This is a genomic window from Methylobacterium sp. 37f (genome assembly GCF_023093475.1).
GTDB lineage: Bacteria > Pseudomonadota > Alphaproteobacteria > Rhizobiales > Beijerinckiaceae > Methylobacterium.
The window spans coordinates 1-55,528 of the sequence record NZ_JAGHKN010000010.1 but is presented as its reverse complement, the minus strand read 5'-3'; the positions used below and the strand labels follow the sequence as shown (position 1 = coordinate 55,528).

Below are 55,528 nucleotides of genomic sequence, written 5' to 3'. Positions count from 1 at the left end.
CGGCACGCCTGACGGATGACGTCGAGGTGTCCGTTCGTGACCGGGTCGAACGAGCCGGCATAGAGGGCGGTGCGGATCATCGCGGCCCGGGGTAGAGCATTTCGTCTCGAAACGGAACCTCCGGCCCGGAGGGAACCCCTCAGTCGGGAAGGAAGCCCTCAGCCGCGAAGCAACCCCTCAGCCCGGAAACGACACGGGCGGGTCCTCCGCCGAAGGCCCGCCCGTGTCGTTCGTTCGTGGCCGTGCGCCGTGGCCTACGCGGCCTCGTCGCCGCCCTCGGTCTCGTCCTCGCCCTCGATGTGCTCCACCGACACGACCTTCTCGGTCTTCTCGGTGTTGAACACCGTCACGCCCTGCGAGGCGCGGCCGACGATGCGGATGTCGTCCACCGGCACCCGGATGAGCTGGCCGCCATCGGTGACCAGCATGATCTGGTCGGAGGGCTGGACCGGGAAGGAGGCCACGAGGTTGCCGTTGCGGGCATTGACCCGCATGGCCGTGATGCCTTTGCCGCCGCGGCCCGAGGTCCGGTACTCGTAGGACGACGTCCGCTTGCCGAATCCGCGCTCCGACAGCGTGAGCACGAACTGCTCGTTGGCGCCCATCTCGTTGTAGCGATCGAGCGAGATCGCGCTGGCCTCTGCGACGCCCTCCTCCGCCTCGGGGCTCGTCGTCTCCTCGCCCTCGACGCCGTCGCCGATCACAGCGCGCCGCATCTTCAGGTAGCCGGCGCGCTCCTCGGGGCTGGCGTCGAAGCTGTTGAGGATGGTCATCGAGATGACGCGGTCGTCCTTGGCCAGGTTGATGCCGCGCACGCCGGTGGAATCGCGGCCCTTGAAGACGCGGACATCTTCGACGGGGAAGCGGATGCACTGGCCCGCCTGCGTGGTGAGCAGCACGTTCTGGTCGGCGCGGCAGATCTCCACGTGGACGATGTGGTCGCCCTCATCGAGCTTCATGGCGATCTTGCCGGCGCGGTTCACCTGCACGAAGTCCGAGAGCTTGTTGCGCCGGACCCCGCCGCTGGCGGTGGCGAACATGACGTCCAGGGTCTCCCAGGAGGCCTCGTCCTCCGGCAGCGGCATGATGGTGGTGATGCGCTCGGTGCCAGCATCCATGGACAGGATGTTGACCAGCGCCTTGCCGCGCGCGTTCGGCGCCGCCATCGGCAGGCGCCAGACCTTCTCCTTGTAGACCTGGCCCTGGTTCGAGAAGAACAGGACCGGCGTGTGGGTGTTGGCCACGAACAGGCGGGTGACGAAATCCTCGTCGCGGGTCGCCATGCCGGAGCGGCCCTTGCCGCCGCGGCGCTGGGAGCGGTAGGTCGAGAGCGGCACGCGCTTGACGTAGCCCGCGTGGGATACGGTGACGACCATGTCCTCGCGTTGGATCAGGTCCTCGTCCTCGACGTTGGCGTCCCAGTCGAGGATCATGGTCCGGCGCGGGGTGGCGTAGGCCTCGCGGACCTCGGCGAACTCGTCCTTGACAATACCCATGATGCGCAGGCGCGAGCGCAGGATGTCGAGATAGTCGGCGATCTCGTCGGCGAGCTTCTTCAACTCGTCGCCGATCTCGTCGCGCCCGAGGGCGGTCAGGCGCTGCAGGCGCAGGTCGAGGATGGCGCGGGCCTGGACCTCGGACAGGCGATAGGTGCCGTCATCCGACACCCGGTGGCGCGGATCGTCCACGAGGGCGATCAGCGGCGCGATGTCGTGGGCCGGCCAGTCGCGCGCCATCAGCGCGTCGCGGGCGCTGTTGGGGTCGGGCGAGGTCCGGATCAGGCGGATCACCTCGTCGATGTTGGCGACCGCGATGGCGAGGCCGCACAACACGTGGGCGCGCTCGCGCGCCTTGTTGAGGAGGAACTTGGTCCGGCGGGACACCACCTCTTCGCGGAAATCGATGAAGGCCTGGAGCAGGTCCTTCAGGTTCATCAGCTCGGGGCGGCCGCCGTTCAGCGCCACCATGTTGCAGCCGAAGGACGATTGCAGCGGGGTGAAGCGGTAGAGCTGGTTGAGCACCACGTCCGCCATGGCGTCGCGCTTGATCTCGACCACGATGCGCATGCCGTCGCGGTCGGATTCGTCGCGCAGGTCGGAGATGCCCTCGATGCGCTTCTCCTTCACCAGCTCGGCGATCTTCTCCATCAGAGTCGCCTTGTTCACCTGATACGGGATCTCGGTGAAGATCAGCGCCTCGCGCTCCTTGCGCAGCTCCTCCACGTGGGACTTGGCCCGCATGATGACCGAGCCGCGCCCCGTGGCGTAGGCCTGGCGCGTGCCGGCCCGTCCCAGGATCGAAGCGCCGGTGGGGAAATCGGGGCCGGGCACGATCTCGGTGAGCTGCTCGATCGACAGGCCGGGTTCGTCGATGAGGGCGACGCAGGCGTCGATCAACTCGCCGAGATTGTGCGGCGGGATGTTGGTGGCCATGCCCACCGCGATGCCGCCGGCGCCGTTGACCAGCAGGTTGGGGAAGCGGGCCGGCAGGACGGTCGGCTCCTCGCGCGACTCGTCGTAGTTCGGCTGGAAGTCGACGGTGTTCTTGTCGATATCCGCCAGCAGCGCGTTGGCGGGCTTGGCGAGACGCGACTCGGTGTAGCGCATGGCCGCCGCCGGATCGCCGTCGACGGAGCCGAAATTGCCCTGCCCGTCGATGAGCATCAGGCGCATCGAGAAGTCCTGGGCCATGCGGACCAAGGCGTCGTAGATCGATTGGTCACCGTGCGGGTGGTAGAGACCGATCACGTCGCCGACGATGCGGGCCGACTTGACGTATTTGCGCTCGGGCAGGTGCCCGCTCTCGTAGGCCGCGTAGAGGATGCGCCGGTGCACCGGCTTCAGCCCGTCGCGCGCATCCGGCAGCGCCCGGCTCACGATCACGCTCATGGCGTAATCGAGGTAGGAGCGCTTCATCTCATCGGTGATGGAGACGGGCTTGATATCGGAGGCGGGCGGCGGCGTGCCGGCGCCCGGAAGTTCGTTGTCTGCCAAGGTCTTCGGTCTCTGCTGATACGAAGGCCCGGAGCGTCGGCAGCGCCGGTCAGGCGCGCCCGCTCACGGGATGTGTGTGCGCATCACCGGCGATCGGGCCGGGCCACGCATGGTCCTGCCCAAAGCCATAGCGCATTTCGATGGCGCAAGCCACCAAATCAGCCTTAACCCTCTGGCAACCAACGGTTTGCGCAGGCCTCGCCCAGGACGCTCTCGTGCGGGGGTGGCGAGCGACGGCCGTCCGCCGAACGCGAACGGGCGCGACACCCCCGGTGCCGCGCCCGTCAGCCGCCGCGAGGGCTCGGCCGATCCGTGAGGGACGATCTTCGGTACGGCGCGTGGCCTTGAAGACCTTGGCCCGGGAGTCTTCCGTTCTCGTGTGTCTGGTCGGGATCACCGGTTTCCCCTGATCCCTGACAAACTCTAGAACGGAATATCGTCGTCGAGGTCGAAGTTCGGCTTGGAGCCGCCGCTGCCCCCACCCGATGCGGGCCGGCGATCGCCGCCGCCACCGGACGAGCGGCCGCCGCCGGCACCGCCACCACCGCCGTAATCCCCGCCCCGGTCGCCGCCGCGTCCGCCACCGCCGCCGAAATCGCCGCCCCGGCTGATCTGGCCGCCGCCCTCTTCGTCCATGCCCATCTCGCCGCCGCCGCTGCGCCCGTCGAGGAGCGTCAGCTCACCCCGGAAGCGCTGCAACACCACCTCGGTGGTGTACTTCTCCGCGCCGGATTGGTCGGCCCATTTGCGGGTCTGGAGCTGGCCCTCGATATAGACCTTCGAGCCCTTGCGCAGGTACTGCTCCGCCACGCGGGCGAGGTTCTCGTTGTAGATCACCACCGAGTGCCACTCGGTCTTCTCCTTGCGCTCGCCCGACATCTTGTCCTTCCAGGACTCGGATGTGGCGATGCGCAGGTTCACCACCGGATCGCCGGAGGCGAGGCGCCGCGTCTCGGGATCGCGCCCGAGATTGCCCACCAGGATCACCTTATTCACGCTGCCGGCCATGCCGCTCTCTCCTACCGATCGATCTCACGATGCGCCGCAGCTCCGGGACCCGTCCTCCCGGCGGCCGCGATGTCGCCTTTCATGAGCTTCCGAACGGCTCCGGGCAATCGCGGCCAGCGAACTGTCCCCGTGACTCTCACGGGATTCGCGCAGGTTCACGTTCTATATTTGTTCTCATCTTTTGGCAAGGCGCATCGCGGGGATGCGCCTTGCCCTCGGCCTCACCCGAGGCGCACGAGGAGCTTGCCGAAGTTGCGCCCCTTCAGCAGGCCCGCGAAGGCGTCGGGGGCGTTCTCCAGGCCGTCGACGATGTCCTCACGGTGGACGATCAGCCCGTCGCGGAGCCAGCTGCCGACCTCGGCGAGGAAGTCCCGCTCCTGGGCGGCGAAATCCCAGACGATGAAGCCCTGGACGTGCAGGCGCTTCGACAGGATCGCCCGCATTAGCAGCGGGATCCGGTCCGGCCCGGGCGGCAGTTCGGTGGCGCTGTAGCCGGAGACGAGACCGCAGACCGGGATACGCGCGAAGGTGTTGAGGAGCGGCAGGACCGCATCGAACACCGCCCCGCCGACATTCTCGAAATAGACGTCGATGCCGTCCGGGCAGGCGGCCGCCAGGGCGTCGGGGAAATCCTCGGCCCGGTGATCGAGGGCGACGTCGAAACCGAGGGTCTCGCGCAGATAGGCGCATTTCTCGGGGCCGCCCGCGATGCCCACCGCCCGCGCGCCCTTGCGCTTGGCGATCTGCCCGACGAGGGAGCCGACCGGTCCAGCGGCGGCGGCCACCACCACGGTCTCGCCGGCCTTGGGCTGTCCGATGTTGAGGAGGCCCGTATAGGCGGTCATGCCGGGCATCCCGAGGACCCCGAGGGCGGTGGTCACGGGGGCCGCTTCGGGATCGAGCTTGCGCAGGCCCTCACCCGCCGCGGTATAGAAATCCTGCCAGCCGCCGAACCCCACCACCCATTCGCCGACGCGGTAATCGGGATGGTTCGAGGCCGCGACCTCAGCCACGGTGGCCCCCACCATGGTGTCGCCGATCGCGACGGGCTCGGCATAGGATTTCGCCGCGCTCATGCGGCCGCGCATGTAGGGATCGAGGGAGAGATAGCGGTTGGCGAGCAGCACCTCGCCGGCCTGCGGGGTCGGCATCCGTGCCTCTTCCAGGCGGAAGTGCGACGCGTTCGGTTCGCCGTGCGGGCGGGCGGCGAGGACGATGCGGCGATTGAGGGTGGTCGCAGGAACGGCGGTCATGGCGTCTCCGGGGATTCTCATGCCTGCGCGATGGCGGGCGAATCGACGAACGGGTGAGTGGGCCAGAAGGTGGGCACGGCCGGCCCGGCATGCAGTCAACAACGCGGATGGCAGACATGGCGGAAGAGCCGGCAACGCGGAAAAACGGGCAACGCGGAAAATGGGCAACGCGAAAGAACAGAAAACGTCGATGAATGCGCAACGCGGTTCCATGAACGAGAACGGGGGCCGGATTGCGAAAATGGATGCAGCGGGGCGAAGACGACGCGTCGAATCGACCGCACGAACCGGGCGCCGGGTTCCGCGCGGGGCGGTTGCGCGTTGTCCGATTGGAACGCTCAGGCGGGAGGACGCGGATGCGGCTGGGGTTGATGATCGGTGCGACGCTGCTGGGGATCGGCGCGGCGGAGGCCGCAGAGGATGCGCTGGCCCGGTATCGCTGGGTCTCGCGGGTTCTGGTGCTCTCGGCGCCCGACGCCGCCGATCCGAACCTCGCCGCGCAGCGCGCCATTCTGGCGAAGGCCGCGCCGGGTGTGAGGGAGCGGGACCTGGTAACCCTGGAGGCCATCGGCGACACCCCGGAGGCCCATCGGCTGCGCGGCGCACTCGGTTTGCCGGGCGGTACGTTCCGGGTCGTCCTGGTCGGTAAGGACGGCGGGGCGAAACGGACCGACTCATCTCCGCTGGCGGCCGGTGCGCTGTTCGACACCATCGACGCGATGCCCATGCGCCGCGACGAGCGGCGTCGCTGAGGTGATGCGCCGCGACGAGCGGCGTTGCTGAGGTCAAGCGCCGCGACGAGCGGCGTCGTTAAGATGGAGCGCCGCGACGAGCGGCGTCGCTGATCGGCCGGAAATCCGTCGCCCAACGAAAAAGGGCCGCACGCGGCGGCCCTTTCCGTATCGCCGGAACGGCTCAGTAGCAGCGCTCGACCAGCACCCGGCGATAGCCGTAAGGCGTCCAGCGCACGCGCGGGACTGTGTAGCAGCCGCCGCCGTAACCGTAATCGTAGGCCCCGTAGCCGACGGGGGCGTAGCCGTAGCCGTAGCCCGGGCCGTAGCCACCGTAGAGACCGCCGGCGGCGAGACCAAGGCCGACGCCGAGACCCAGGCCGCCGAGACCGTAGCCGAAACCGCGTCCATAGCCACGGCCGTAATAGCCGCCGCGATAACCCCCGAAGCCGCCGCGGTAGCCGCCGAATCCGGCATGGCGGTATCCCCCGAAGCCGCCGCGATAGCCCCCGAAGCCGCCGCGATAGCCGCCGCCGCCAAAGCCGCCCCGGAACCCACCGCCGCCGAATCCGCCGCCGTGGAAACCACCACCATGGAAGCCGCGGGCCTCGACCGTGGCCGGGATCATCGCGAGGGCGCCGATCATGGCCGCAGAGGCCAGAACCACTCGTTTCATCGCAGGATACTCCGAGAGAATCGAAAACAGTCCCCTTATGACTGAGAACGCCGTGGCACCGGAAACGGTTCAGGTGCGTTGCATCTCTCCCGCTTTCGTGAAACCCACCCCGCCCGTCGCCCGCGTGCGGGCGCACTTGACCCATTGCCCGCGTGCGGGCGCTCTTGAAATCAGCGTCGGTTTCGGGCGAGGAAGCGGGCCACCGCCGCGATCCCTCGGCGCGCGGTCGTCGGACATGCGGGATGATGATGGTTCAGGGTGTCGCGCGGGCTCGCCTTGGGACGAGCCGTTCTCCGGGTCAGGTCCGGACCCTGATCCGCGCCGCCTGCCTCGGCCTCGCGCTGACCGGCACGGCATTCGCCGCTCCGGCCTCCCCTCCCAAAGCGGCGTCGGTCCCTGCACCGGTCCCTGCCCCGGTGTCCTCCGCGGTGTCGGCACCTTGCCGCGCCGTCCTGGCGGAGGGCGAGACCTATACGGTGTGCACGGTCGACCTGCGGCGTGAGCGGGTGCGCCTGTTCTGGCTCGGGGCGGACGGCCTGCCCTATTCCTCGCTCTCGACTCTGGCGGAGAAGCAGGGCGCGTCCCTCCGCTTCGCCATGAATGCCGGCATGTACGACAAGGGTCAGGCCCCGGTCGGGCTCTACATCGAGGACGGGCGCGAGCTGAAGGGCGTCTCCACCGCCAACGGGCCGGGCAATTTCCATCTCAAACCGAATGGCATCTTCTGGGTGAAGGGCGACCGGGCCGGGGTGATGGAGACGGGCCGCTACCTGCGCAGCCCGCCCAAGCCCGATTTCGCCACGCAATCCGGCCCGATGCTGGTGGTGGACGGGCACATCCATCCCAAGATCTCCGCCGACGGCCCGAGCCAGAAGATCCGCAACGGCGTCGGGGTGCGCGACGACGGGCGCACCGCCGTGTTCGCGATCTCGGAGCGTCCGGTGAGCTTCGGCGCCTTCGCGCGCCTGTTCAAGGACGGCCTGGGCTGCCGCAACGCGCTGTTTCTCGACGGCAGCGTGTCGAGCCTCTACGCCCCGTCGATGAAGCGCCAGGACATTAGCCGCCCCCTCGGCCCGATGGTCGGGGCGGTGGCGCGCTGACCTCCGGCCTCAGGCATCGTCCTCGCGGCTGAAGACCTCGCCCTCCTCCGCCAGCCGCGCATCAGCCTCATCGCTGCGAAGGACTTGGTCGTCACGAAGAATCTGGAGGGCGCGGTACTGATGCAGCAGGCCGCGCAGGCGGATGTTGGCCTCGGTGCAGTCGGCCGGCTCCTGGCTGTCCGCCGCACAGCCCGCGATGGTCTCGTCGGTCTGCCGCTCGATGACCGCCCGATCGGCGGCGCTCGCGGCGTCGAGGTCGCCGAAGCCCAGCTCCAGCGCGATCAGTTCGGCGATCTCATGCCGCTTGTCCTCGATCTCGGACATGTCCCCTCCCGGGTTGCTCTCCGTCCTAGAGAACGGTCAGGGCGGTCAGGTCGATCCAGGCCTCCTGCTCGTCCCCATCGACGTCGCCGTCCACGAACCAGCGGCACAGGGCCCGGTCGCCGTCCAGGGCCACCACCGTCATGGTGGCCTCGTTGTCGTCGGATGCGACGTAGTCGCCGACCTTGATCGCCACGGCTCGGGTCTCCACGGAACGCCTCCTCGCCTCTGTGATGGATGAGTGTCAGGCCCGCCTGGCCCGTTTGCCGAAGGCGACCGAGAGGCGCGCGCGCACGCCCTCGGGGATCTCGGTGCGCGATTCGATCCGCACGCAGGGCATCTCGGCCCCGATGATGCTGCGCGGGTCGAAGTCGAAGCGCATGTGGCGCAGGCCGAGTTCGAGGCCGGTGACGCCGTCCGACTGGGTCAGGTCCTCGCCGAAGACCTCGATCAGCGGCCCGTCCGGATCGCCCTTCTCGATCTGGATGATGAAGTAGCCCGCCGGCTCCTCCTCGTCGTCGGCCCCCGAGATCAGGGTGATGCCATTCTCGATGTCGAGGCGGACCCGCTCCACCGCGAAGGTCGTGACGTCGTCGTCGTCCATGCCGTGTGTCTCTCGCGAAACGCCCGCCGCGGCGGGGTGACTGAAGGGAAGCGGCCGAGGGCCGGGAGGTTTCGGCGGGCTCGCTCAGCGCTGTCCGTGCCGGGTATCGGTGAAGAGGTCCTTGAACTGACGCGGCTGCGAACGCCAGTACTGCCGGGGCGCCCGCACCTGCGCGCCGAGCTCGGCCGCCGCGTGCCAGGGCCAGCGCGGGTTGTAGAGCAGGGCGCGCGCCAGCGAGACCGCGTCGGCTTTGCCCTCCTTGAGGATCGATTCGGCGTGGGCCGCCTCGGTGATGAGCCCGACCGCGATGGTGGTCAGGCCGGTCTCGGCCTTGATCCGCTCGGCGAAGGGCACCTGGTATCCCGCCGAGAGCGGGATCTGCTGGCGGGTGGAGAGGCCGCCGGTGGAGACGTGGATCGCCGCCGCGCCCCGGCGCTTCAGGGCGTGGGCGAATTCCACCGTCTCCTCCAGGGTCCAGCCGTCCTCGACCCAGTCGGTGGCCGAGACCCGCATCCAGACCGGCTTGCCGGCCGGCACGACCTCGCGCACCGCCTCGAAGCATTCCAGGGGAAACCGCATCCGGTTGGTCAGCGAGCCGCCATACTGGTCGGTGCGCTGGTTCGAGAGCGGCGACAGGAACTGGTGCAGGAGGTATCCGTGGGCGCCGTGCAGCTCGAACCCGTCGACGCCGAGGCGCAGGGCGCGCCGCGCGGTCTCGACGAAGCCGTCGCGGATGCGCTTCAGCCCCTCCGAATCGAGGGCGTGGGGCACGACCTCGCCGTCCCCGTGCGCCAGGGCCGAGGGGCCTTCCGTGCGCCAGCCGTCCGGAGCCTCCGGGTCGATCTGGGCGCCGCCGTCCCAGGGGGCGCGACTGGAAGCCTTGCGGCCCGCATGGTTGATCTGGATGGCGATCGGCACCGGCGCATAGCCCCGGACCGCATCGAGGACGCGGCCGAGCGCCCGCTCGGTCTCGTCGGAATAGAGCCCGAGGTCGGTGGGCGAGATGCGGGCCTCCGGCGAGATCGCGGTCGCCTCCAGGGTGAGGAGGCCGGCGCCCGACATCGCCATCTGGCCGAGATGCATCAGGTGCCAATCGCCGGCCTCGCCCGCATGGGCCGAGTACTGGCACATCGGCGCGACGATGATGCGGTTGTCGAGGGTGAGGTCGTCGAGGCGCAGGGGCTCGAACAGGCGGGCATTCATGCGGGGCTCCGGCTTGGATGCATGCTGGCTGGGCCACGGGCCTGGCTGCATGCGCGGCGGCGTCCCCGCATAGGTGGCGCGCCGGCGCGCGCTTGGCTACCCGCCCGATCGGTTCCCCTGCCCCGATCCGCCTCCTCCGATCCCCCGGCCCTTCAGGCTGGCGCCGATCTCGTCGAGCACGCCGGCATCGTCGATGGTCGGCGGCGTCGTCCAGGGCTCGCCGTCGGCGATGCGCTTCATGGTTCCGCGCAGGATCTTGCCCGAGCGCGTCTTCGGCAGCCGCTGCACGGTGAGCGCCAGCTTGAAGGCCGCGACAGGGCCGATCTGGTCGCGGACCAGGGCCACCAGTTCGGCCTCGATCGCCGCCGTCGACCGGTCCACGCCCGATTTCAGCACGACGAAGCCGCAGGGCTGCTCGCCCTTCAGGGCGTCGCGGATGCCGATCACGGCGCATTCGGCGACGTCCGGGTGGCTCGCCAGCACCGCCTCCATGCCGCCGGTGGAGAGCCGGTGCCCGGCGACGTTGATGATGTCGTCGGTGCGCCCCAGCACGGTGACGTAGCCGTCGGAATCGACGATGCCGGCATCCGAGGTGTCGTACCAGCCCGGGAAGGTGGCGAGGTAGCTCGACCGGAAGCGCGCCTCCGAACCCCAGAGGGTCGGCAGGCAGCCCGGCGGCAGGGGCAGCTTCAGCGCGATGGTACCCATGGTGCCGGCGGGCACCGGCTTGCCGGCCTCGTCGAGGACCTTGAGGTCGTAGCCGGGCATCGGCACGCAGGCGCTGCCGTGCTTGACCGGCAAGGCTTCGAGGCCGACCGGATTGCCCGCGATGGCCCAGCCGGTCTCGGTCTGCCACCAATGGTCGATGACCGGTCGGCCGAGGGTGCGTTCGGCCCAGGCCACCGAATCGGGGTCGGCCCGCTCGCCGGCGAGGAACAGGGTGCGGAAGGCCGAGAGGTCGTAGGCGCTGACCCGCTCGGCCCGCGGGTCCTCCTTCTTGATCGCCCGGAGCGCCGTCGGCGCGGTGAACAGGCAGGCGGCGCCGTAATCCGAGACCACCCGCCACAGGGCGCCGGCATCGGGCGTGCCGACCGGCTTGCCCTCGTACAGCACCGTCGTGCAGCCCTGCAGCAGGGGCGCGTAGACGATGTAGGAATGGCCCACCACCCAGCCGATGTCGGAGGCGCAGAAGTAGGTCTCGCCCGGCGCCACGGCGTAGAGGTTGGGCATCGACCAGGCCAGCGCCACGCAGTAGCCGCCGGTGTCCCGCACCACGCCCTTCGGCTTCCCCGTCGTGCCCGAGGTGTAGAGGATGTAGAGCGGGTCGGTGGCCGCCACGCTCACGCATGCGGCCTCCCGGCCCGCGGCGGCGGCCCGCGCCACCGTCTCGGCCCAGTCGTGGTCGCGCCCCGGCACCAGATCGGCCGGGCCCTGCGGGCGCTGGAGGATGAGGCAGGCGGCCGGTAGGTGGGTCGAGGCCGCCAGCGCCGCGTCGAGCAGCGGCTTGTAGGCGACGACGCGGCTCGGCTCGATGCCGCAGGAGGCGGCCAGCACCACCTTCGGGGCGGCGTCCTCGATGCGGATCGCCAGCTCGTTGGCGGCGAACCCGCCGAAAACCACGGAATGGACGGCTCCGAGCCGGGCGCAGGCAAGCATCCCGAACAGGGCCTCGGGCACCATCGGCATGTAGATCACCACGCGATCGCCCCGCCCGACCCCGAGATCGCGCAGCACGCCGGCCAGCACCGCCACCGAATCGCGCAGCTCCGCGTAGGTGATTCGGCGCTTCGTGCCGGTGACGGGCGAATCGTACAGGATCGCCGCCTGGTCGCCGCGCCCGGCGGCGACGTGGCGATCGACGGCGTTGTGGCAGGCGTTCAGGGTCGCGTCGGGAAACCAGCGGCCATAGGCGCCGAGCGTCGGATCGAAGGCGCGGGTCGGTGGGCTGGCCCAGTCGATCGCCCGTGCCGCGTCGAGCCAGAAGGCCTCCGGATCGGCCAGCGAGGCCGCGTGGGTCTCGGCATAGCGGCCGGGCCGCGGGTTCGGGGCGTGAGGCGTGGCGTCCATGGCGTATCCTGCGGGCGACCGGTCGTGCGCGCCGGTTTGCCCGGCACTCTACCGGACTTTTCGCCGCCGGACTGCACGGCCCTGACGAACAGCGGCGCAGAGTCTCTTCCCAAGGAAAGTCCCTTCTCAACGAAAACCGCCGCCCTGGAGACCAGCGGCGGCGGCGAACGCTCTAGAGACTACGAGGGAGGAACGGGACGGCCGCTAATGCAGCGCGTCGGTATCGGTTCGCAGGCGGTTCATCTCGTCCTTGAGGTGGAGCTTGCGTCTCTTGAGCTCTGCGATGCGCAGGTCGTTCGCCGAGGGTCGGACGGTGGCGTTGTGGATCTCCCGCTCGAGGGCTTCGTGCTTGCGGGCGAGCTGGGTCAGGTGCGTCTGCAGTGACATGAGCTGTGTCTCCTGTCTCGTTTCGACGGGGCCAGACTGGCATATGATCAGCCGGCTGTCGAAGGGTATCGACGGCCATGCTTGCGGGATTTTTGGCGTGATGAATTTTTGGCGTGATGGATCTTTGCGCAGGCCCAGGGTCGAGTCCGCGGATGGTTGTGCAGGAGCCCGGCCGGGTTCTTGCCGGGGCCGACCGGCTGTCGCATGGTCCCCCATGACGGTGGCCCGGGACATCAGGTGCGATGGCGGTTCAGTTCGATAACGATGCCTCGGTGGAACCGGCCGACGAGTTGGCGCGGCTGAAGCAGGAACATCGCGACCTCGACGGGGCGATCGATGCCCTCGAACTCGGCGTGATCGCCGATCAGCTCCAAATTCAGCGCCTGAAGAAGCGCAAGCTCTCCCTGCGCGACCGGATCTCCTATCTCGAGGACCAGATCACCCCCGACATCATCGCCTGACGACGGGGGTGCCTCGGCGTGCTGCCGCGATGGCCTGCTCCCTTGCGGGCGCGGCGTCGCTTTTGTATTCGGCGTTCCGGTAGCCTCGGCACGTCGCCCGGCTTGTCTCGCATGTGCGCGAAGGGATGTGACGACGATGGCGGGAGCCTCCCCGGTCGCGATCATCATGGGCAGTCAGTCGGACTGGGCGACCATGCGGCATGCGGCCGAGACGCTGGATGCGCTCGGCGTCGCCCATGACGACCGCATCGTCTCGGCCCATCGCACGCCCGACCGCCTCGTGGCCTTCGCCAAGGGCGCCAAGGCGGAAGGCTTCCAGGTTGTGATCGCGGGAGCCGGCGGCGCCGCCCACCTGCCGGGCATGACGGCGGCGATGACGTCCCTCCCCGTCCTCGGCGTGCCGGTCGAATCGAAGGCGTTGTCCGGCCAGGACAGCCTGCTCTCCATCGTGCAGATGCCGGCCGGCATCCCGGTGGGCACCCTCGCCATCGGGCGGGCGGGGGCGGTCAACGCCGCCCTGCTCGCTGCCGCCATCCTGGCTTTGACCGACGCGGACCTCGCCGCGCGGCTCGAATCCTGGCGTGCCGCGCAGACCGCCAGCGTCGCCGAGACGCCGCGCAGCGATCTCCCCTGAAGCCTCGTGACTCCTGAAAAGCAGCCTGTCTTGAGAAGTCCCCGTTCGTGACCGCACGCCCTCCCCTCCAGCCCGGCGCGACCCTCGGCATCGTGGGCGGCGGCCAACTCGGCCGCATGATCGCCCTCGCGGCCGCGCCTTACGGCCTCAAGGTCCACATCTTCGCCCCCGACGCCGACAGCCCGGCCTTCGACGTGTCGTCCGAGCGCACGGTCGCGGCCTATGACGACGTGGCCGCCCTGGCGCGCTTCGCGGCCAGCGTCGACGTGGTCACCTACGAGTTCGAGAATATCCCGGCCGAGGCCGCCGAAGCCCTGGCCGCCAAGGCGCCGCTGCATCCCAACGCCGCCGCCCTGGCGACGACCCAGGACCGGCTCACCGAAAAGCGCTTCATCAACGATCTCGGCATCGAGACCGCGCCGTTCCGGGCCGTCGACACGCCCGAGGACCTGACCCGGGCGCTGGCCGAGATCGGCCGTCCGGCGGTGCTGAAGACCCGCCGCTTCGGCTATGACGGCAAGGGTCAGCGCATGATCCGGGCCGAGGGTGACGCCGACGCGGCGGCGATTTTGGCCGACTTCAACGGCGCGCCCTGCATCCTGGAAGGCTTCGTGCCGTTCGAGGCGGAGGTCTCGGTGGTGGCCGCCCGCGGCGCCGACGGGGCGTTCGCGGCCTACGACCCCTGCGCCAACGAGCATCGCGACCACATCCTCGCGGTCACCCGCGTGCCCGCCCCCGGCATCGCGCCGCAGACGGAGGCCGCCGCCATCGGCATCGCCCGGCGCATCGCCGAGGCGCTCGACTATGTCGGCGTGCTGGCCGTCGAGATGTTCCTGGTGCCCCAGGCGGATGGCCCCGCTCGGGTCGTGGTCAACGAGATCGCCCCACGGGTTCACAATTCCGGTCACTGGACCATCGAGGGGGCGACCGCCTCTCAGTTCGACCAGCATGTCCGCGCGGTGTGCGGCTGGCCCCTCGGCGATCCGTCGCGGATCGGCGGCATGGCGGTCGCGATGCACAACCTGATCGGCGACGATGTCGATGCGTGGGCCACGATTCTGGCCCGCCCCGGCGCGCATCTCCACCTCTACGGCAAGGGCGAGGCCCGGCCCGGCCGCAAGATGGGGCACGTCACCGAGTTGCTGCCGAAGACCTGATTCCGGCCCGAAACCGCGGCCCGTTTGCTACACCCGACCCCGGCCTGACCGGTCCGCGATGCTTTCGGAAGCGCGGCTTCCGGCGGGACATACCTTCGCCACATCCGAACGCTTGAGCGGGACCTGTCGCCGATTTTAAGCGCGCATTCACCGCGATGCGGGAGGGTGCCGGCGCACCCGGTTCCGCCCAGGCGGATGCCGGGCGGGAATGCGATCGATTCGGGGGCGGCATCGCGCGCGATGCCGGGGGGAGCGAGGACCATGACGGTTTTGAAGCTGCGGGCGTCGAAGGCGGGGCTGATCGGGGCCACGGCGCTCGTGGCGGCCGCGTTGGCGGGCTGCGAGACCTATGGCGGCGGTGCCACCGCGTCGCGCCAGTTCGCCGTGCTCGAATCCGACCAGACGGGCGCCACCACGGTCAACATCGCCTCGCTCTCCGAGGTGATCCAGCGCAACCCGAACGACGCGGCCGCCTACGTGACGCGCGGCGCGGCCTATGCCCGGGCCGGCCAGTTCAACGACGCCATCGGCGACTTCACCAAGGCGGTGCAGATCGACCCGAACTCGGCCTCGGCCTACAACAACCGCGCGCTCGCCAACCGCCAGATCGGCCGCAATGACGCCGCGCTGCAGGATTTCTCGAAGTCGATCTCGGCCGATCCGAACTATGCTCCGGCCTATATCGGCCGCGCCAACGTGCTGCGCGCCCAGGGCGACCTGGACGGCGCCACCACCGACCTCAATCAGGCGATCCGCCTCGCGCCGGAATCGGCCGAGGCCTACCACGCCCGTGGGCTCGTCCGGCAGAAGCAGGGCCAGAACACCCAGGCCATCGCGGATTTCGACGCCGCCATCGACCGCAACCCCTTCGTGGCGGCGCCCTACGCCGCCCGGGGCCAGAGCCTGATCGCCACCAACCAGTACGACAAGGCGATCGAGGACTACAACGCGGCCCTCAACGTCAACAACAAGGACGCGACCTCCTGGGCCTATCGCGGCCTCGCCTACGAGAAGTCGAACCGCAAGAAGGAAGCGACGGAGAGCTACCAGCGCGCCGCGCAGATTGAGCCCGGCAACCCGATCGCCAAGCAGGGCCTCGGCCGCGTCCAGGGTGGCGTCGGGTCGCTGTTCAACTAAGGGCCGGCTGTTCAGTCCGGCGCTCGGTCGGCGGCCATCGCCCGCAGATAGGCCGCGATCCCGGCCGCCAGGGCCTCGTAGTCCTGCAGGTGCACGCCGTCCGGCGGCACCGCCCGGGTGGTGAGCCCCGGTTCCCCGTCGCGCAGGTCCGCGAACGGGTCGAAGACCCGGCATCCGTGCCGGGCGCAGAGCCGCTCCAGGATCGCCGTGTAGGCGGCCACCGCCGCCGGATCGCGCCCCGTTCGCGCCTCTGGTCCGATCGGCGGCACGGCGGCGACCAGCACGCGATCCGCCTGCGCCGCCAGCCCGGTGACGATGCGCGCCACCGCCGCTTCGAATCCGCCGGACGTGCGCGTCGACAGGGGATCGGCCCGGCGCAGGATGTCGTTCGTGCCGACGAACAGCACCGCGATTCCGGCCCGGACCGGGAAGACCAGCGCGTCGATCACGTCGGCATAGCGGCGGGCCGAGGTGCCGCCGATGCCGCCGTTGACCACGTCCGGCCGCCGCGCCAGCACGTCGCCGACAAGCTCGGCATGCGAGTTGCCCGCCAGGAACACGAAGCCTGGAGCCGCTTCCGCCAGCGCCGCGCGGATCGCCGGCAGGCGCTTGGCCAAGTGCGCGTCGGCGATCTCCCGGTTCCGCCGCCCCGCCTCCGATGGCTCGGACCGCGTCCCGACGCCGAACACCGAAACGCCGAATGTCAGGGCGCCGAGCGCTGCGGCCCCGAGACCGCCGGCGAGCAACCGGCGTCGCGTCCCCCATCCCGGCCGGCCGTCATGGGACCCGCTCATCCGTTCTCCCGATGCCACGCGCGCTCGCGATCACCGGCATCAGCCGCGAAAGACGGGCTCCCGGCAAGCCCAGCCAGCCTGTCTACGGTGTCAGGCCGCCTGGACCGTGGCGAGGAAGCCCGCGACCTCGGCCCCGAGCTGTTCGGACTGGCGCGACAGCTCGGAGGCGGCGGCCAGGACCTGGGACGACGCCGCACCGGTCTCGCCGGCGGCCTGGGTCACGCTGCCGATGCTGAGGGTGACCGAGTGCGTGCCCTGGGCGGCCTGGTTCACGTTGCGGACGATCTCCTGGGTGGCCGCCCCCTGCTCCTCCATCGCCGCCGCGACGCCCATCGCGATGCTGCGCAATTCGCCGATGGTCGCCCCGATGGTCCGAATCGACGCGACCGCCTGGCGGGTCTCACCCTGGATCGTGGTGATCTGATCGGAGATCGTCGCGGTGGCCCGGGCGGTCTGGGATGCGAGCTCCTTGACCTCGCCCGCCACCACGGCGAAGCCCCGGCCGGCCTCCCCGGCGCGGGCCGCCTCGATGGTGGCGTTGAGCGCCAGCAGGTTGGTCTGGGCCGCGATCCCGGAGATCAGGCCCACCACCGTGCCGATGCGCTCGGCGCCCTCGGCGAGGCCGAGCATGATCGTGTCGGTGGCGGCGGCGTTCTCGGCGGCCCGCTCGGCCATTGCCGTCGAGCGGGCGACCTGGGTGGCGATCTCACCGATCGAGGAGGCCATCTCCTCGCTCGCGGCCGCCACGGTCTGGACGTTGGCCGAGGTCTGCCCGGCGGCCGAGGCGGCACGCAAGGCCTGGTCGGCCGTCTGGTCGGCGGTGCGGCTCATGGCCCGCGCCGTCGCCTCCATCTCGGTGGCGGCGGAGGACAGACCATGGGTCAGCTGCGAGACCTGGGCCTGGAACGCCCGCGTGGCCGCGTCCAGGGTTTCGGCCCGGCGCATCTTCGCCGTGCCCTCGACGGCCGCGGCGGCATCGGCGTCGCGCTTGGCGATCATCGCGTCCTTGAAGACCTGGACGGCGAGGGCCATCGCGCCGATCTCGTCCCGGCGGTGCGCCCCCGCGACGGCGGCGTCGACATCGCCGCCCGCGAGCCGGGCCATGGTGCCGGTCATGCCGCCGAGCGGGCGCACCACCAGGGCCAGCACGGTGTAGAGGCCGACCCCGATCGCGGCGGTGGCCAGGGCCAGCAGGACGAGGAGCGCCAGGCGCGACCGGCCGGACGTGGTCTCGGCCCGCTCGAACTCGGCCTGCGCCTCGCGGACCTGCAGGGCGGTGAGCCGGCTGAGGACGCCGTTGGCCTCCTCCATGCCCTTCACCAGCGCCGTATGGGTCGCCTCGAAATCCGGTGTGCCCCCGGCGGCGAGGCGGCGCAGGATGTCGGCCGCGACCGCGCCGTTGTGGTCGATGCGCCGCTGCATCTCGGCGGCGAGGTCCTTCTCCTCGGGCGTCAGGTAGGTGGCGAGATAGGCCGACCACTGCGTCCCGATGCTGCCGAGATCCGCCGCGATCTTCGCCTCCGCGCGGCTGGCCTGCCCGTGCCGGTTCCGGAGTTCGCGCGAAGTCGCCAGCAGGTCGTCATAGGCATCGCGGATCAGGCTGAACTGGCGCAGCGGCACGATGCGGTCGCCGAACACCGCGTTGAAGCTCTGGTGGTTGGCCGACAGGGCGAGATTGCCGATCCCCGATGCGGCGAGCAGCAGAAGCCCCATCACGCCGAGGAGCGTGACGAGGCGGCCTTTGATGGTGGTGAGCATGGGATGGCCTGCCGAAACGAACGTCGGGTGTCCGAAGCCCCGCCGCGTCGGCACAGGCCCGGGGTTCATGGAAGAACCTTCTCAAGCCCAGGTATGCGCCAAGGTATGAAGATCGACGTCGGTCCTCACGAGCAGCGTTTCACGGCCCATAAAAATCTTCGTGAGAAACTTCTGCCGTGCTTTCTCTGACGGCGCCGAGCACTGACCGACGTTTGTCTTCGGCCCGCCGATCTTGATCTTTGATGGTTTGGGAGATCTTCGCGTTCGCCCGCCGTGCGGCGCCCGATCCCTACGACGCAGCGGTGTCGGCCTGGCGGTGCTCGCACAGCATGCGGCGCACCGTTCCGGTGGCCGAGCGGTAGACCACGGTCTCGGTCTCGATCATGCCGGGCTTGAAGCGCACGCCCCTGAGCAGGGCGCCGTCGGTGACGCCGGTGGCCGCCACGATGACGTCGCCGCGGGCCATGTCGCGCAGCTCGTATTTCCGGTTCGGATCGCTGATGCCCATCCGGGCGGCGCGCTCGCGCTTGTCGTGGCTGTCGAGGATCAGGCGACCCTGCATGTGGCCGCCGATGCAGCGGAGCACGCCGGCGGCGATGACGCCCTCCGGCGCGGCACCGGTGCCGAGATAGATGTCGGCCCCCGTCGCGTCGGCATTGGCGGTGTGGATGATGCCCGCGATATCGCCGTCCGAGATCAGGCGGATGCCCGCCCCCGTGGCCCGCACGGCGGCCACGAGCTGCATGTGGCGCGGCCGGTCGAGGATGATCGCGGTGATCTGGGCCGGATCGACGCCCTTGTGCCGGGCGAGTGCCGCGATGTTGTCGGCCGGGCTGGCATCGAGGTCGACGAGGCCGGCCGGGTAGCCGGGCCCGATGGCGATCTTCTGCATGTAGACGTCGGGCGCGGCCAGCAGGGAGCCGGCCTCCGCCAGGGCCGTCACCGCGATGGCGCCGGGCATGTCCTTGGCGCAGAGGGTGGTGCCCTCCAGGGGATCGACCGCGATGTCGACCTTGGGGCCGTGGCCGGTGCCGAGGCGTTCGCCGATGTAGAGCATCGGGGCGTTGTCGCGCTCGCCCTCGCCGATCACCACGGTGCCGTCGATGGGCAGGAGGTTGAGTTCGAGGCGCATGGCGTCGACGGCGGCTTGGTCGGCCTCCTTCTCGCGGCCCTGCCCCCGCAGGCGGGCCGCCGCGATGGCCGCGCGCTCGGTGACGCGCGCGAGTTCGAGCGTCAGCGAGCGGGCCACCGGCACGCGCGATTCCAAATTGCCACCGGACATGTGAGCCTCGCGCCCCTGCGCCTCTCTACGGGCGCTCCTTATGAACTAAAATGCGATCGAGGCACGAAGTTTCGCCGCGAGCACGCACTTTATCGTCGTGGGTCCACACACCGTACCAAACCGGACGGAACCGTCGCTACTCGCGCTCGATCCGGATCAGCTGGGGCGCCTCGGCCAGCAACCCGTCCTGCGCGATGGCATCGAGGGCCGCCCGGATGGTGCCCTCGGTGGCCGCGTAGGTGATCAGCACCAGGGGCACTGGCTGCCCCGAGCGGCCGTGCGGGTCCTTCGTGGCGGCGCTCTCGGAGCGGCGCTGCAGGATGCTCTCGATCGAGATGTCGCGCTCAGCCATGCGGGTGGCGACGCCGGCCGCGACGCCGGGGCGGTCGTGCACGGTGAGGCGGATGTAGTAGCCGCCTTCGTGCCGCTGCATGGCGACGCGCTGCGACGGACTCAAGGCGGCCGCGGCCCGCCCGAAGGTCGGGCGCCGGGTGCCGGCGGCGATGTCGGTGATATCCGCGACCACGGCCGAGGCGGTGGCCTCGCCCCCGGCGCCGGGGCCGATCAGGGTGAGCTCGCCCACCGCGTCGGCGTCGATGGTGACCGCGTTGGTCACGCCCATGACCTGCGCGATGGCGGAGGATTTCGGCACCATCGTCGGGTGGACCCGCTGCTCGATGCCGCCGGCCGCCGCCTGGGCCACGCCCAGGAGCTTGATCCGGTAGCCGAGTTCCTCCGCCATGGTCAGGTCGAGGGGCTGGATCGCCGAGATGCCCTCGACCGAGACGCCCTCGGCGTCGATTTCGGTGCCGAAGGCGAGGCTGGTCAGGATGGCGAGCTTGTGCGCGGTGTCGAAGCCCTCGACATCGAAGGTCGGGTCGGCTTCGGCATAGCCCAGGGCCTGGGCGTCCTTGAGGCAGGCCTCGAAGGTCAGGCCCTCGCGCTCCATCCGGGTCAGGATGTAGTTGCAGGTGCCGTTCATGATTCCGTAGACGCGCGACACGGCATTGCCGGTCAGGCCCTCGCGCAGGGCCTTGATCACCGGGATGCCGCCCGCGACGGAGGCCTCATAGGCCAGGGCCACGCCCGCCGCCTCGGCCTGCCGGGCCAGGGCCGCGCCGTGCTTGGCGAGCAGTGCCTTGTTGGCGGTGACCACGTGCTTGCCGGCCGCGAGGGCGGCCTCGACGGTGGCCCGGGCCGGGCCTTCGGCACCCCCGATCAGCTCCACCACGCAATCGACCTCGCCCGAGCGCGCCAAAGCCACCGGATCGTCGAACCAGGTCACGCCCGCGAGGTCGAGGCCCCGGTCGCGGCCCTTGTCGCGCGACGAGACGGCGGTGACGCGAATCGCCCGCCCGCTGGTCTGCCCGAGGGCTTCGGCCCGGCGGGCGACCATGCGGACGACGGCGGCGCCCACGGTGCCGAGGCCGGCAACGCCGAGGCGAAGGCTCTGTGTCATGGCTGTCTGTCCGTCACTCTGTCGCGCCGTGGACCTGCCGCGCCGGCGGTGAACCCGGCGGGGGTCTCGCGTCGATCGGCGGATGCGTGCGCCGCGCTCGACGCGGCCCGATCTTCTGCAACGAATTGTCGGGGGGCGCAACAAAACGGCGGTCCGCCGCCCGTGCGGGTCACGCACCGCGCCGGCGGTAGCGGACGGCGGTGAGGGTCAGCCCGAAGAGCACGCCCGCGTTCAGGACATGCCACAGGGCATGGGTGCCCAGCGGCCAGACCGGGCAGATTGCCCGGTCCAGGGTGCGGAGGGTCAGCGACAGGCAGAACAGGGCCGCGATCCACAGGAGCGCCCGCCCGGCCTCGGCGCGGGCCGGGCCGAGGGCACAAGCCTGGGGCCGCAGCAGGCCGGCGGCGACGCCCGCCAGCGCCAGGATGGCCGGAAGGTAGGCGACCGAACCGTTGGTGAGCACCTCCGTCGAGCGGCCGGTGAGCGCGTCGAGGGCCGGCTCCAGGCCGAAGCCGAAGGCCGCGAAGGCCAGGGTGGCCAGGAGCGCGGGCGCGAGGCCGAGGCCGAAGAAGCGCCGCAGGACGAGCAGGACGTAGCCGTGGATGAACAGCGCGATCGGGATCACGTCGGCCAGCAGCGACCAGCGCACCGCCAGGGTGTGAAACAGGAACGAGCCCAGGCCCACCACCGCCATCAGGGCGCCGAGGAGCAGCGCCGGTCCGTCGGAGCGTTCCGAGCGCCGAATCCGCCAGACCACGGCGGCGGAAGCGGCCAGGAAGGCCCCGTTCGACAGGGCGTTGACCGGCTCCGCCCAGAAGCCCGGATCGGACCGCTCGCAATAGGCGCAGATCGGTGCCCACCAGTCCCCGGCCATCCGGCCCTCCATCGCAGGCCTCGAGCCTTGCGCTCCGGGAGCCTTGCGCGCTTGAGTCTTGCCCGCCTCAAGCCTTGCCCGCTTCAAGCCTTGCCCGCTTCAAGCCTTGCCCGCTTCAAGCCTTGCCCGCTTCAAGCCTTGCCCGCTTCAAGCCTTGCCCGCTTCAAGCCTTGCCCGCTTCAAGCCTTGCCCGCTTCAAGCCTTGCCAGCCGGAAGCGAAGGCCCGATGACGGACCTTCGCGCGCAAACGCCCTCAGAGACCCCCTGCCCATGCGGATCGCCACCTGGAACGTCAACTCGATCAAGCAGCGCGTCGGGCACCTGGTCGGGTTCCTCGACGACGCCAAGCCGGACGTGGTCTGCCTGCAGGAGCTGAAATGTCAGGACGAGGGCTTTCCCCGGGCCGAGATCGAGGCGGCGGGTTACGCGGTCGAGACCCTCGGTCAGAAGGCCTATAACGGAGTCGCCCTGCTGGTCCGGGCACCGCTCGCCATGTCCGAGATCCGCCGCGGCCTGCCGGGCGACGACACCGACGAGCAGGCCCGCTACATCGAGGCGCTGATCTCCGGCGAGGGTGTGCGGCCGGTCCGCGTCGCCTCGATCTACCTGCCGAACGGCAACCCGGTCGACACCCCGAAATACCCCTACAAGCTCGGCTTTCTGGAGCGCTTGCGCGCCCACGCGCGGGCTCTGCGCGAGACCGAGGAGGCGCTGGTCCTGGCCGGTGACTACAACGTCATCCCGGAGCCCGAGGACGCCGCCGATCCCGAGGCCTGGCGCGCGGACGCGCTGTTCCTGCCACAGAGCCGGGCGGCGTTCCGCGCCCTCCTGGCCGAGGGCTTCACGGATGCGGTCCGCGCCTGCGATCCGCGGCCGGGCCTCTACAGCTTCTGGGACTACCAGGCCGGCGCCTGGAACCGGAATGCCGGCATCCGCATCGACCACCTGCTGCTCTCGCCTCAGGCCGCCGACCGGCTGGTCTCGGCCTCGGTGCAGAAGCACCTGCGCGGCCTGGAGAAGCCCTCCGACCACGTACCGGTGACGGTGGAACTCACCGACGCGTGAGCGAACGAACGGCTCCCCCGGGGGTTGGGCTACGCTGTCTCTATGCGCAGACGCTGCCCCATCCACCAGGAGAAACCCCCGCGTGAAACTCTACGGCACCGGTTATTCGCCCTACGTCCGCAAGGTCCTCGTCGCCCTGGCCGAGAAGCGCCAGGATTTCGAGCACATCCCGCTGTTCTTCCACGACACGGATCCGGCCTTCCAGGCGGCGAGTCCGCTCGGCAAGATCCCGGCTTTCGACGATGACGGCTTTCTGCTCGCCGATTCCTCGGCGATCCTGACTTATCTCGAAGCGAAGGTTCCGAGCCCGGCGCTGTACCCGACCGACGCCAAGGCGCTCGGCCGCGCGATCTGGTTCGACAAGTACGGCGACACCGAGATGTTCGACGTGATCATCAAGCCGTTCGCCAACCGGGTCGTGAAGCCGAAGATGCAGGGCAAGCCCGGCGACGAGGCCGCCGTCACCAAGGCGCTGACCGAGGAACTGCCGCCCATCTACGATTACCTGGAGGCGCAGATCGACGGGCCCTACCTCGTCGGTGATGCCTTCAGCATCGCGGACATCTCGGTGGTGACGGGTTTCCACAACCTGCATCTGGCGGGCGAGCGGGTCGATGCCGGGCGCTGGCCCAAGCTGGCGGCCTATGTCGACGCCATCCTGGCGCGGCCGTCCTTCGTCACCGCCCTGGCGGCGCGGACGAGCGCGAACTGACGGTTCCGCTCGAATTCGCTGCGGGATCCATCCGATCCCGCGCGGGTCAGCGGCGGCGGCGGGCCGAGCCGGTGACCTGCGCGCTGGCCTGGGAGGCCTGCTCCATCGCGGCGGCGCGGTCCTCCTCGCTCGCCGAGGCCCAGACCTTCTCGTAGAGGGCGACGATCCAGTCGTCCTTGCGCCCCTGTGCGGCGTCGCGGGCCATCGACAGCCACATCAGCCCGCGGGCGCGCTGGGCCGGTACGCCCTGGCCGTTGACCAGGAGTTGGCCCAGCAGGGCCTGGGCCGGGGCATGACCCTTCTCGGCGGCGAGGTTGAACCAGCGCGCGGCCTGGCGCGCATCGGTGTCGACGCCGGTGCCGTCGAGGTAGAGGCGGCCGAGATTGTACTGCGCGTTCGGGTCGCCGAAATACGAGGCGGCATAGTTGAACATGTCGTAGGCGCGCTCGGGATTCGGGCGCACGTAGGTGCCCTTGATCCCGTCGAGGAAGTAGGCCCCGAGCGCCGTGAAGGCGCTCGCGACCACGCCCGAGTTCTGGGCATCCGGCCCCTCGTCGGTCGGATCGTCGGCGATGCGCGAGAAGAACTCGAACGCCTTGAGGTCGTCGTGGGGCACGCCGTCGCCCTCCGCATACATGCGGCCGAGCTTCCACAGCGCCAGGGCATGGCCCTGGTCGGCGGCATATTCCAGGGCGCGGGCGGCGCCGACCTTGTCGCCGGCATTGTAGTCGCGCACGCCCGTGCGCAGGGCCTCGCGGGCGCTGCGATAGTTGCCGGTCGGCACGGGTGTCCGCACGGTGGCGTCGAGCGCCATCGCCGGACCGGCGCCGAGGAACACGAGCCCCGCCGCCGCCGCGAGCCGACGGACGCGCAGCGCCAGCGGCCGATCCCGGGCGGCCCGGACCGGCCGCAGGGCGCGGCCGTGGGCTGTCCTAGATGTCCGCATAGGTGTGCGTCTCCTCGGCGCCGCCCGGATGGGTCACCGCGCCGTTCACCGCCGGACCGACGGTCTGCTGGTACTTCCACAGGTAGCCGGAGGTGGCCGAGTTGGTGCGCGGGGTCCAGGCGGCCCGGCGCTTGGCGAATTCCTCGTCGGTCACGGCCACGTCGAGCGTGCCCTTGATGGCGTCGAGGGTGATGACGTCGCCGTCCTGGATCAGGCCGATCGGGCCGCCGATCGCCGCCTCGGGACCGACATGGCCGACGCAGAAGCCGCGGGTGGCGCCCGAGAAGCGTCCGTCGGTGATCAGCGCGACCTTGTCGCCCATCCCCTGCCCGTAGAGGGCGGCGGTGGTGGACAGCATCTCGCGCATGCCGGGGCCGCCCTTCGGACCCTCGTAGCGGATGACCAGCACCTCGCCTTCCCGGTAGGTGCGCTTCTGGACCGCCTCGAAGCAGGCCTCCTCGCCGTCGAAGACGCGGGCCGGGCCGGTGAAGACCTGCTTGTCCTCCGACATGCCCGCCACCTTCACGATGGCGCCCTCGGGGGCGAGGTTGCCGCGCAGGCCGACGACGCCGCCGGTCGGCGTCAGGGGCGTGGCGGCGGAGCGGACCACGTCCTGGTCCGGGTTCCAATGCACCTTCTCCATGTTCTCCGCCATGGTGCGGCCGGTCACGGTCATGCAGTCGCCGTGCAGGAAGCCGTGATCCAGCAGCGTCTTGAGCAGGAGCGGAATGCCGCCGACCTCGAACATGTCCTTGGCGACGTAGCGCCCGCCCGGCTTCAGGTCGGCGATGTAGGGCGTCCGCTTGAACACCTCGGCGACGTCGAACAGGTCGAACTTGATGCCGCATTCGTGGGCGATCGCCGGGAGGTGCAGGGCGGCGTTGGTGGAGCCGCCCGAGGCCGCGACGGCGGCCGCCGCGTTCTCCAGGCTCTTGCGGGTGACGATGTCGCGCGGGCGGATGTTCTTGGCGATGAGCTCCATCACCTTCTCGCCCGCGGTCATGCAGAATCTGTCGCGGATCTCGTAGGGCGCCGGGGCGCCGGCCGAATAGGGCAGCGCCAGGCCGATGGCCTCGGAGACGGTCGCCATGGTGTTGGCGGTGAACTGCGCGCCGCAGGCTCCGGCCGAGGGACAGGCGACCTGCTCCAGCTCGTCGAGATCGTCGAGGGACATGTCGCCGACCGCGACCTTGCCGACGGCCTCGAACAGGTCCTGCACCGTCACCGGGCGACCCCGGAAGGAGCCGGGCAGGATCGAGCCGCCATAGATGAAGATCGCCGGCACGTTGAGGCGCACCATCGACATCATCATGCCGGGCAGGGACTTGTCGCAGCCGGCCAGCCCCACGAGGGCGTCGTAGGCGTGGCCCCGCATGGTCAGCTCGACCGAATCGGCGATGACCTCGCGGGAGGGCAGCGAGGCGCGCATGCCGGCATGGCCCATGGCGATGCCGTCCGTCACCGTGATGGTGCAGAACTCGCGCGGGGTGCCGTTGGCGGCCGAGACGCCCTTCTTGACCGCCTGCGCCTGGCGCATCAGCGAGATGTTGCAGGGCGCGGCCTCGTTCCAGCACGAGGCGACGCCCACCAGCGGCTGGTGAATCTGCTCGCGGGTGAGGCCCATGGCGTAGAGGTACGAGCGGTGGGGGGCGCGCTCGGGCCCCTCCGTGACATGGCGGCTCGGAAGCTTCGACTTGTCGGTTTTACGCGCGTCCATCGTGGTGTCTCGCCGCCCCGGCCTGATCCGCATGGGTGAGCTCGGGGCGACCGCGGACAGGTGGGTGCGTTCCGGGGAAACCCACGGCGCGCGGTCCCACCGGACCGTTTCTCGGAAAGCGTCTGAACTCCGCGGTAAAGCGTTGGGGGGACTATCGTTTACCGCGCTTGCTGAGGTGGTCCCGGTTTATGGCGGGATCGCGGCGGCGAAAGGGGTCTCCCAAGGCAAAGTCGGGATGCTTTCAGGGTGTTGCGACCCCGCCACAGCCACGCTTTGGTGCGGAAAACCTTCCGAACAACCTGCGCCCGCAGCGGTTTTCGCGCTCCGGCGTCTTGGCGGAGCTTGGCCGGGCCTTCAGGCGGGCGGCTGCCCCGTCGGGCCGGGCCCGAGCTTCGTCGGGTCCGGCGCCGCCTCCAGGGCCGGCCCGCTGCCGTCCTTCAGGGACACGCCCGAGATCCCCAGGGCGAAGGCCTGGGTCAGCAGCCAGTCGAGCTTGAACGCGGCCAGTTCGTGCGAGAGCCCGGCCGGGCGCACGTTCGAGATGCAGTTGCGCTCGGCATCCGAGCGCCCCACCCGCGGGTCGAAGGTGAGGTAGAGCCCGAGGCTGTCCGGCGAGGACAGGCCGGGCCGTTCGCCGATGATCACCACCACGGCGCGGGCTTTCAGCGCGGCGCCGATGCCGTCGCCGAGGGCGACCCGGGCTTGCGTCGCCACCACGACGGGGGCGAGGCGCCAGCCGGCGCGCGCGATGTGCAACTGGAAGGCGGCGAGGAAGCTGGCCGCGCCCTCGTGCACCGCCCGCGCCGAGAGCCCGTCCGCGACCACCAGGGCGAGGTCGACCGGCCCGTCGCCCCGGGCCGCGAGAGCGGCCTGCGCCTCGTCCCCGAGGGCACGGCCGAGGTCGGGGCGGCGCAGGTAGGTCGCCCGGTCCGGCGCGGCGGAGGCCAGCGCCAGGGTGTCGTAGCCGAGCGCCGCGATGCCGGCCCTGACCGTCTCCCCGTCGAGGGGCGTGTGCACGGCGTCGCGGGCCTGGGCGTGGGCGAGGCCGAAGCGCAGCACCTCGCGGGTCGGCAGGCCGGAGCCGACCCGTCCGAGACCGATGCGGGCTGGGGTAAGCCGCGCGAGGCGGGCCCAGGGATCGGCGTCCGTCGTGGTGTGATCGTCGCTCATGCGGCCATCCCCCGATCGCCCAGGCCGGGGGCGGCGGCGATGAGGCGGGCGCTCGGCCCCTCCGGCAGCAGGGTGCCGTCCGCGTCGGTGAGCCCGATCTGCGCGAGCCAGGCCTCGAATTCCGGGGCGCGCTTCAGGCCCAGCACCTCGCGCAGGTAGAGCGAGTCGTGGAACGAGGTCGACTGGTAGTTCAGCATGACGTCGTCGGCCCCCGGAATGCCCATGACGAAGTTGCAGCCCGCCGTCCCCAGCAGGGTCAGCAGGGTGTCCATGTCGTTCTGGTCGGCCTCGGCGTGGTTGGTGTAGCAGACGTCCACTCCCAGCGGCACGCCCATGAGCTTGCCGCAGAAATGGTCCTCCAGCCCGGCCCGGATGATCTCCTTGCCGTCGTAGAGGTATTCCGGCCCGATGAAGCCCACCACGGTGTTGACGAGCAGCGGCCGGAACGGGCGCGCCACCGCGTAGGCCCGCGCCTCCAGGGTCTGCTGATCGATGCCGTGGTGCTGGCCGGCCGAGAGGGCCGAGCCCTGCCCGGTCTCGAAATACATGCAGTTGTCGCCGATTGTGCCGCGCTTGAGGGCCAGCGCCGCCTCGTGCGCCTCCCGGAGGATCGGCAGGGTCACGCCGAAGCTGGCATTGGCCCCTTGCGTGCCGGCGATCGACTGGAACACCAGATCGACCGGCAGGCCCCGGTTCATCGCCTCGATCGTGGTGGTGACGTGGGTGAGGATGCAGCCCTGCGTCGGGATCTCCAGGCGGCGGATCAGGTCGTCGAAGAGGTGGAGCAGCCCGCTCAAGGTCGAGACCGAATCGGAGGCCGGGTTGAGGCCGATCACCGCGTCGCCGCAGCCGTAGGACAGGCCGTCGAGGATCGAGGCGGTGATGCCGGCGGCATCGTCGGTGGGGTGGTTCGGCTGCAGCCGCACCGCGAGGCGCCCCGGCAGCCCGATGGTGTTGCGAAAGCGCGTGACCACCCGGCACTTGCGCGCCACCAGGATCAGGTCCTGATTGCGCATGATCTTGCTGACCGCCGCCGCGATTTCCGGGGTGATGCCCGGCGCGATCCGCGCCAGGGTCTCGGACGTGGCCGTGAGCAGGAATTCGCGAAAGTCGCCGACCGTGAGATGGGCGATGTCCGCGAAGGCCGGCACGTCGTGGGTGTCGAGGATGAGCCGGGTGACGTCGTCGTCCTCGTAGGGAATCAGCGGCCGGGCCAGGATCTCGCGCAGGGGCACGTCGGCGAGGCACCAGCGCGCCGCCATCTCCTCCTCGGCCGATTCCGCCGCCACGCCGGCGAGCCGGTCGCCGGAGCGCACCGGCGTCGCCTTGGCCATCAGGGTCGCGAGATCGGCGAAGACGTGGGTGCGTGGACCGACGATGTGACGATAGGCCATGGCTCGACCCTCTCCTGAAGGACAGACATTCGCATCCTCGAACGCAGCCGCGAATGCGCCGCGCCGCGCCGCTCGCCACAAGGGGTACGGTACGCCCGCCGGCAGGGGAACCGGGGATCACCGCATCCTGTGACGCCTCAGGCCGCGCCCGCGTGCGGGGCCGGCTCCTCCGTGGAGATTGCGTCGACGGTGCGCTGGGGCGGGCTGCCCTGCCCGTCCGAGCGGCTGATCCGGATCTGCTGGTTGACCGGCTGCATGTTGCCCCAGGGGGTCGAGAACGCGATCTCGGCGGCATCGCGGCCGACGCCGATGCGCACCAGCCCGTCGAGGTCGGCCTGCCGTGTGGCGTCGAACAGCCACCAGCGCCCGTCGAGATAGGCCTCGAACACCGCGTGGAAATCGCTCGGCACGAGGCCGTGGGCGTAGCAGCTGACGAAGCGGGCCGGGATGCCGAGCGCCCGGCAGAAGGCGGCGCCGATATGCGCGAAGTCGCGGCAGACGCCGGCCCGCTTCAGCAGGCTCTCATGCGCCGTGGTCTCGCCGTCGCTGGAACCCGGCTGATAGGTCAGGTGGTCGTGAATCCAGTTGCAGATCGCGTTGACGCGCTGGTGGCCCTTCGGCAGCGCGCCGAACTCGGCCAGCGCGAACGGCGTCAGCCGGTCGGACGAGACGAAGCGGCTCGGCAGCAGGAACGGCAGGATGTCGAGGGGCAGTTGCGCGATCGGGGTCTCGTTCACCGTCGCCGGGTCGGCCCGGTGCACGGTCAGATCGACCTCGGCGTTGTATTCCAGCGCGAACTGCCCGACCGGGACGTTGACGCCGAGATAGCGGTTCTGAAGGTCGGGCGTGATGTAGATGTCGCGCTTGAGGTCGGGGCTCAGCGTCAAGCTTTCACTGAGAATCTCGACGCTGCGCAGGCGCGCCACTTCAAGATTGAAGATGAAGGTCGTGTCCGAGAGGATGTTGTAGGATAAATTGCAGCCCAGTTGATAGCGCACCATCCGCTCCTTCGGCGACGTTTCCTATCTCTCAGCATAGCAAGGTTCGGGCCTGCGGGAGCGCCCGAGCGGGTTGGATTCTGAGATCGGACCGGGAGCGAGTGCCGATATCTCGATCGTTTCTTGGACATTTTTTAAAAACTGTAAATCTCAAGTTGCGAAATAGCGCGAATCAAGACAACTTAAGGTGTCCTCCAATGCATTCGCGGGAATCTCCCTTCCTGGCTGACACGAATGAGGAAACGTCGTGCTGCACCGGCAGTGGCCTGACGCCGATCACTGCTGCCGCGAGGAATCGTCTATGAGCGTTTCATTCAGTGTCGTCGGTGTTTTCTACCGCACCGAAGTCGATTTTGCGAACACGAAGGGAAACACTGTCGCCAACATCATGCAGTACCTGTATCAAGCCGATCCGAATTTTTTTTATACCCAGATCACGTTCGATCAGAACGAGATCGTCAATTCGATCGCCCAATACCACCCTGCCCCATTCACGGGCCGGACCGGAATTCCCTATCCGGCGGGGTTCTATCGCCTCGCCCAGAGCTTCACTGAGCCGACGCCGAATCCCTACTCGGTTTGGCAGTACTATCTCAGCGACCAGAACGGCGTCCGCCAGCCGACGCAGGCGAATTTCTCCTTCACCAAGGCGACGGTCGAGGACGGATGGTCGATTGTCTGGCGTCTGGTTACGATCTGCAACGCGCCAACCAATCTGGCCAAGCGGATGCGGAAGCTCGTTCCGTCCCCATTGCAGACGGCGATGGCGATGGCCTGACGCGACAAATCGAGCCTCGCCGCACGCAAAGCGACGAGGCTTCAGTCCCGGCGCGGCACCAGGATCACCGTGAGCGAGCGCACGCCCTGCGCGCCGTGGATCAGCACGCCCTCGATGTCGGCGGTGGCCGAGGGGCCGGTGTGGAGCACGGCGTAATCGGCGCGGGCGAAATCCGGGCGGCGGTAGGCCGCCTGGATGTTCACCAGGATGTCGGCGGGGTCGAGGAGCACGATCAGGTGCTGGGCGAGGTAGGCGACCGCATTCACCTGCAGCTCGGCTTGCGTGAACAGCACCGAGCCGGTCTCGGCGACCCCGAACACCGCCCGCACGATGGCGACGTCGACGTCGGCGAGGTCCTGCGGCCGGGCCACGGCGCGCAGGTCCCGGTTGCCCGCGATCTCCGGGACGGCCGAGGCGATGACCGCCGCGCCGTCGAGGCGCTCGCGCACGCTGGCGAAGGGATCGGCGCCCGGGACCACCTCGGCCAGCCGGCCGCCCATGCGCTTCAGGCGCTCGCCGAACTCGGCCACGTGGTCGTCGCCGACGAGCGGCGCGAACAGCGGCACGTCCGGCAGCGGATAGTCGCCCGCCGGCCGGTTCTGGCGGATGCGCGCGAGGGTGGCTTCGCGGACGCTCATTTCACACCGTCCGAAATTTTGCTGCCCGAACTCCTGCTGCCCGAACTCCTGCTGCCCGCGCTCTTGTTGCCGGCGCTCTTGAGATCGGCGCTCTTGGGGTCGGCCTTGCCCATGCGGTTCTGCTTGTACCAGGCATGGAAGGTCTGGCGCGGGGCCTCGGGCATCTCGCGGCCCTTCCCCCAGGTGTTGAGCGGGTTGTAGACGGCGAAGCGCGGCAGCACCTTGAGGGCGGAATCGGCGGCGCCGATGGCGGCCCGGTAGATGGCGGGGCGGCTCAGCACCTGGCCCGCCGCCTTCATCATGCCCTGCTTCAGGAGCGGGATCTGATGTTCTTCCGCCAGGACCTTCCGCCAGGCGAAGATCTGCTCGTGGATGTTGATCTTCACCGGGCAGACATTGGTGCAGCTGCCGTTCATCGTCGAGGAGAACGGCAGGGTCGAGTATTTCCGCTTGTTGAAGGTCGGGTCGATGATCAGCCCGATCGGCCCCGAATAGGTGGCGCCGTAGGAAAGGCCGCCCGAGCGCCGGTAGACCGGGCAGGTGTTCATGCAGGCGCCGCAGCGGATGCATTTCAGCGAGGTCCAGAACTCCTCCATGCCGAGGCGCTCGGAGCGGCCGTTATCGACCAGCACCATGTGCATCTCGGTGCCCTTGCGGGGCGCGCGGAAATGCGAGGTGTACTGGGTGATCGGCGAGCCCAGAGCCGAGCGCGAGAGCAGGCGCAGGAACACCCCGAGATGCTCGATGCGCGGGATCAGCTTCTCGATGCCGATGGAGTGGATCTGAAGCTTCGGGACGTTGCCCGAGAGATCGGCATTGCCCTCGTTGGTGCAGGTCACCACCGTGCCGGTCTCCGCGATGGCGAAGTTGCAGCCGGTCAGCCCCGCATCCGCCTCCAGGATGAGCGGGCGCGTGTGCATGCGCTGGCTCTCGGCGAGGTAGTGGGCGTCGTCGTTCTCGGGGTCGGTCCCCATGGTGCGGGAGAAGACCTCGGCCACGTCGAAGCGGGTCTTGTGCACGGCCGGCACCACCACGTGACTCGGCTCCTCGTTGTCGAGCTGCTGGATGCGCTCGCCGAGGTCGGTCTCGATCACCTCGATGCCGGTGCCGGCCATGTAGTGCCGGAAGCCGCATTCCTCGGTGAGCATCGACTTCGACTTGATCAGCGATTTCGCGCCGTGATCCTTGAGGATGCCGTGGACGATGCGGTTGTGCTCGGCCCCGTCGGCGGCCCAGTGCACGTGAACGCCGTTGGCCTTGGCCTGGGCCTCGAACTGCTCGAGGTAGCGGTCGAGGTTCGCCAGGGTGTGCGTCTTGATCTGCGAGGCCAGCTCGCGCAGCTCCTCCCATTCGGGGATGCCGAAGGCGGCGGTGTCGCGCTTGGTGCGCAAATCCCAGAGCCGGGCGTCGTGCGCCTTCTGGTGCAGCGGTGCGGCGAGGAAGCGCTCGGCCGCCTCGGCCTGGTCGATCGGCCGGTCGCCCCGGATCTTGGCGCCGCGGGGCTGGGGCTCGCGGGGGGCCTTCGGGGAGATGGCCTTGGCCGAGATCGGCCGCGAGGCGCCCTCGGCGTGCTGGAGGCGCTGGCCGTCCTGGCCCCGCTCGCTCTCGTCGCTGCCGGCCAGCACCTCGGGATGGATCACGCCGTCGCGGCGCGCATCGTCACGGGGACGGAGTTCGTCTGACGCGCTCATGCGGTCGCTCCATTCAGGATGCGGGCGATGTGGATGTACTTGAGCGGCACGCCGAGGCGTTCGGCGCAGCCCTTCTGGTGCATCATGCAGGAGGAATCGGCCGAGACCACGTATTCGGCCCCGGCCTGGGCGTGGTCCGCCACCTTGTCGTAGCCCATCTTGGCCGAGACGGCGGGCTCGAACACCGAGAAGGTGCCGCCGAAGCCGCAGCATTCATCGGGCCGGGCCGGGGCCACGATCTCGATGCCCTTGACCTTCTTGAGGAGGTCGAGGGGCTTGGAAAAGAACGGCGCGTTCAGCTCGGACGGGCGGGCGTGGTGGATACCCCGGAGCGCGTTGCAATTGCCGTGGTAGCCGACCTTGTGGGGGAACTCGGCCCAGGGAAATTCCTCGACCTTGAGGATGTCGTGCAGGAACTCGACCAGCTCGAAGGTCTTGGCCCGCACCGCCTTGACCGCATCGGTCTGCGGAATCGCCGTCAGATGCTCGCGCACCTGATGCACGCAGGAGCCGGAGGGGGCCACCACGTAGTCGAACCCGGAGAAATTCTTGACGAACAGGGCCTCGGTGGCGGCCGCCTCGGCGTGGCAGCCGGTGTTGGTCATCGGCTGGCCGCAGCAGGTCTGGTCGAAGGGATACTGGACGTCGAGGCCGAAGCGCTCGAGCAGCTCCAGGGTGGCGATGCCCACCTCCGGCTCGAAGGCGTCGACGTAGCACGGCACGAACAGTCCGATGCGCATGATGTGTCCTGGATGAATCCTGGCCCCGCGCGCCCGGCATTGCCTGCCGCCGACCGCCTTGGAAATGTTCTACTCTGGGTCCCGGTTTAGACCATCCCGCGCCACGGGGGAAAGCGCATTCGGCTGCATCGGGCTGCGTTGTGGAGACGCCCGTCCCGGTCACGGAGCTTCGGCGCCTGCGCACGGTGGGGATGGACAGCTTCCGGTCGTGCGGCCTCGTCCGAGATCAAGTCCGTCGCAAGTCGTGCTCCCGGAAACTCAGATGTCGATATCGGTCGCGTGTCTTCGGACACGGGTCCTCGCCCGCTGAACAGGAACTGTATCAAAGGTGACGATACGTTCCTGTGTGAGCTACAGTAAGCCCCGACGGCGGGACGGCTTTCAGAAACCCTTTTGTCATAGATCAAAGTATGTCCATCCCCGGCTCCGGAAATTGTCCGACATATGTTATACAAAAAAAGTTGAGGCCACTCGAATACAAAATGAAAGACCGCAAAAGCTGGCCGGCTTCATGAACCCTTAATTCATGGCCGGGATAAACCCCTGGGGTTGCAGGTGTCCTCCTGCCGGGAGGGATCAGGATGGCGGCACGTTTGGCAGCAATCCCCATGCGCTGCGCGGGGCGGGACGACCGCCCGAGCGCGCGCCGACGTCAACGATGAATTCGGCCAGAAACCCGACGAGGACATCGGCATGACCGGCAGGGTCCTGAGTTTTGCAGGCGAGCGCGACGACGACAGCGACCGCGGGAGGGCGCCGCCCATGAGCACGGCCTGGTCCCTGGCGCCGCGGCTGTCGGCGTGGCTGCTCGGGCGCGAGGCGGAGGCGGCCCCGCGCGTCGGGGAAGGTCCGATGCGGCCGGGCCAGGACGGGCTCGCCCTCGCCCTCGACAGCGGCGTCGAGGGGATCTGGGACTGGGATTTCGTCACCGGGCGGATCTGGGTGTCGCGGGCCTGGCTCGCCCGGCTCGGCTATGCCGGCGACACCGTCGAGACGCGCCAGCCGATGGAGCACATCATCCATCCGGACGACCGCGACCGCCTGAGCGCGGTGATGATCGAGCACATCCGGGGCGCCACCCTCGCTTTCGAGTGCGAGCACCGCGTGGTGTGCAGCGACGGCAGCGCGGTCTGGGTGCTCACCCGCGGGCGGGTGGTCGATCACGATCCGCAGGGGCTCGCCCTGCGGGCGGTCGGCACCCAGATCGACATCACCCATCGGCGCGAGGCCGAGGCGCGGGTCGCCCATATGGCCCTGCACGACGATCTCACCGGGCTGCCGAACCGCCGCCTGTTCCGCCAGCGCCTCGAACAGGCGGTGGCGCAGGCCGAGCACGGCCCGCATCCGGCGGTGGTGCTGGCCTGCGATCTCGACGGCTTCAAGGTGGTCAACGACACCCTCGGCCACGAGGGCGGCGACCGCCTGCTCTGCGTGGTGGCCGAGCGGCTGCGCCGGGCGGCGGGCGCGTCCAACACCGTGGCGCGCCTCGGCGGCGACGAGTTCGCGGTGGTGCTGCAGGCTCCCGCCGGTCTGGAACAGGCTTCCGCCGGTCTGGAACAGAGTCCCGCCGGTCTGGAACAGAGTCCCGCCGGTTTGGAACAGGCTGCCGCCGGTTTCGGAGAGGAGGCCGCCGGTTTCGCGGAAGCCGACGCGGTGGCGGCCCGCATCATCGCGGCCCTCGGCGAGCCGATCGAGATCGACGGCATGAGCGTCGCGGTCGGCGTCGGCATCGGGTCGGCCCTGGCCTGGCGCGAGCGCATCAGCGCCGATGCCCTGCTGCGCCGGGCCGACATCGCGCTCTACGAGGCCAAGACCCTCGGGCGCGATACCTATCGGCGCTTCGCCCCGGCCCTGGCCGCGCGCCATTCGCGGCGCCAGGGCCTGGCCTTCGAGATGAAAGAGGCGATCCGCCGCGGCGACTTCTTCCTGGCCTACCAGCCGGTCGTCGACGTCGCCACCGACACGGTCACGGGCTGCGAGGCGCTGATGCGCTGGCGCCATCCCGAGCACGGGGTGATCGCGCCCGCCGAGTTCATTCCGGTGGCCGAGGAGACCGGCCTGATCGTGGCGCTCGGCAGCTGGGCCCTGACCGAGGCCTGCCGCGAGGCGATGGCCTGGCCCGAGGCGATCCGGGTCGCCGTCAACGTGTCGCCGGTGCAGGTGCGCGACGGCCTCGAACAGGCGGTGCGGCAGGCGCTGGACGCGGCCGGGCTGTCGGCCAGCCGGCTCAGGCTCGAAGTCACCGAAAGCGCCCTGATGAAGGACCCGGAGGCCGCGGTGGCGACGCTGCACCGCCTGCGGGCGCAGGGCGTGAAGATCGCCCTCGATGATTTCGGCACCGGATACGCGTCGCTGAGCTACCTGCGCCACTTCCCGTTCGACGAGATCAAGATCGACCGCACCTTCATCCGCGACATCGCCGAGCCGGACGCCGCCGCCATCGTGCGCGCGGTGGTCGGCCTCGGCGACCGCCTCGGCATGGCCATCGTGGCCGAGGGGGTGGAGACGTCGGAGCAGCTCGAACGCGTCCGCGGCGAGGGTTGCAGCGAAGTGCAGGGCTTCCTGTTCAGCCAGCCCCTCACCCCCGAGGCCGCCCGGGACTTCCTCCGGGCCGACCGCGCCCGGGCCGCAGCGTGAGCGGGACTACACCCGTGACCGGGACCAGAATCGTGACCGGTCGGACGACCCGCCTGATGAGCGCCGGCCCAAGAACAGGAAACCCGGTTCGAAAATAGGACCGCCGGCAAGATTTCGGCTAGATTTTCGGTTTCCGCACGCGTCTCATTTCCCCCAGAAATCCCGGCCGGTGCGGCCGAGCCCCGCTCCTCCCCTCTGGCGACATCCGATCCATGGACGCACCCACGATCCTGTCCGGCCGCATCATGGTCGCCGACGGCCCCGAATTCGCCTGCACGGCGCAGTTCACCGAGTTGAAAGCCGACGATCCGCAGCCAAACGATCGACACGCCAATGATCCGCAGGCCAACGATCTGCAAACCCTGACCGTGTTCACCCAGGCCCCGGGCCAGCTGCTCGCCGAGGCGGTGTGCTATCTCGACGGCATCGGCGCCGTTCCCGGCCGGATCACCGCGCGGAACCCGGACGGCCTGACCCTGCACCCGACGCTCAACGAGGAGCGCCGCAAGCGCATCACCGCACGGCTGGCCTGGAAGACCACCCGGGCCGGATGGACCACCGAGCAGCGCGAGGCCCTGCGCCTGGTGCCGGAACACCGCGAGGTGCAGGTACGCTTCGCCGACGACGCGATCGCCCCCGGTGAAATGCTGCACGGCGAAATCCTCGACCTGTCCAGGACCGGCGCCAAGATCCAGCTCTTCCGCGCCACCCCCGCCGCCATCGTCGGCGCCGCCGTGACGGCGGGCAAGCGCTTCGCCACCGTGGTCCGCGTCGAGGACACCGTCATCGCGATTCGCTTCCGCCTGCCGTTCAGCGACGAAACGTTCAATGCGAGCTTGGTGCTTTGACCGACATTGACTTTGAAGAGGTTGGTACAGTTGATCGGGTACAGGATCATCCAAGATATGAATGACTTGCCTCAATAATTCAGGCCGCCGAACGGTCAAGGAGGCGCAGTTCGTCATCGAAGGCTGGGGACGTCGACACATCACCCTGCGCGCGCTTGCTTTGCCCCCCAGATGTCGACACCGCTCAGTGCCGATATCGAGTCCTGCCAGAACTCGAAGGCACGGTCCGGCTCGGCCTCTGCCGTGCTTTGCAAAAGCGTTTCGACAAAGAACGGGCTGGTCAAAACAATCGCTCTCCTGACCGGGCTCGCATCCTGTGATCCGACGGCAACTCCTTATGCGACCGTCTCAAAAGCGGACTGAGGCTTTCCACCCGGCCCGGTCTTCGCGCGGATGGCGGGCCGATCTTTGGCAAACCCTGTGTCGATCCACTTTCAAATCACTGAGGGCGCAGAGAGTCCGACAAGGTCGGGTGGTTCTTGCTGATCCACTTTTGAGCGGGTGATTGGCGAAGTGGACGTTGCTGTTCTGCGTCCGGGTGCTCCAAAGTAAGGGACCCGGACCAAGCCGGGTCCCTTCCGAGGTTCAGGCGAAGGCGTAGTCGCTCGTGGTGAGCACCTGACCCAGCGTACCACCTGCGCTGATCAGAAGCTGTCCCTCGGACACACCCGCACCGTCCTGCACTTCGTACACCCGCGCGTTGCCCGAGGTGCCAACCAGTTCCAGGGTCGAGTCTGCAGCAAAGCCGCTGAAGCGGATCACATCGCCCCCGGCTTGGCCTGCGCCCTGAAAGTCCACGATCAGATCGGTAGCGCCCCGTATGGCCAAGTCGCCAAAATCGATGACGAAGGTATCATCCCCTGCACCGCCACCCTGGCGGTCAGCACCAAGACCACCTGTGATGACGTCGTTTCCAGCATCACCCGCAATGATGTCGTTGCCGGAGCCGCCGCTCAGGGAGTCATTGCCTGTGCCGCCACGTAGGGTGTCGTCACCGCCAGCCCCAATCAGCTGATCATTTCCGCCGCCACCAACGAGCACGTTTGCAGCGTCGTTTCCAAGGACCCGATTGTCGAGTTCGTTCCCGGTGCCGTTGATGGCACCCATGCCGATGAGGGACATATTCTCGACGTTGGTACCAAGCGTGTAGCTCACTGAGCTGCCGACGCTGTCGATGCCCGTCGCGCCTGTCTCGTCGACGACGTCTCCAACATTGTCGACGATGTAGGCGTCGTTACCGGCACCCCCGACCATCGTGTCGATACCTGTACCTCCGTCGAGGGTATCGTCACCACCGTTGCCGATGATCGTATCGCTGCCGGCGCCACTGCGGATGATGTCATTGCCGCCGCCGCCGGTTACGCGGTTGTCCAGGTCGTTGCCGACGGCGGTGAAGTTCCCCTGACCGGTGTAGGTCAGGTTCTCGACATTCGCTGCAGGTACATACCGACCCAAGCCTGTCAGGATGGTATCGGTACCCCCACTGTCTGCTTCGGTCACGACATCGCGCAAAGAGTCGACGATGTAGGTGTCGTTACCACCGCCGCCAAACATCTGGTCGTTTCCGAGACCACCGACCAGGAAGTCGTTGCCAGCCCCGGCGGTGATCGTGTCATCGCCCTGCCCTGCGTTGTAGTAGAAGTCCTGCCCAGCGCGGAAAGGCGGGAAGAACGTCAGTGCGTCGTTCCCGTTGGTTCCGAGTACGACGCCCTCGAAGGTGTTGCCGCGCGCCGCACCTGATACGAGGTCACGGACATCGAAGGTGACCCCCTGCGTTCCGGCAACGAAGGTCATGCCCTCATCATCGTAGCGGGAAACCGCTCCAGTAAGGTTGCCGTCCGCATCTTCGGCTTGGACACGGACAGCAAGGCCCCCATCCTGGTTTGCCGCGCTTCCACCGTCATTGGTGTTGCCGTTACCAACTTCAGCCGAAGTGAAGGTCAGCCGGACGTTGCCGGTGCCGCCATCGAAGCGATCGAAACGGACCGTGTCATTTCCCGCCCCAAGGTTCACCTGGTCGCTGCCGTCGGTGTAAACGTTGACGCCGAAGGTGTCGTCGCCATCACCGCCGAGCACCGTGTCATTCCCCGAGCCGGCACTGATCGTATCATTGCCGCTACCGGTCGAGATGATGTTGTTGCCGCCGCCCCCGAATACGAAGTCGTCCGAGGATCCCGTTGTGAGCGTGTCGTTCCCGTTTCCACCCGTGATCTGAGCCTGGACGTTGCCGGTGTTCACGACGTTGTTGCCGATATCGGACAGGTTGAAGTTCACTGACTCAAAGCCGGTGATGAAGGTGCCGTCAGATGCCGTGCCAGTTCCATCTGCATCGAGGGTCAACGATATTGGTTGAGCCGAGCCGGCAACTGGACCATTGAAATTGAAATTGAGAAGTAAGAAGTCGTTGCCTTCTCCGCCATCAAGCTGATCCAGCTTGCCGCCGGTCACGAAGTCGTCTCCCGTGCCAGCGTTGACGAGGTCGCGCCTCGGATTGATTGATCCCGCGAAGATATTTTCCGGACGATCAATCGAGTCGATCGTGTCGTTGCCGCCCAGGCCGTTGATCACATCTTCTTCTTCGGTGCCATTCAGGAAGTTGTTGCCGCCATCGCCATTGATCGTAGCCATTACGTCTTCTCCCTTGCTCGCAGCCTGAGATGCACGTGCGGCTCGCAGGTCGGCAGCTTGGAGGTTACGTATCGTTAACCAAGAAAGTTTCAGGCCTCAAAAGTCAGAATATGGAATTCGTTGATCTCACGTTCTTTCCAGCAGAAATAATTGGATGGCTTTGCAAAAATAAAGTTCGAATTTCAATATTTTTGCGGATTAAAACGATGTTTGGCCCTGTTACATGCTTTGGGCGAATTTAAACAAGGCTGTTCATTGCTTAAAAGCAGGCGGTCCGGAAACCGGTGGGTGTGGATGTGCTTGGAGACACCCATCCGATTTCTCCTACGGCTCGGCAGCCCCTGCCCTCACCGCCAAAGGTTCGTCTTCGCCAGATCCAGCACCGAATCCCCGCGCCCACTCATCACGGCGCGGAGCACGTAGAGGCTGAAGCCCTTCACCTGCTGGCCGTCGATCTTGGGGGGCATCGAGAGTTCCTGGCGGGCCACGACGCAGTCGAGGAGGGCCGGGCCGGGATGGGCCAGGACGTCGTGGACGGCCGCCTCCAGCTCGGCCGGGTCCTCGACCCGGACGGCGTGGAGGCCGGCGCCGCGGGCCATGGCGGCGAAGTCCGGGTTGTCCAGGGTGACGCCGGTCTCGAGGTAGCCGGCGGCCTTCATCTCCATCTCGACGAAGCCGAGGGTGCCGTTGTTGTAGACCACGATCTTCAGCGGCAATTTTTGCTGGCGCAGGGTCAGGAGGTCGCCCATCAGCATCGCGAAGCCTCCGTCGCCCGAAAGCGACACCACCTGCCGGTCGGGATAGGCCGATTGCGCGCCGATGCCCTGCGCCATCGCGTTGGCCATCGAGCCGTGGACCCAGGAGCCGATGAGCCGGCGCCGGCCGTTCATCTTGAGGTAGCGCGCCGCCCAGATCGTCGGGGTGCCGACATCGGCGGTGAACACCGCATCGTCGGCGGCCGCCTCGCTGACGAGCTTGGTCAGGTATTGCGGGTGGATCGGCTGAGGGCCGGTCTTGCGTCCGAACCAGCCCTTGGCGGGTGCGCCGGTGGCGAGGTCGTCGAGATCTTCCCGCGCCTTGGCGTAATGCTTCAGGGCGGCGTCGAGATGCTTGCGCTCGGTCTTCGGGGTCAGCTTCGGCAGCAGCGCCCGCAGGGTGTCGTCGACATGGCCGACGAGGCCGAGATCGAGCTTGCACCGTCGCCCGAGCTGGCCCGGGCGGATGTCGACCTGGGCGATGCGGGCGTCCTTCGGGTAGAACTGCCGGTAGGGGAAGTCGGTCCCGAGCATCAGCAGGGTGTCGCAGGACATCATCGCGGCGTAGCCGGAGGCGAAGCCGATCAGCCCGGTCATGCCGACGTCGTAGGGGTTGTTGTACTCGACCACGTCCTTGCCGCCGAGGGCGTGGACGATCGGGCTCTTCAGGGCCTCGGCCAGCTGGAGCAGCTCGGCATGGGCCCCGGCGCAGCCGCGCCCGCACAGCAGGGTGATCCGCTCCGAGCCGTTCAGCAGGTCGGCCAGGGCGTTCAGCTCGGGCTCGGCCGGACGCACCATGGGCCGGGGCGGGATCAGCCCGGCATTGGGCGCGACGCCGCGGGTCGGCGCGTCCATCAGCGCGACGTCGCCCGGGATGATCACCACGGCGACGCCGCTCATCCCGATCGCCGCCCGCATGGCGTTCTCCAGCACCTGCGGCAGTTGCGAGGCGTCGCCCACCATCTCGCAGTAATGGCTGCACTCGCGAAAGAGCTCGCCCGGATGCGTCTCCTGGAAATACCCGGAGCCGATCTCGGCGGTGGGGACATGCGCCGCGATCGCCAGAACCGGGGTGCGGGTCCGGTGGCAATCGTACAGGCCGTTGATCAGGTGGACGTGGCCCGGTCCGCACGACCCGGCGCAGACCGCGAGCTTGCCCGAGAGCTGGCTGTCCGCCCCCGCCGCGAAGGCCGCCACCTCCTCGTGCCGGACATGGACCCAATCGATGGTCCCGCGCGCCCGCAGCGATTCGGTCAGGGCGTTCAGGCTGTCGCCGACGATGCCGTAGATGCGCTGGATGCCGGCCTGGTCGAGGGTGTCGACGATCAGGTCCGCGACGGTCACGATCTTGGTGGGGGCACTCGTCATGGCGCTCGGCTCCGGTTCACCCGAGCCGAACCCAACGCCGCGCCCCGGGGTTCCGCCCCAGGGTTGTAGTGGGCGCGGATCTGTCATCCACCACGCCTCGTGACCGCGACGAAACGCATACCCCCGCGTTTCGCGACGTCGACGAAACGGTGTTGGTATACGAGAGACCGGTTTGGGGGGAGAATCTGCGGCGTCGCCGAGCGGGGAAATGGTCGGAGCGAGAGGATTCGAACCTCCGACCCCTAGTCCCCCAGACTAGTGCGCTAACCGGGCTGCGCTACGCTCCGACGGCCCTTTCGGGCTGAGGGGTCTTTAGCTTTCCGGTCTGCGGGGCGCAACCCCTAACGTGAAGCCCGGGCGCGGTATCCGCGTCCGGGCTGTCGGGTCGTATCAGGCGTGGGAGGGCGCCGTGTGCGGATCGTGCTTGTCCGGCGTGGTGTTGTGCGGATCCTTCCCGCGCTTTTTCGCGATCCAGATCAGGAGCTTACGGATCACCACGTAGAAGACCGGGGTCAGGAAGAGGCCGAACACCGTGGCGCCGATCATGCCGAAGCACACGGCGGTTCCGAGCGCCTGACGCATCTCGGCGCCCGGGCCCGTGGCGATCACCAGCGGCACCGTGCCGAGGATGAAGGCGAAGGCGGTCATCAGGATCGGGCGCAGGCGCAGGCGGCAAGCTTCCACGGCGGCAGCCACCGGCCCCTTGCGCTCGGTTTCCTCGAGTTGGTGCGCGAACTCCACGATCAGGATGGCGTTCTTGGCGGCCAGACCGATCAGCACGATCAGACCGATCTGGGTGAGGATGTTGTTGTCCTGCCCTCGCAACTGCACCCCGAACAAAGCTGCGAGCACGCCTGTGGGTACCACCAGCAAGATCGCGAGAGGCAACGCCCAGGATTCATACTGTGCCGCGAGTACCAGGAACACCAGAAGAACACCGAGGGCGAAGACATAGATCGCCGTGTTGCCTGCGGCTTTCTGCTGATACGCGATTTCGGTCCAGTCATAGGAGTAGCCATCGGGCAGCGTGTCCTTGGCGATGGCCTCCATGGCGTCGAGCGCCTGACCGGTCGAGATGCCGGGCTTGGCCGTCCCCTGGACCGGGACCGAGTAGTACAGATTGAAGCGCTGGACGATCTGCGGACCCGTGATCTCCCGGATCGTGGCCAGCGTCCCCATGGGCACCAGGGCGCCGGTGGAGGAGCGGACCTTCAGCTGCTCGATGTCCTGCTTCGAGACGCGGAACTGCGCATCGCCCTGAACGCGAACCTGATAGATGCGGCCCAGCGTGTTGAAGTCGTTGACGTAGGCGCCTCCCAATGCCGTCTGCACGGTCGAGAAGACGTTGGACAGCGGTACGTTGAGCATTCGCGCCACGGTGCGATCGATATCGAGATAGAGCTGCGGAGTATCATTGCCGAAGGTGGTGAACACCCGCTGGACGTCGTTGCTCTGGTTTGCTTTGCCGAGGACTTCGCCGACGGCGCCGAGCAACGGACCGATGGCCGAACTCTGTCGGCTCTCGATCTGCATCTTGAAGCCGCCGCCCTGACCGAGGCCGCGCACCGGCGGAGGCGGGATGACGATGACGCGGGCCTCCTGGATGTCGGCGGTGGCCTTGATCACCTCGTTGGTGATCACCGCCGCGCTCCGTCCTTGCGTCGCGCGCTCCTTGGCGCCCGCCAGGGTGATGAACATCACGCCCGAGTTTGTCGTGTTGGTGAAGGTCGCGCCATCGAAGCCCGCGATGATGACGGTGTTGGTCACGCCTTCGATCTTGCGTGCCGCCGCCGCCGCCCGGTTCACCACAGCGGTGGTACGGTCGAGGGAGGCGCCCGAGGGCAACTGCACCACGCCGATGAGGTAACCCTGGTCCTGGTCGGGAATGAAGCCAGTGGGCGTGGTCTGAACGAGATGCAGGGTCGCGGCGATGACCCCTGCATAGACGATCATCATGGCGATCAACCCGATCGCGTAATTCGTCAGACCGTAGATGATCCGGCCATAGGTGTTGGAAAGCCAGTCGAAGCCTTTGTTGAACATGTCCGCCAGCCAGGCGACGAAGCGGAAGAGGAAGAACTTCGGCTTCGCGTGCTCGTGGTGGGGCTTCAGCAGAAGCTTACACAACGCGGGCGAGAGCGTCAGCGAGTTGAACATCGAGATGATGGTCGACGCCGCGATCGTCAGCGCGAACTGCTTGTAGAACTGGCCGGTAATACCGGGGATGAAGGCGGTGGGAATGAACACCGCCGACAGCACGAGCGCGATGGCGATGACCGCGCCGCCGACCTCATCCATCGTCTTGTGGGCGGCGTCGCCAGGCGACAAGCCTTCCGCCATGTTGCGCTCGACGTTCTCCACCACCACGATCGCGTCGTCGACGACGATGCCGATAGCAAGCACGAGGCCGAACAGGGTCAGATTGTTCAGCGAGAACCCGAAGGCCGACATGGCGGCGAAGGTGCCGACCAGTGAGACCGGAATGGCGATGACCGGGATCAGCGCCGTGCGCCAGCTCTGGAGGAACACCAGCACCACGATGACCACGAGCCCTACAGCCTCGAAGAGTGTCTTGTAGACCTCGTGGATCGACTCCTCGATGAACTCGGTCGGATTGTACGCGATGCGGTACTCAATATCCGGTGGGAAGTTCTTCTTGAGGCTGTCCATCACCTTGCGCACGGATGCCGCTGCATCCAACGCGTTGGTCCCGGGTCGCTGGAAAGCACCGATGCCGATGGCCGGCGTGTCGTTCAGGAACGAATTGGTCGTGTAGTCCTTCTGGCCCATCTCGACGCGCGCCACGTCCTTCACGCGAACGAGTCGACCATCGGAGGCCTTGACGATGACGTCGGCGAATTCCTCAGGGCTCTGGAAGCGGCCCTGAGACTGCACGATGAGCTGAAAGGCCTGGCCCGTGGCGGCCGGCGGCGAGTTCAGGGCGCCGGCTGCCACCTGCACGTTCTGCTCGGACAAGGATGTGATGACGTCCGAGGTGGTCAGGCCGTAGGCAGCGAGCTTGTTCGGGTCGAGCCAGACGCGCTCGGCGTACTCGTTGCCGCCGAAGATCGTGATGTCGCCGACGCCGTCGAGGCGAAGGAGTTCGTCGCGAATGTTCAGGTAGATGTAGTTGGCGAGGTAGTTCTGGTCGTAGGTCTTTTTCGGTGACAGCAGGTGTACCACCAGCATCAGGTCGGGCGACGCCTTGCGCACGGTGACGCCGAGGTTGCGTACGTCTGGCGGCAGACGCGGCTGAGCGACGGAGAGCCGATTCTGGACGAGGACGTTGGCGATATCGAGGTTGGTGCCGACCTTGAAGGTCACCGTCAGCAGCATGTTGCCGTCATTGGTCGACAGCGACGTCATGTAGAGCATGTTGTCGACGCCGTTGACCTCCTGCTCGATCGGCGTCGCGATGGTCGCCGCAACCGTCTCGGCATTGGCGCCCGGGAAGCTCGCGCGCACCGTCACCGTCGGCGGCACGATCTCCGGATACTGCGCCACCGGCAGGGCCAGGTAGGCGACGTAACCGAGGATCAGGAAGACGATCGACGTGACCGACGCGAAGATCGGCCGATCGACGAAGAAGTGGGCAAAACGCATCGCTTGAACCTCTCGCCGCAAGCGGACCGCACGCGCGGGTCCGAGGCGGCACCGTTTCTTCGTCCGCGGTCTGTTGGCCGCTCCCCGGCCGCGGACGGCCGGGGCCTATCGCATTGGGATGCGTATCAGGTCTTGCTCGGCGGCAGAGTTGACGCTTCAGCCGTGACTTTCGCGCCAGGACGAACGCGGCTCACGCCGTTTACCACCACGTTCTCGTCGCCCTTGAGGCCGTCGCGGATGACTCGGTAGCCATCGACTTTCGGACCGAGCTTGACCTCGCGCAGCGATACCGTGCCGTCATCGGCAACCACATAGACGATGCGCTTATCCTGGTTGGCTGAAACTGCCTCGTCGGGCAGCAAGATGCCCTGATAGGGCTTCGTTGCCGGCAGGGAGACCACGCCGAAAAGACCCGGCTTGATGAAGCCGTCCGGGTTCTCGACCGTAGCGCGCAGCAGGACCGTGCCTGTGGCATTGTCCACGCGGTTGTCCACGAAGTCGAGCGTGCCCTTGCGAGTCGGCTTCTCATCGCCCGTCAGCGCCACAAGGATCGGTACGCCCTTGCCCTTCTGCGTCTGGCCCATGCCGATACCGAGGCTACCCTGATATTTCAGGAACGAGCGCTCATCGACCGTGAAGCCAAAATAGATCGGATCGAGGGAGACAATCGTCGTCAGCTGGGTCTGATCAGTGATGACGATATTGCCTTCGGTGACCAGGCGCCGGCTGATGCGGCCCGAGATCGGTGCCTTCACCTCGGTGAAGTCGTAGTTGAGCTGGGCTTGGCGCAACTGCGCATCGGCGCTGTCGACATCGGCCTGCGCGGTCTGCGAGGCCTGACGGCGCTGATCGGTGACCTGTTCAGAGATGTTGCCGGATTTGCTCAGGGTCTGCGCACGGTCGAGGTCGGTCTGCGAGAAATTCAGGCGCGCTTTCGCCGAGACGAGTGCAGCCTGCGCCTGATCCAGCGCAGCCTTGTAGGGGCGACGGTCGATGACGAAGAGCAGGTCGCCCTTCTTGACCGTGGCACCGTCCGTGAAATTTACCTTATCGAGGTAACCAGTGACCCGGGCACGGACATCGACGATGTCCACCGGGTCGAAGCGGCCTGTATAGGTGTCGGTCTCGACGATCTCACGCACGACCGGCTTGGCGGTGGTGACCTTCGGCGGCGGCCCTCCCGGCGCCTGTGCCAGGGCTGGTCCGGCGCCGGTGGTCGCGACGAGGCCGAGGAGCGGAAGAAGTCGGAAGAGCGAGCGCATGCGCATATGGTTATTCCCTACGATGCGCCAGCTAGAGGTACGGCGCGTGGCATGTCGTGCGCTGCCACACATGATCAGCGGAATGCAGATGTTCGGCTGGACGATCTTTCGGCTCGAACTGATTCTGATCAGATCTCGATTGGCTCGCCTGAGCTGGCCCAATCCTTGAAACCGCCGGCATAATGTTCCTCGATGGACAGACCGGCTTGCTGCGCCGCGGACAGAGCGTGGACGGAGCGCACGCCCGACATGCAGGAAAAAACCGGACGCCGGCCGTCGCGTACGACCAAGTCAGCGATTTCTGCGGCGTCGAAAGTCGAGAGGGGATGCGTGATCGATCCAGGGATATGTCCCTGATCGAACTCGTGTTGTTCCCGTACATCGATCAACAGGAGCGATCGGTCGGCTAAGCCGGCCTTGATCGTATCCCGGTCCAAGCCGACAACCTTCATCCGTTCGGTCCCTGTCTGATGCCTGCCAGTGCCGGCGACCCCGGGTGACGCCTGTTCTTATTCGTCAGACGTCAGGACCGCAAACGACCCGCGCCAACACATCCTCGACCGTTGCGAAGTGATTTGTCCAGGTGGGCAGAGACCGGCCCGCCATCCGTTCGACCAAGGTACGACGCATTGCCGAATTCGGCTGCGCGAGGTTCTCCACGGTTTGTCTCCAGCCGAGACCATCGAGGGGATCCAGGAAGTGTGCAAATTCGCCGCCGATCTCGCGATGCACCGCAAGGTTCGACGCGACCACGGGAAGTCCACTGGCTGCCGCCTCCACGATGGGAAGCCCATACCCCTCGGCGAAGGACGGCATCAGCAGCGCCGTGCAAGAGCGCAGGAGTGCCGCGAGACCGTGGGTCGACAGGCCACTCACTTCGGTGACGCGCATCGCCATCGCGGGACAGCGCTCCAGCATGTCGATGATGTTCTCTGCTTCCCAACCCCGTCGGCCGACGAGCACCAAGCGTGGCGTGTTCGCGCCGTGGCGTTCGTGAAGGTCGCGCCAAAGATGCAGCAGCAAGAGATGATTCTTACGCGGCTCGATCGTGCCGCAGACGACGAAAGTCGGTCGATGGGGAATTCCGTAGGTCCCCTCTCCGAGGGGCTGGAACACTGGCTCAACGCCGAGCAGGGCCGTCGTGACGGACCGTTTTGGTAAGCCACGTGCCTCACAGTATCGGGAGAAGCGGTCACCGACATCCCGCGAATTGACCAGCACATGCGAGGCGTGGCGCGCGATGGTGTCCATCCGGATCCGGTGCCGCTCCGCTTCCCCCGGCCGACCGTATTCCGGGTAGTCGATCGGGATCAGGTCGTGGACGAAGAAGACCGCACGGATATCGCGGCGGTCGTAGAGCCAGTCGAAACGCTCGGGCTTGTCGAGGCGCAGGTGCGAGGTGTGCAGATAGATCGTGCCCTGGGGCAGTATGTCGGGTCCGCAAGCGGGCAACACGGTCGCTGCCGTTTCAGCCTGGATGCGGCGCCGTGTCGTGCTGCTCTGCCTGCGCGCCGTCTGCTTCGTACCAATTTCCGTCGGGCTGTCACTCAGCTCGGAAGCCAATCGGCGATAGATCGGGTCCTGGAGCGCATTGAGATCCTCGACCCAGCCCTCTGTCACCGCATCGACGATTCGGATCGCATCCTCCCTGTTGAGGACCTTCGGTCCGAGAAGGGTCGAGACCAACCCGAAGCGTTCACCGGCCTGCCCCAAAAAATGGCGTGCATAGGCCAGATCCACCCGGTCGATCCCGCTCGGGCTCGGGTGCCGCAGCCGCGTGATCAGGCGCGTCAGGTCGAAGGCAAGGCTCGGAACGGGTCGATGCGCGAGCGGCAAATTGGGAACAGGCATGATCCTCCGGTCGAGTTCAGGCGGACGGCCGTATGGCCACGGTCCGACTTTGGCCTATATGCCGATGCCTCAGCCTGAGGCTACCCGCGGCCTTTGCCGCCAACGAGAGCGACGGTCCCGTGTCTCCCGGATATCTGCCCTTCGCCGGCGCCCTCGATCTGCCAGCTTACACCTGCGACAATTGTGGATTTTGGCAGCGCCACTTCGAGAAGCCACCGGCTTGCCCGATGTGCCTCGACGCGCGCCACGTGGTGCCACAGAAAGGCTGGCAGTTCTGGAGTGAACGCGAGGCCCAGGACCGATTCCCCTGTCACTGGGAAGAACTCGAGGCTGGGATCTGGCGCTTTTGGAATGATCCCGTCTCCGGGATCGGTCCCAGCGCCTACCTGATCCAAACGCCAACCGGGAACATGGGCTTCGAGGCCTGTCCGGTCTTCAGCGAGGCGGCGCTCCAGCACATCGCTGCCCTCGGAGGAATGCAGGTGTTGTCCTCGTCCCATCCGCATGCGTACGGGGCGCTTGTGCAATTACAGGATCGCTTCGACCCCGAACTCTGCCTGCCTGCGGCGGATTTTGTCTGGAGTGCCGCCCTGCAAGTCTCCTGGCCCTACGATGATTTCCTGGAGCCCCTCCCCGGCCTAGAACTGCACCGGACCGCCGGCCATTTCGACGGCCATGCGATCCTCTTCGATCGAGCACGAAAAATCGTGTTCTGCGGCGACGCGCTGAAGTTCGAACTCGATCCGCACGATCTTCGTAAGGCGCTCACCATTTCCGCGCACAAGGCTTTCGTGCGCGGAGTGCCACTGACCACGAAAGAGTTACGACGCTATCGGGACGTTTTCGCGCAACTTGACTTCACCCAGACCTGGACACCTTTCGAACCGGCTGCGAATTGCGGCCGCGCCGAGGTCCTGGCTCTTCTGGACGGTATGTTGGCAACGCGTCCGCATGCCGCCCCCGTGCCGCTCGACAGCCTCACGCGTTGACGGCTCTTATCCTCGCGTCGCCGCCGTCTGGCCGAACATGACCTTCTTGGCATCCTCACTCAGCGCTTTACCGAAGTCAGGATTGATCTCTGGGGCCCGAGCGTAGGCAGCCTTGGTTGCCGGCCGCTCGGCGATGGCCTGGAACCAGCGCTTGAGATTCGGGAAATCTTCCAGGGACTGCCGCTGTTTCTCGTGCGGTACGATCCACGGATAACATGCCATGTCGGCGATGGTGTAATCCGCCCCGGTGACGAAGGAGCGGTCTGCAAGGCGCCGATCAAGGACGCCGTAAAGTCGGTTGGTTTCCTTGACGTATCGTTCGATGGCGTAGGGCACGGTCTCCGGCGCGTACTGGGTGAAGTGGTGGTTCTGACCGAGCATCGGTCCGAGACCACCCATTTGCCAGAATAGCCATTGCAGGACCTCTGCGCGGCTTGAAATATCACTGGCGATGAAGCGCTCGGTCTTTTCGGCCAAATAAAGCAAAATCGCGCCGGATTCAAAGAGCGAGATCGGTGGTCCGCCGCCGGTTGGCTCACGATCGACGATCGCCGGCATTCGGTTGTTTGGCGAAATATTCAGGAAGTCCGGCTTAAATTGATCACCTTTGCCTATATTCACGGGATGAAGAGTGTAGGAAAGGCCCGCTTCCTCAAGAAACATCGTCACTTTGTGGCCGTTCGGGGTCGGCCAGTAATACAGATCGATCATTGCGCTCTCCGTGGCAGGCGCGCGACGGGCGGGACCGATCGCGCCCGTCGGGGACGTGGTGTTCCCACAGCGTCAGGTCAAGCTTCTCGCATGGCAGCGGATACCGGCGCTCGGTCTATCCAATGCAATGTATTTGCAGAACGATAAATTCAGAGCTTTCATGCTTGCCTTACTTGTGATGCGAGGAGGAAGCAATGGTCAGCGCAATTTCGGCCAGCAGCGGCGGTCTTCTGGCGGCAACACAGCGCTACGCCACTGCGGCCGAGGGAATATCAACCTTCGGTACCAGCCTGCCGAGTGCAACCCAGGTCGATCTTTCGACAACGGCTGTTCAGCTCATTCAAGAACAAGCGAATATCGGTCTGAATACGGCAGTTCTAAAGTCGACTATCGATTCGGAACGCCAAGTTCTCGATATCCTGGCGTAACGAAGCGGAGACCATCGAAATTTTTCGAAGGATCGACGCCTATGGCAATCACCATTCCCATCACGCAAGTGGGTCTCATCCGAGCCACAGAGATCCTGCACGATGTCCGAAATACCGCGGCTCTCCGCCACGAGACCGAGCCGCGAACTGTTTCAGTTGTCGTTGAGCGGTTTCAGCAGAGCCTGGATCCGAGAGGTGACGATGAGGTGCCTGGGCAGAGTCGCCTTGTCGATGTGCGCGTCTGACCTTCGAGGCCAGTAGGTGGATTTCCGCGGTCTCGACGAAGAATCGTTAACGTCCGCCGCGTCTACTGCCTTTAGACACTAAGCCGGGAGACGTAGGGTGGAGCAGAATCGTCGGGCGGCCCGGCGCTCGGATGCTTTCCGTATCGGTTCGTTGGCACTGGACGTTGGTACCTCTGCAATTGACTGCCTTGTTTGGAATCAGTCGGAGACTGGTGCGCAGATTGAGGTCGAGTCACCTGCAGCCGTGCCGGATCAGTTCACCCTGATGATGTCCGCCTACGCCAAGCCGCGCCGCTGCCGCGTCGTTTGGCGCGATGGACGGAAACTCGGGATCACCTTCGTGATCTGAAGACGGGCGAAGGCTGACAACCGTCATTCGCTCAGGGTTTAAACGTCCAAGCCAGGCAGCAACCCAACGGAAAAATCGAGAACGACACGGATCCCACCAAGCCGAGAGTTGGTGGGATCCGTGTCGTTCTCGAATGGTGTAGGTCCAACTCCCACCGGCCAAGGCTGCTTGTTATGCTGCCTTGGAATCTTTCCCGCCCGCGGTATTCGCCTGTTGCATCATCTCACCAGAAACCCGACCCTTCGTGGCGATTTCACGCAGAGATTTGACCATCGCGTCGGTCTGGTCGCTGCTGCTCTGGTCGAAGCCGGTTCCGGTAGCCCAATCCTCGCCACGCCGCGCCATGAGCACGAAGGCTGCCACGCCACCAAAGAGGCTTCCCATCAAAGGAGCACAGATTAGTGCAGTCCAGATGCCTTGCGGCAGCAAGATCGCCATCGTCAACACGCTTCCACTGATGGCTGCCAGTAGGATCAAAATCATCGCTATGCCCTCGCTAGAGATTCCATAGCATGCGCCGACCTCTATTGGTCCTTCGATTGCGATTATCATGACCAGTGAGTTAAGGTGCGTTTTTCTGGTTATTGAATCCTGGCAGGAAACGGGCAGTCTTACCGAAGCATTCAGCAACATCTCGGGTCGGTACTCGGTCCCGCGGTTGCCCGCAGCATCAATCGCCAAAGGGGCATCATGCGGGGGACCGACGTTTTTCGTTTCCTCCAGGGAACGGGTCAGTTGGTGAGCCTCATCGCCGACATCCTGTTCGGCACCTGTTGCCATTTCCGTCTCGAAACCGTACGTCCCCTCTACGCGCAAGCGTGTCGGGGTGTAGCGCAGTCTGGTAGCGCATCTGGTTTGGGACCAGAGGGTCGTAGGTTCGAATCCTATCGCCCCGACCATTCGTTTGCCGCGGCTTTCCGGAGTTGGACCATCCGATGTCGAGCGCCCGCATTTATCAACCCGCGAAGGATCCGACGCAGTCCGGAACTGCGCGTGCGAAGGTTTGGGTGATCGAGTTCGATCAGACCTTGCCACGCGAAACGGACCCACTCATGGGCTGGACCGGCTCGTCAGATATGCTGCAACAGGTTCATCTCGAATTCGAAAGCAAGGAAGAGGCGGTAGCGTACGCAATCCGCTCAGGTCTCTCCTACCGGGTCGAGGAGCCGCAGAAACCGATTTTGCGTAAAGGATTGTCCTATTCGGACAACTTCAAGTTCAACAGAACGGCGCCCTGGACCCATTAAGACGAAGGGTTGCGCTCGTCAAAGCTGGATCAGAACCGTAACTGCCCCGAAGATCAGGACTGAGCCGACGGCCGCGGCGAGGAGGATCAAAGCGGCACGCGATTCGCGCAGATCGTTATTCATCATGGGAATAGACTATCTCGCCTCGTCGGCTTCGCCAACCTACCTTGGGCAAAACGCTGTCGCCCGAGTCGAAAAATCGCTTCTCGTTGTGTTAGTGGCATGAGCTTAGAAGAAGATCGGCCTTGCGGTGGCGTGATGCTCCACAAGGACTGTATCGTTGGCCGGATCGATTTCTTTCAGAACCGCATCGTAGCCCCAGAGATCGGCCAAGTGCTGCAGCACCCGCTTGGCATCGTCTTTTTGAAGCGTGATGCGGTTCAGAGCGCGGTGATGCACGATGAGGCGCCGATCGCCTTCGAGGTCGACGTCCACCACTTCGATGTCCGGATCTAGCCAAGCCACATCATATTGCCGGGCGAAGGAGCGACGCATCCTGCGGTAGCCGCGCTCGTCGTGGATCGCCTCGACGTAGAGCTCCGACTCGTCCGGATCGTCAACAACGTGGAATAGGCGCATGTCGCGCATGAGCTTAGGCGACAGGAACTGGGCGATGAAGCTCTCGTCGCGATAGTTCGCCCAGATGTCGCGCAGGGTCGCCATCGCGTCGCCCGTGCCGGCGATCTCTGGGAACCACTCTCGATCCTCCTCGGTCGGCTGCTCCACGATACGGGCGATGTCCTGCATCATGGCGAAGCCGATGGCGTAAGGATTATGGCCGTTATAGCCGCGCTCATTGTAGTTTGGCTGACGCACGACATTGGTGTGGGACTGCAGGAACTCAAGATAAGCTGCCTCCCCAATCAGACCTTTCTCGGAAAGGGAGTTCATGATCCGGTAATGGCAATAGGTGGCGCAGCCCTCATTCATCACTTTGGTCTGGCGCTGCGGATAGAAATATTGAGCCACGAGGCGCACGATGCGCAGAATCTCACGCTGCCAAGGGCGCAGTCGGGGCGCAGCCTTCTCGAGAAAGTAGAGGATGTTTTCCTGCGGGAGTTCGAGCAAGGCCTTGCGTCGCTCCGCTGCCGCATCCGGGCGCCCGGTAGACACCTTCTGCGGCAGGGTGCGCCAAAGGTCGTTGTAGATTTGCTCGCCGTGTTCAGCGCGCTCGCGCTCGCGGCGCTGCTCGGAAGCGAGATCAGGTCGCTTCTTTCGCGGGTAGCGGTGGACCCCCTGGCTCATCAGCGCATGAGCGGCATCAAGCACGGCTTCCACTGCCGCATGGCCGTAGCGCTCCTCGCAGCGCGAGATGAAACCCTTGGCGAAGTCGAGATAGTCGAGGATGCCTTCAGCATCGGTCCATTGCTTGAACAAGTAGTTGTTCTTGAAGAAGTGGTTATGGCCGAAGGCTGCGTGGGCGATGACCAGAGTCTGCATCGTCGCCGTGTTTTCCTCCATGATGTAGGAGATGCACGGGTCCGAGTTGATGACGATCTCGTAGGCAAGTCCCATCATCCCACGCCGGTAGCCGGCTTCGTGCTGGGCGAAGTGCTTGCCGAACGACCAGTGCTTGTAGAACAGCGGCATGCCGATCGACGCGTAGGCGTCGAGCATCTGCTCGGCAGTGATGATCTCGATCTGGTTCGGATACCAGGACAAGCCGAGGTCCCTCGCCTCGGCTTCGCAGGCGTCATGGATGCGCCGAATCGTGTCGAAGTCCCAATCGTTCCCGGTGAAGAGCGGCTCCTGCCCGCCGGAGATATTCTGGGGCGTGGGGCGGATAATGCTGCCGACCATGCGATGTACGCCTTCCTGGAGGGTGACTGTCCCGCGCGGCCAGTGTGGCGATACGCGGGCGCCTAAGCCTCGGCTTCCGCCCGGGTGTCCTTGCGCCCGAACAGTTCGCGGAACACCGGGTAGATGTCGCGGCGGTGATTGACCTTGCGCATGGCGATGGGCGCGCCCGTCTTCGCCAAGCCCTCGTAGGTGCGCCACAGGGTGGTGCGGTGCTCGACGAAGCCGGCCCGAGGGCCGTTCTCGTCGCCGACCTCCAGGTAGGCAAAGTGCTGGCAGGCCGGCAGGATATGGGCGCGCAGGAGTTCGGTCGAGGTCGGGCCGTCGCTGGAGACGTTGTCGCCGTCGGAGGCCTGCGCGGCGTAGATGTTCCAGTCGTTCGGGTCGTAGCGCTCGGCGATGACGCGCTTCATCTCGACCAGCGCCGAGGACACCAGGGTTCCGCCGGTTTCGCGCGATCCGAAGAATGTTTCCTCGTCCACCTCGGTCGCCTTGTCGGTGTGGCGGATGAAAACGATCTCCACGTGCCGGTAGCGCCGGGTCAGAAAGATATGAAGCAGGATGTAAAACCGCTTGGCCAAGTCCTTCATATGCTCGGTCATCGAACCCGACACATCCATAAGGCAGAACATCACTGCCTGCGCCACCGGGCGGGGATACGGCTCGAAGCGGCGATAGCGGAGGTCGAGTGGATCGACGTAAGGAATGCGCTTCGTACGCTCCTTCAGAGCAGATAGAGCCAGCAACATGTCAGGCAGGTCGGGATCGCTTGACGGCGCGGCGACAATCCGCGCTTCGAGGGCCGCGATCTCGTCGGGCTTCGGCCGCTTCAGGGCGATGCGGCGCGACATCGAGTTACGGAGGGTGCGTGTCAGCGCGAGGTTGGCGGGGGAGCCCGAGGTTGTGTAGCCAGCGCGTCGCAGCCCTTCCGTCTCCACCACCGAGAGGCGGCGCTTGGCCAGATCCGGCAGTTCGAGGTCCTCAAGGAAGAGTTCGAGGAACTCGTCTCGGGTGAGCACGAAGCGGAAGGCATCCTCGCTGTTCTCGGAGCCCTCCCCGCCC

50 protein-coding genes and 2 tRNA genes (1 of these 52 cut by a window edge) are annotated in these 55,528 nt (G+C 67.1%); 16 read left to right on the top strand and 36 right to left on the bottom strand.

Annotated features, from left to right (window positions below):
• The 4 genes from coaD to J7U37_RS09040 form a co-directional block, all read right to left on the bottom strand.
• Positions 1–80, bottom strand: the 5' end (the start) of a protein-coding gene (gene coaD / locus J7U37_RS09055) for a pantetheine-phosphate adenylyltransferase (RefSeq protein WP_056482212.1). The gene continues 421 nt to the left of window position 1, outside the view; only the first 80 of its 501 coding nucleotides appear in the window; it begins with the start codon at positions 78–80; its stop codon lies off the left edge, out of view.
• Between the two features lie 174 nt (positions 81–254).
• Positions 255–2,993, bottom strand: a complete 2,739-nt coding sequence (gyrA, locus tag J7U37_RS09050; protein ID WP_247635503.1) for a DNA gyrase subunit A — start codon at positions 2,991–2,993, stop codon at positions 255–257.
• 423 nt (positions 2,994–3,416) lie between these two features.
• Positions 3,417–4,001, bottom strand: coding sequence for a single-stranded DNA-binding protein (gene ssb / locus J7U37_RS09045; RefSeq protein WP_056184115.1), 585 nt, complete (start codon positions 3,999–4,001; stop codon positions 3,417–3,419).
• A gap of 221 nt (positions 4,002–4,222) precedes the next feature.
• Complete coding sequence (locus J7U37_RS09040) at positions 4,223–5,254, bottom strand: NADP-dependent oxidoreductase (RefSeq protein WP_056482209.1); 1,032 nt, start codon at positions 5,252–5,254, stop codon at positions 4,223–4,225.
• 356 nt (positions 5,255–5,610) lie between these two features.
• Here J7U37_RS09040 and J7U37_RS09035 point away from each other — a divergent pair, with 356 nt between their 5' ends.
• On the top strand, positions 5,611–6,006 hold the full coding sequence (locus J7U37_RS09035) for a DUF4174 domain-containing protein (RefSeq protein WP_056482206.1): 396 nt from the start codon (positions 5,611–5,613) through the stop codon (positions 6,004–6,006).
• A 163-nt stretch (positions 6,007–6,169) separates the two neighbouring features.
• Here the strand turns inward: J7U37_RS09035 and J7U37_RS09030 are convergent, their stop codons facing one another.
• Positions 6,170–6,661: a hypothetical protein gene (locus J7U37_RS09030; RefSeq protein ID WP_247635502.1), complete on the bottom strand. Its 492-nt coding sequence runs from the start codon at positions 6,659–6,661 to the stop codon at positions 6,170–6,172.
• A gap of 242 nt (positions 6,662–6,903) precedes the next feature.
• Between J7U37_RS09030 and J7U37_RS09025 the strand changes: the two genes are divergently transcribed.
• Positions 6,904–7,761: a phosphodiester glycosidase family protein gene (locus tag J7U37_RS09025; protein WP_244476875.1), complete on the top strand. Its 858-nt coding sequence runs from the start codon at positions 6,904–6,906 to the stop codon at positions 7,759–7,761.
• Between the two features lie 9 nt (positions 7,762–7,770).
• Here J7U37_RS09025 and J7U37_RS09020 read toward each other — a convergent pair whose 3' ends face one another.
• The 6 genes from J7U37_RS09020 to J7U37_RS08995 all read right to left on the bottom strand — a co-directional run bounded on the left by J7U37_RS09020 (position 7,771) and on the right by J7U37_RS08995 (position 12,343).
• Entirely contained in the window at positions 7,771–8,085 is a 315-nt protein-coding gene (locus tag J7U37_RS09020; RefSeq protein WP_247635501.1) for a hypothetical protein, read from the bottom strand.
• Positions 8,086–8,110: 25 nt separating this feature from the next.
• Entirely contained in the window at positions 8,111–8,293 is a 183-nt protein-coding gene (locus J7U37_RS09015; RefSeq protein ID WP_056184125.1) for a hypothetical protein, read from the bottom strand.
• Positions 8,294–8,326: 33 nt separating this feature from the next.
• Positions 8,327–8,686, bottom strand: coding sequence for a hypothetical protein (locus tag J7U37_RS09010; protein WP_247635500.1), 360 nt, complete (start codon positions 8,684–8,686; stop codon positions 8,327–8,329).
• An 84-nt stretch (positions 8,687–8,770) separates the two neighbouring features.
• Entirely contained in the window at positions 8,771–9,889 is a 1,119-nt protein-coding gene (locus tag J7U37_RS09005) for an NADH:flavin oxidoreductase/NADH oxidase (RefSeq protein WP_247635499.1), read from the bottom strand.
• Between the two features lie 96 nt (positions 9,890–9,985).
• Positions 9,986–11,956 carry a propionyl-CoA synthetase gene (locus J7U37_RS09000; RefSeq protein WP_247635498.1) on the bottom strand — a complete coding sequence of 657 codons (1,971 nt, stop codon included), beginning with the start codon at positions 11,954–11,956 and terminating at the stop codon, positions 9,986–9,988.
• A 204-nt stretch (positions 11,957–12,160) separates the two neighbouring features.
• Positions 12,161–12,343 carry a DUF465 domain-containing protein gene (locus tag J7U37_RS08995; protein WP_056184134.1) on the bottom strand — a complete coding sequence of 61 codons (183 nt, stop codon included), beginning with the start codon at positions 12,341–12,343 and terminating at the stop codon, positions 12,161–12,163.
• A gap of 242 nt (positions 12,344–12,585) precedes the next feature.
• Here J7U37_RS08995 and J7U37_RS08990 point away from each other — a divergent pair, with 242 nt between their 5' ends.
• The 4 genes from J7U37_RS08990 (at position 12,586) to J7U37_RS08975 (ending at position 15,732) form a co-directional block, all read left to right on the top strand.
• Positions 12,586–12,804 carry a DUF465 domain-containing protein gene (locus J7U37_RS08990; protein WP_056184136.1) on the top strand — a complete coding sequence of 73 codons (219 nt, stop codon included), beginning with the start codon at positions 12,586–12,588 and terminating at the stop codon, positions 12,802–12,804.
• Between the two features lie 136 nt (positions 12,805–12,940).
• Positions 12,941–13,438 (top strand): 5-(carboxyamino)imidazole ribonucleotide mutase, encoded by a 498-nt coding sequence (gene purE / locus J7U37_RS08985; protein ID WP_247635497.1) that lies wholly within the window; start codon positions 12,941–12,943, stop codon positions 13,436–13,438.
• A 47-nt stretch (positions 13,439–13,485) separates the two neighbouring features.
• Entirely contained in the window at positions 13,486–14,595 is a 1,110-nt protein-coding gene (locus J7U37_RS08980; protein ID WP_348772984.1) for a 5-(carboxyamino)imidazole ribonucleotide synthase, read from the top strand.
• Between the two features lie 261 nt (positions 14,596–14,856).
• On the top strand, positions 14,857–15,732 hold the full coding sequence (locus tag J7U37_RS08975) for a tetratricopeptide repeat protein (RefSeq protein WP_056482185.1): 876 nt from the start codon (positions 14,857–14,859) through the stop codon (positions 15,730–15,732).
• Positions 15,733–15,743: 11 nt separating this feature from the next.
• Here J7U37_RS08975 and J7U37_RS08970 read toward each other — a convergent pair whose 3' ends face one another.
• The 5 genes from J7U37_RS08970 to J7U37_RS08950 all read right to left on the bottom strand — a co-directional run bounded on the left by J7U37_RS08970 (position 15,744) and on the right by J7U37_RS08950 (position 21,899).
• Positions 15,744–16,526, bottom strand: a complete 783-nt coding sequence (locus tag J7U37_RS08970; protein ID WP_247635496.1) for an SGNH/GDSL hydrolase family protein — start codon at positions 16,524–16,526, stop codon at positions 15,744–15,746.
• 90 nt (positions 16,527–16,616) lie between these two features.
• Complete coding sequence (locus J7U37_RS08965; protein ID WP_247635495.1) at positions 16,617–18,284, bottom strand: methyl-accepting chemotaxis protein; 1,668 nt, start codon at positions 18,282–18,284, stop codon at positions 16,617–16,619.
• 289 nt (positions 18,285–18,573) lie between these two features.
• Complete coding sequence (glpX, locus tag J7U37_RS08960) at positions 18,574–19,566, bottom strand: class II fructose-bisphosphatase (RefSeq protein ID WP_056184148.1); 993 nt, start codon at positions 19,564–19,566, stop codon at positions 18,574–18,576.
• A 136-nt stretch (positions 19,567–19,702) separates the two neighbouring features.
• A complete protein-coding gene (locus tag J7U37_RS08955; protein WP_247635494.1) occupies positions 19,703–21,025 on the bottom strand; it encodes a homoserine dehydrogenase in 1,323 nt (440 codons plus the stop codon).
• 169 nt (positions 21,026–21,194) lie between these two features.
• On the bottom strand, positions 21,195–21,899 hold the full coding sequence (locus J7U37_RS08950; protein WP_247635493.1) for a ceramidase domain-containing protein: 705 nt from the start codon (positions 21,897–21,899) through the stop codon (positions 21,195–21,197).
• A gap of 270 nt (positions 21,900–22,169) precedes the next feature.
• On the opposite strand from J7U37_RS08950, the gene xth reads away from it, so the two are divergent.
• The gene (gene xth, locus J7U37_RS08945) at positions 22,170–22,964 is read left to right on the top strand and encodes an exodeoxyribonuclease III (protein ID WP_056482173.1); all 795 of its coding nucleotides are present in this window, start codon (positions 22,170–22,172) and stop codon (positions 22,962–22,964) included.
• An 82-nt stretch (positions 22,965–23,046) separates the two neighbouring features.
• Entirely contained in the window at positions 23,047–23,676 is a 630-nt protein-coding gene (locus J7U37_RS08940) for a glutathione S-transferase family protein (protein ID WP_056184154.1), read from the top strand.
• A 46-nt stretch (positions 23,677–23,722) separates the two neighbouring features.
• Here J7U37_RS08940 and J7U37_RS08935 read toward each other — a convergent pair whose 3' ends face one another.
• The 5 genes from J7U37_RS08935 to J7U37_RS08915 all read right to left on the bottom strand — a co-directional run bounded on the left by J7U37_RS08935 (position 23,723) and on the right by J7U37_RS08915 (position 29,901).
• Positions 23,723–24,490, bottom strand: coding sequence for a tetratricopeptide repeat protein (locus tag J7U37_RS08935; protein ID WP_200935847.1), 768 nt, complete (start codon positions 24,488–24,490; stop codon positions 23,723–23,725).
• A 118-nt stretch (positions 24,491–24,608) separates the two neighbouring features.
• The gene (gene ilvD, locus J7U37_RS08930; protein ID WP_056184157.1) at positions 24,609–26,339 is read right to left on the bottom strand and encodes a dihydroxy-acid dehydratase; all 1,731 of its coding nucleotides are present in this window, start codon (positions 26,337–26,339) and stop codon (positions 24,609–24,611) included.
• Between the two features lie 354 nt (positions 26,340–26,693).
• A complete protein-coding gene (eutC, locus tag J7U37_RS08925; protein ID WP_247635492.1) occupies positions 26,694–27,509 on the bottom strand; it encodes an ethanolamine ammonia-lyase subunit EutC in 816 nt (271 codons plus the stop codon).
• The gene (locus J7U37_RS08920; RefSeq protein WP_247635491.1) at positions 27,506–28,903 is read right to left on the bottom strand and encodes an ethanolamine ammonia-lyase subunit EutB; all 1,398 of its coding nucleotides are present in this window, start codon (positions 28,901–28,903) and stop codon (positions 27,506–27,508) included. Before J7U37_RS08920 ends, eutC begins: the two co-directional genes overlap by 4 nt.
• A 137-nt stretch (positions 28,904–29,040) precedes the next feature.
• Positions 29,041–29,901, bottom strand: coding sequence for a transglutaminase family protein (locus tag J7U37_RS08915; RefSeq protein ID WP_056184357.1), 861 nt, complete (start codon positions 29,899–29,901; stop codon positions 29,041–29,043).
• A 301-nt stretch (positions 29,902–30,202) separates the two neighbouring features.
• Between J7U37_RS08915 and J7U37_RS08910 the strand changes: the two genes are divergently transcribed.
• Positions 30,203–30,679 (top strand): hypothetical protein, encoded by a 477-nt coding sequence (locus J7U37_RS08910; RefSeq protein ID WP_247635490.1) that lies wholly within the window; start codon positions 30,203–30,205, stop codon positions 30,677–30,679.
• 41 nt (positions 30,680–30,720) lie between these two features.
• Here the strand turns inward: J7U37_RS08910 and J7U37_RS08905 are convergent, their stop codons facing one another.
• From J7U37_RS08905 to J7U37_RS08895, 3 genes are read right to left on the bottom strand one after another with little or no spacing between them, the layout of a single operon-like run.
• Positions 30,721–31,317 (bottom strand): LUD domain-containing protein, encoded by a 597-nt coding sequence (locus J7U37_RS08905; protein WP_056184166.1) that lies wholly within the window; start codon positions 31,315–31,317, stop codon positions 30,721–30,723.
• A complete protein-coding gene (locus J7U37_RS08900; protein WP_247635489.1) occupies positions 31,314–33,008 on the bottom strand; it encodes a lactate utilization protein B in 1,695 nt (564 codons plus the stop codon). Before J7U37_RS08900 ends, J7U37_RS08905 begins: the two co-directional genes overlap by 4 nt.
• Positions 33,005–33,748, bottom strand: a complete 744-nt coding sequence (locus J7U37_RS08895; protein WP_056184171.1) for a (Fe-S)-binding protein — start codon at positions 33,746–33,748, stop codon at positions 33,005–33,007. Before J7U37_RS08895 ends, J7U37_RS08900 begins: the two co-directional genes overlap by 4 nt.
• Positions 33,749–34,441: 693 nt before the next feature.
• Between J7U37_RS08895 and J7U37_RS08890 the strand changes: the two genes are divergently transcribed.
• Together J7U37_RS08890 and J7U37_RS08885 are read left to right on the top strand one after the other, a co-directional pair.
• A complete protein-coding gene (locus J7U37_RS08890) occupies positions 34,442–36,385 on the top strand; it encodes a GGDEF and EAL domain-containing protein (RefSeq protein ID WP_247635488.1) in 1,944 nt (647 codons plus the stop codon).
• Between the two features lie 212 nt (positions 36,386–36,597).
• A complete protein-coding gene (locus J7U37_RS08885) occupies positions 36,598–37,233 on the top strand; it encodes a pilus assembly protein PilZ (RefSeq protein WP_247635487.1) in 636 nt (211 codons plus the stop codon).
• A gap of 140 nt (positions 37,234–37,373) precedes the next feature.
• On the opposite strand, the gene J7U37_RS08880 is transcribed toward J7U37_RS08885, so the two are convergent.
• From J7U37_RS08880 to J7U37_RS08845, 8 genes are all read right to left on the bottom strand, one after another.
• A complete protein-coding gene (locus J7U37_RS08880) occupies positions 37,374–37,517 on the bottom strand; it encodes a hypothetical protein (protein ID WP_156633981.1) in 144 nt (47 codons plus the stop codon).
• Positions 37,518–37,818: 301 nt separating this feature from the next.
• Positions 37,819–39,861 carry a calcium-binding protein gene (locus J7U37_RS08875; RefSeq protein ID WP_247635486.1) on the bottom strand — a complete coding sequence of 681 codons (2,043 nt, stop codon included), beginning with the start codon at positions 39,859–39,861 and terminating at the stop codon, positions 37,819–37,821.
• Positions 39,862–40,208: 347 nt separating this feature from the next.
• A complete protein-coding gene (poxB, locus tag J7U37_RS08870; protein WP_247635485.1) occupies positions 40,209–41,984 on the bottom strand; it encodes a ubiquinone-dependent pyruvate dehydrogenase in 1,776 nt (591 codons plus the stop codon).
• 209 nt (positions 41,985–42,193) lie between these two features.
• A tRNA-Pro gene (locus J7U37_RS08865) sits at positions 42,194–42,271 on the bottom strand.
• A 103-nt stretch (positions 42,272–42,374) separates the two neighbouring features.
• Positions 42,375–45,587: a multidrug efflux RND transporter permease subunit gene (locus tag J7U37_RS08860; protein WP_056184181.1), complete on the bottom strand. Its 3,213-nt coding sequence runs from the start codon at positions 45,585–45,587 to the stop codon at positions 42,375–42,377.
• 125 nt (positions 45,588–45,712) lie between these two features.
• Positions 45,713–46,849: an efflux RND transporter periplasmic adaptor subunit gene (locus tag J7U37_RS08855; protein WP_200935840.1), complete on the bottom strand. Its 1,137-nt coding sequence runs from the start codon at positions 46,847–46,849 to the stop codon at positions 45,713–45,715.
• Positions 46,850–46,977: 128 nt separating this feature from the next.
• A complete protein-coding gene (locus tag J7U37_RS08850) occupies positions 46,978–47,301 on the bottom strand; it encodes a rhodanese-like domain-containing protein (RefSeq protein WP_056184185.1) in 324 nt (107 codons plus the stop codon).
• 64 nt (positions 47,302–47,365) lie between these two features.
• Complete coding sequence (locus J7U37_RS08845; protein WP_247635484.1) at positions 47,366–48,700, bottom strand: glycosyltransferase family 1 protein; 1,335 nt, start codon at positions 48,698–48,700, stop codon at positions 47,366–47,368.
• A 119-nt stretch (positions 48,701–48,819) separates the two neighbouring features.
• On the opposite strand from J7U37_RS08845, the gene J7U37_RS08840 reads away from it, so the two are divergent.
• On the top strand, positions 48,820–49,689 hold the full coding sequence (locus J7U37_RS08840; protein WP_247635483.1) for an MBL fold metallo-hydrolase: 870 nt from the start codon (positions 48,820–48,822) through the stop codon (positions 49,687–49,689).
• 6 nt (positions 49,690–49,695) lie between these two features.
• On the opposite strand, the gene J7U37_RS08835 is transcribed toward J7U37_RS08840, so the two are convergent.
• Positions 49,696–50,400 carry a glutathione binding-like protein gene (locus J7U37_RS08835; protein WP_247635482.1) on the bottom strand — a complete coding sequence of 235 codons (705 nt, stop codon included), beginning with the start codon at positions 50,398–50,400 and terminating at the stop codon, positions 49,696–49,698.
• A 194-nt stretch (positions 50,401–50,594) separates the two neighbouring features.
• Between J7U37_RS08835 and J7U37_RS08830 the strand changes: the two genes are divergently transcribed.
• Both J7U37_RS08830 and J7U37_RS08825 read left to right on the top strand, forming a co-directional pair.
• The gene (locus J7U37_RS08830) at positions 50,595–50,828 is read left to right on the top strand and encodes a hypothetical protein (protein WP_082507858.1); all 234 of its coding nucleotides are present in this window, start codon (positions 50,595–50,597) and stop codon (positions 50,826–50,828) included.
• A gap of 342 nt (positions 50,829–51,170) precedes the next feature.
• Positions 51,171–51,422: a PilZ domain-containing protein gene (locus J7U37_RS08825; RefSeq protein ID WP_247635481.1), complete on the top strand. Its 252-nt coding sequence runs from the start codon at positions 51,171–51,173 to the stop codon at positions 51,420–51,422.
• Positions 51,423–51,593: 171 nt separating this feature from the next.
• Here the strand turns inward: J7U37_RS08825 and J7U37_RS08820 are convergent, their stop codons facing one another.
• Positions 51,594–52,202, bottom strand: coding sequence for a hypothetical protein (locus J7U37_RS08820; RefSeq protein WP_247635480.1), 609 nt, complete (start codon positions 52,200–52,202; stop codon positions 51,594–51,596).
• 42 nt (positions 52,203–52,244) lie between these two features.
• Between J7U37_RS08820 and J7U37_RS08815 the strand changes: the two genes are divergently transcribed.
• A tRNA-Pro gene (locus tag J7U37_RS08815) sits at positions 52,245–52,321 on the top strand.
• A gap of 36 nt (positions 52,322–52,357) precedes the next feature.
• On the top strand, positions 52,358–52,669 hold the full coding sequence (locus J7U37_RS08810) for an ETC complex I subunit (protein WP_247635479.1): 312 nt from the start codon (positions 52,358–52,360) through the stop codon (positions 52,667–52,669).
• Between the two features lie 228 nt (positions 52,670–52,897).
• On the opposite strand, the gene J7U37_RS08805 is transcribed toward J7U37_RS08810, so the two are convergent.
• Positions 52,898–54,469: a SpoVR family protein gene (locus J7U37_RS08805; protein WP_247635478.1), complete on the bottom strand. Its 1,572-nt coding sequence runs from the start codon at positions 54,467–54,469 to the stop codon at positions 52,898–52,900.
• A gap of 62 nt (positions 54,470–54,531) precedes the next feature.
• Positions 54,532–55,528 (bottom strand): YeaH/YhbH family protein (locus J7U37_RS08800; protein WP_247635477.1); only part of this gene is annotated, 997 nt, incomplete at its 5' end.

What these genes read in the sequence shown, in the direction of transcription:
- ssb (WP_056184115.1), bottom strand. Translation starts at nt 4,001, where the DNA reads ATGGCCGGCAGCGTGAATAAGGTGATCCTGGTGGGCAATCTCGGGCGC.
- J7U37_RS09040 (WP_056482209.1), bottom strand. Translation starts at nt 5,254, where the DNA reads ATGACCGCCGTTCCTGCGACCACCCTCAATCGCCGCATCGTCCTCGCC.
- J7U37_RS09035 (WP_056482206.1), top strand. Translation starts at nt 5,611, where the DNA reads ATGCGGCTGGGGTTGATGATCGGTGCGACGCTGCTGGGGATCGGCGCG.
- J7U37_RS09030 (WP_247635502.1), bottom strand. Translation starts at nt 6,661, where the DNA reads ATGAAACGAGTGGTTCTGGCCTCTGCGGCCATGATCGGCGCCCTCGCG.
- J7U37_RS09025 (WP_244476875.1), top strand. Translation starts at nt 6,904, where the DNA reads ATGATGATGGTTCAGGGTGTCGCGCGGGCTCGCCTTGGGACGAGCCGT.
- J7U37_RS09020 (WP_247635501.1), bottom strand. Translation starts at nt 8,085, where the DNA reads ATGTCCGAGATCGAGGACAAGCGGCATGAGATCGCCGAACTGATCGCG.
- J7U37_RS09010 (WP_247635500.1), bottom strand. Translation starts at nt 8,686, where the DNA reads ATGGACGACGACGACGTCACGACCTTCGCGGTGGAGCGGGTCCGCCTC.
- J7U37_RS09005 (WP_247635499.1), bottom strand. Translation starts at nt 9,889, where the DNA reads ATGAATGCCCGCCTGTTCGAGCCCCTGCGCCTCGACGACCTCACCCTC.
- J7U37_RS09000 (WP_247635498.1), bottom strand. Translation starts at nt 11,956, where the DNA reads ATGGACGCCACGCCTCACGCCCCGAACCCGCGGCCCGGCCGCTATGCC.
- J7U37_RS08995 (WP_056184134.1), bottom strand. Translation starts at nt 12,343, where the DNA reads ATGTCACTGCAGACGCACCTGACCCAGCTCGCCCGCAAGCACGAAGCC.
- J7U37_RS08990 (WP_056184136.1), top strand. Translation starts at nt 12,586, where the DNA reads ATGGCGGTTCAGTTCGATAACGATGCCTCGGTGGAACCGGCCGACGAG.
- purE (WP_247635497.1), top strand. Translation starts at nt 12,941, where the DNA reads ATGGCGGGAGCCTCCCCGGTCGCGATCATCATGGGCAGTCAGTCGGAC.
- J7U37_RS08975 (WP_056482185.1), top strand. Translation starts at nt 14,857, where the DNA reads ATGACGGTTTTGAAGCTGCGGGCGTCGAAGGCGGGGCTGATCGGGGCC.
- J7U37_RS08970 (WP_247635496.1), bottom strand. Translation starts at nt 16,526, where the DNA reads ATGAGCGGGTCCCATGACGGCCGGCCGGGATGGGGGACGCGACGCCGG.
- J7U37_RS08965 (WP_247635495.1), bottom strand. Translation starts at nt 18,284, where the DNA reads ATGCTCACCACCATCAAAGGCCGCCTCGTCACGCTCCTCGGCGTGATG.
- glpX (WP_056184148.1), bottom strand. Translation starts at nt 19,566, where the DNA reads ATGTCCGGTGGCAATTTGGAATCGCGCGTGCCGGTGGCCCGCTCGCTG.
- J7U37_RS08955 (WP_247635494.1), bottom strand. Translation starts at nt 21,025, where the DNA reads ATGACACAGAGCCTTCGCCTCGGCGTTGCCGGCCTCGGCACCGTGGGC.
- J7U37_RS08950 (WP_247635493.1), bottom strand. Translation starts at nt 21,899, where the DNA reads ATGGCCGGGGACTGGTGGGCACCGATCTGCGCCTATTGCGAGCGGTCC.
- xth (WP_056482173.1), top strand. Translation starts at nt 22,170, where the DNA reads ATGCGGATCGCCACCTGGAACGTCAACTCGATCAAGCAGCGCGTCGGG.
- J7U37_RS08935 (WP_200935847.1), bottom strand. Translation starts at nt 24,490, where the DNA reads ATGGCGCTCGACGCCACCGTGCGGACACCCGTGCCGACCGGCAACTAT.
- ilvD (WP_056184157.1), bottom strand. Translation starts at nt 26,339, where the DNA reads ATGGACGCGCGTAAAACCGACAAGTCGAAGCTTCCGAGCCGCCATGTC.
- eutC (WP_247635492.1), bottom strand. Translation starts at nt 27,509, where the DNA reads ATGAGCGACGATCACACCACGACGGACGCCGATCCCTGGGCCCGCCTC.
- J7U37_RS08920 (WP_247635491.1), bottom strand. Translation starts at nt 28,903, where the DNA reads ATGGCCTATCGTCACATCGTCGGTCCACGCACCCACGTCTTCGCCGAT.
- J7U37_RS08910 (WP_247635490.1), top strand. Translation starts at nt 30,203, where the DNA reads ATGAGCGTTTCATTCAGTGTCGTCGGTGTTTTCTACCGCACCGAAGTC.
- J7U37_RS08905 (WP_056184166.1), bottom strand. Translation starts at nt 31,317, where the DNA reads ATGAGCGTCCGCGAAGCCACCCTCGCGCGCATCCGCCAGAACCGGCCG.
- J7U37_RS08900 (WP_247635489.1), bottom strand. Translation starts at nt 33,008, where the DNA reads ATGAGCGCGTCAGACGAACTCCGTCCCCGTGACGATGCGCGCCGCGAC.
- J7U37_RS08895 (WP_056184171.1), bottom strand. Translation starts at nt 33,748, where the DNA reads ATGCGCATCGGACTGTTCGTGCCGTGCTACGTCGACGCCTTCGAGCCG.
- J7U37_RS08890 (WP_247635488.1), top strand. Translation starts at nt 34,442, where the DNA reads ATGACCGGCAGGGTCCTGAGTTTTGCAGGCGAGCGCGACGACGACAGC.
- J7U37_RS08885 (WP_247635487.1), top strand. Translation starts at nt 36,598, where the DNA reads ATGGACGCACCCACGATCCTGTCCGGCCGCATCATGGTCGCCGACGGC.
- J7U37_RS08875 (WP_247635486.1), bottom strand. Translation starts at nt 39,861, where the DNA reads ATGGCTACGATCAATGGCGATGGCGGCAACAACTTCCTGAATGGCACC.
- poxB (WP_247635485.1), bottom strand. Translation starts at nt 41,984, where the DNA reads ATGACGAGTGCCCCCACCAAGATCGTGACCGTCGCGGACCTGATCGTC.
- J7U37_RS08860 (WP_056184181.1), bottom strand. Translation starts at nt 45,587, where the DNA reads ATGCGTTTTGCCCACTTCTTCGTCGATCGGCCGATCTTCGCGTCGGTC.
- J7U37_RS08855 (WP_200935840.1), bottom strand. Translation starts at nt 46,849, where the DNA reads ATGCGCTCGCTCTTCCGACTTCTTCCGCTCCTCGGCCTCGTCGCGACC.
- J7U37_RS08850 (WP_056184185.1), bottom strand. Translation starts at nt 47,301, where the DNA reads ATGAAGGTTGTCGGCTTGGACCGGGATACGATCAAGGCCGGCTTAGCC.
- J7U37_RS08845 (WP_247635484.1), bottom strand. Translation starts at nt 48,700, where the DNA reads ATGCCTGTTCCCAATTTGCCGCTCGCGCATCGACCCGTTCCGAGCCTT.
- J7U37_RS08835 (WP_247635482.1), bottom strand. Translation starts at nt 50,400, where the DNA reads ATGATCGATCTGTATTACTGGCCGACCCCGAACGGCCACAAAGTGACG.
- J7U37_RS08830 (WP_082507858.1), top strand. Translation starts at nt 50,595, where the DNA reads ATGGTCAGCGCAATTTCGGCCAGCAGCGGCGGTCTTCTGGCGGCAACA.
- J7U37_RS08820 (WP_247635480.1), bottom strand. Translation starts at nt 52,202, where the DNA reads ATGGCAACAGGTGCCGAACAGGATGTCGGCGATGAGGCTCACCAACTG.
- J7U37_RS08810 (WP_247635479.1), top strand. Translation starts at nt 52,358, where the DNA reads ATGTCGAGCGCCCGCATTTATCAACCCGCGAAGGATCCGACGCAGTCC.
- J7U37_RS08805 (WP_247635478.1), bottom strand. Translation starts at nt 54,469, where the DNA reads ATGGTCGGCAGCATTATCCGCCCCACGCCCCAGAATATCTCCGGCGGG.